General features: G+C 62.0%; 42 protein-coding genes, 9 pseudogenes and 1 riboswitch (1 of these 52 only partly in view). Of the genes and pseudogenes, 22 read left to right on the forward strand and 29 right to left on the reverse strand.

All coding sequences use genetic code 11. The features are described from left to right. Both uxuA and MHI61_RS02275 read right to left on the reverse strand, forming a co-directional pair. Window positions 1-397 carry the start of a mannonate dehydratase gene (uxuA, locus tag MHI61_RS02270; RefSeq protein ID WP_239789372.1) on the reverse strand. 791 nt of this gene lie to the left of the window's left edge, so only the first 397 of its 1,188 coding nucleotides appear in the window; its start codon is at window positions 395-397; its stop codon lies beyond the left edge, outside the window. 44 nt (window positions 398-441) lie between these two features. Further along, window positions 442-1,163 (reverse strand): annotated as a pseudogene (locus tag MHI61_RS02275) (GntR family transcriptional regulator). Between the two features lie 125 nt (window positions 1,164-1,288). On the opposite strand from MHI61_RS02275, the gene MHI61_RS02280 reads away from it, so the two are divergent. Both MHI61_RS02280 and MHI61_RS02285 read left to right on the forward strand, forming a co-directional pair. Then, entirely contained in the window at window positions 1,289-1,537 is a 249-nt protein-coding gene (locus tag MHI61_RS02280; RefSeq protein WP_239789373.1) for a hypothetical protein, read from the forward strand. A gap of 307 nt (window positions 1,538-1,844) precedes the next feature. Further along, the gene (locus tag MHI61_RS02285; protein ID WP_239789374.1) at window positions 1,845-3,119 is read left to right on the forward strand and encodes an O-antigen ligase family protein; all 1,275 of its coding nucleotides are present in this window, start codon (window positions 1,845-1,847) and stop codon (window positions 3,117-3,119) included. A 33-nt stretch (window positions 3,120-3,152) separates the two neighbouring features. On the opposite strand, the pseudogene MHI61_RS02290 reads toward MHI61_RS02285, so the two are convergent. The 3 genes and pseudogenes from MHI61_RS02290 to MHI61_RS02300 form a co-directional block, all read right to left on the reverse strand. Then, window positions 3,153-5,146 (reverse strand): annotated as a pseudogene (locus MHI61_RS02290) (nucleoside-diphosphate sugar epimerase/dehydratase). 123 nt (window positions 5,147-5,269) lie between these two features. Next, a complete protein-coding gene (locus tag MHI61_RS02295) occupies window positions 5,270-5,836 on the reverse strand; it encodes a sugar transferase (RefSeq protein WP_239789375.1) in 567 nt (188 codons plus the stop codon). A 289-nt stretch (window positions 5,837-6,125) separates the two neighbouring features. Continuing rightward, window positions 6,126-7,544: a S8 family serine peptidase gene (locus MHI61_RS02300; protein WP_239789376.1), complete on the reverse strand. Its 1,419-nt coding sequence runs from the start codon at window positions 7,542-7,544 to the stop codon at window positions 6,126-6,128. Between the two features lie 119 nt (window positions 7,545-7,663). On the opposite strand from MHI61_RS02300, the gene MHI61_RS02305 reads away from it, so the two are divergent. From MHI61_RS02305 to MHI61_RS02315, 3 genes are all read left to right on the forward strand, one after another. Further along, a complete protein-coding gene (locus MHI61_RS02305) occupies window positions 7,664-8,206 on the forward strand; it encodes an RNA polymerase sigma factor (RefSeq protein ID WP_239789377.1) in 543 nt (180 codons plus the stop codon). Continuing rightward, window positions 8,203-8,934 carry a hypothetical protein gene (locus tag MHI61_RS02310; protein ID WP_239789378.1) on the forward strand — a complete coding sequence of 244 codons (732 nt, stop codon included), beginning with the start codon at window positions 8,203-8,205 and terminating at the stop codon, window positions 8,932-8,934. Before MHI61_RS02305 ends, MHI61_RS02310 begins: the two co-directional genes overlap by 4 nt. Window positions 8,935-9,005: 71 nt before the next feature. Next, entirely contained in the window at window positions 9,006-9,722 is a 717-nt protein-coding gene (locus MHI61_RS02315; RefSeq protein WP_239789379.1) for a DUF6065 family protein, read from the forward strand. 162 nt (window positions 9,723-9,884) lie between these two features. Here MHI61_RS02315 and MHI61_RS02320 read toward each other — a convergent pair whose 3' ends face one another. Then, entirely contained in the window at window positions 9,885-10,238 is a 354-nt protein-coding gene (locus MHI61_RS02320; RefSeq protein ID WP_239789380.1) for a hypothetical protein, read from the reverse strand. Window positions 10,239-10,304: 66 nt separating this feature from the next. On the opposite strand from MHI61_RS02320, the gene MHI61_RS02325 reads away from it, so the two are divergent. Together MHI61_RS02325 and MHI61_RS02330 are read left to right on the forward strand one after the other, a co-directional pair. After that, window positions 10,305-11,708 carry an SLC13 family permease gene (locus MHI61_RS02325; protein WP_239789381.1) on the forward strand — a complete coding sequence of 468 codons (1,404 nt, stop codon included), beginning with the start codon at window positions 10,305-10,307 and terminating at the stop codon, window positions 11,706-11,708. A gap of 220 nt (window positions 11,709-11,928) precedes the next feature. Continuing rightward, window positions 11,929-13,104, forward strand: coding sequence for a glycerate kinase (locus MHI61_RS02330; protein WP_239789382.1), 1,176 nt, complete (start codon window positions 11,929-11,931; stop codon window positions 13,102-13,104). Window positions 13,105-13,150: 46 nt separating this feature from the next. Here the strand turns inward: MHI61_RS02330 and repC are convergent. The 4 genes and pseudogenes from repC to MHI61_RS02350 form a co-directional block, all read right to left on the reverse strand. Next, window positions 13,151-14,442 (reverse strand): annotated as a pseudogene (gene repC, locus MHI61_RS02335) (plasmid replication protein RepC). A 150-nt stretch (window positions 14,443-14,592) separates the two neighbouring features. Continuing rightward, window positions 14,593-15,642, reverse strand: a complete 1,050-nt coding sequence (repB, locus tag MHI61_RS02340; RefSeq protein WP_239789383.1) for a plasmid partitioning protein RepB — start codon at window positions 15,640-15,642, stop codon at window positions 14,593-14,595. 42 nt (window positions 15,643-15,684) lie between these two features. Further along, window positions 15,685-16,898 (reverse strand): annotated as a pseudogene (repA, locus tag MHI61_RS02345) (plasmid partitioning protein RepA). Window positions 16,899-17,304: 406 nt separating this feature from the next. Next, window positions 17,305-17,765, reverse strand: a pseudogene (locus tag MHI61_RS02350) (helix-turn-helix transcriptional regulator). Window positions 17,766-18,113: 348 nt separating this feature from the next. Here MHI61_RS02350 and MHI61_RS02355 point away from each other — a divergent pair. The 5 genes from MHI61_RS02355 to scpA all read left to right on the forward strand — a co-directional run bounded on the left by MHI61_RS02355 (window position 18,114) and on the right by scpA (window position 24,580). After that, window positions 18,114-19,316: an MFS transporter gene (locus MHI61_RS02355; RefSeq protein ID WP_239789384.1), complete on the forward strand. Its 1,203-nt coding sequence runs from the start codon at window positions 18,114-18,116 to the stop codon at window positions 19,314-19,316. A 342-nt stretch (window positions 19,317-19,658) separates the two neighbouring features. Then, window positions 19,659-20,498 carry a MetQ/NlpA family lipoprotein gene (locus tag MHI61_RS02360; protein ID WP_239789385.1) on the forward strand — a complete coding sequence of 280 codons (840 nt, stop codon included), beginning with the start codon at window positions 19,659-19,661 and terminating at the stop codon, window positions 20,496-20,498. Window positions 20,499-20,589: 91 nt separating this feature from the next. After that, window positions 20,590-21,678 carry a methionine ABC transporter ATP-binding protein gene (locus MHI61_RS02365; protein ID WP_275593065.1) on the forward strand — a complete coding sequence of 363 codons (1,089 nt, stop codon included), beginning with the start codon at window positions 20,590-20,592 and terminating at the stop codon, window positions 21,676-21,678. Further along, the gene (locus MHI61_RS02370) at window positions 21,659-22,312 is read left to right on the forward strand and encodes a methionine ABC transporter permease (protein WP_239789386.1); all 654 of its coding nucleotides are present in this window, start codon (window positions 21,659-21,661) and stop codon (window positions 22,310-22,312) included. The genes MHI61_RS02365 and MHI61_RS02370 overlap by 20 nt, the downstream gene beginning before the upstream one ends. A 129-nt stretch (window positions 22,313-22,441) precedes the next feature. Next, complete coding sequence (scpA, locus tag MHI61_RS02375) at window positions 22,442-24,580, forward strand: methylmalonyl-CoA mutase (protein WP_239789387.1); 2,139 nt, start codon at window positions 22,442-22,444, stop codon at window positions 24,578-24,580. Here the strand turns inward: scpA and MHI61_RS02380 are convergent, their stop codons facing one another. Then, window positions 24,581-25,741 carry a fumarylacetoacetate hydrolase family protein gene (locus tag MHI61_RS02380; protein ID WP_239789388.1) on the reverse strand — a complete coding sequence of 387 codons (1,161 nt, stop codon included), beginning with the start codon at window positions 25,739-25,741 and terminating at the stop codon, window positions 24,581-24,583. Between the two features lie 364 nt (window positions 25,742-26,105). On the opposite strand from MHI61_RS02380, the gene MHI61_RS02385 reads away from it, so the two are divergent. Both MHI61_RS02385 and MHI61_RS02390 read left to right on the forward strand, forming a co-directional pair. After that, window positions 26,106-27,116: a Gfo/Idh/MocA family oxidoreductase gene (locus MHI61_RS02385; RefSeq protein WP_239789389.1), complete on the forward strand. Its 1,011-nt coding sequence runs from the start codon at window positions 26,106-26,108 to the stop codon at window positions 27,114-27,116. A 10-nt stretch (window positions 27,117-27,126) separates the two neighbouring features. Then, window positions 27,127-28,221, forward strand: a complete 1,095-nt coding sequence (locus MHI61_RS02390; protein WP_239789390.1) for a Gfo/Idh/MocA family oxidoreductase — start codon at window positions 27,127-27,129, stop codon at window positions 28,219-28,221. Window positions 28,222-28,281: 60 nt separating this feature from the next. Here MHI61_RS02390 and MHI61_RS02395 read toward each other — a convergent pair whose 3' ends face one another. Next, window positions 28,282-28,791 (reverse strand): GNAT family N-acetyltransferase, encoded by a 510-nt coding sequence (locus MHI61_RS02395; RefSeq protein ID WP_239789391.1) that lies wholly within the window; start codon window positions 28,789-28,791, stop codon window positions 28,282-28,284. A gap of 154 nt (window positions 28,792-28,945) precedes the next feature. Between MHI61_RS02395 and MHI61_RS02400 the strand changes: the two genes are divergently transcribed. Next, window positions 28,946-29,341, forward strand: a complete 396-nt coding sequence (locus MHI61_RS02400; protein ID WP_239789392.1) for a VOC family protein — start codon at window positions 28,946-28,948, stop codon at window positions 29,339-29,341. A gap of 177 nt (window positions 29,342-29,518) precedes the next feature. On the opposite strand, the gene atzF is transcribed toward MHI61_RS02400, so the two are convergent. The 8 genes and pseudogenes from atzF to MHI61_RS02440 form a co-directional block, all read right to left on the reverse strand. Then, complete coding sequence (gene atzF, locus MHI61_RS02405) at window positions 29,519-31,324, reverse strand: allophanate hydrolase (RefSeq protein WP_239789393.1); 1,806 nt, start codon at window positions 31,322-31,324, stop codon at window positions 29,519-29,521. A 1-nt stretch (window position 31,325) separates the two neighbouring features. After that, on the reverse strand, window positions 31,326-34,865 hold the full coding sequence (gene uca / locus MHI61_RS02410) for an urea carboxylase (protein WP_239789394.1): 3,540 nt from the start codon (window positions 34,863-34,865) through the stop codon (window positions 31,326-31,328). A 3-nt stretch (window positions 34,866-34,868) separates the two neighbouring features. Continuing rightward, window positions 34,869-35,519 carry an urea amidolyase associated protein UAAP2 gene (locus MHI61_RS02415; protein WP_097607648.1) on the reverse strand — a complete coding sequence of 217 codons (651 nt, stop codon included), beginning with the start codon at window positions 35,517-35,519 and terminating at the stop codon, window positions 34,869-34,871. A gap of 12 nt (window positions 35,520-35,531) precedes the next feature. Continuing rightward, window positions 35,532-36,353, reverse strand: a complete 822-nt coding sequence (locus MHI61_RS02420) for an urea amidolyase associated protein UAAP1 (RefSeq protein WP_097607555.1) — start codon at window positions 36,351-36,353, stop codon at window positions 35,532-35,534. Further along, window positions 36,350-37,180: an ABC transporter ATP-binding protein gene (locus tag MHI61_RS02425; protein ID WP_239789395.1), complete on the reverse strand. Its 831-nt coding sequence runs from the start codon at window positions 37,178-37,180 to the stop codon at window positions 36,350-36,352. The genes MHI61_RS02420 and MHI61_RS02425 overlap by 4 nt, the downstream gene beginning before the upstream one ends. Next, a pseudogene (locus MHI61_RS02430) lies at window positions 37,177-37,994 on the reverse strand (ABC transporter permease). Before MHI61_RS02430 ends, MHI61_RS02425 begins: the two are co-directional and overlap by 4 nt. 62 nt (window positions 37,995-38,056) lie before the next feature. Continuing rightward, window positions 38,057-39,130: a putative urea ABC transporter substrate-binding protein gene (locus tag MHI61_RS02435; RefSeq protein WP_239789396.1), complete on the reverse strand. Its 1,074-nt coding sequence runs from the start codon at window positions 39,128-39,130 to the stop codon at window positions 38,057-38,059. Between the two features lie 73 nt (window positions 39,131-39,203). Further along, window positions 39,204-39,312, reverse strand: a riboswitch (guanidine-I (ykkC/yxkD leader). Window positions 39,313-39,499: 187 nt separating this feature from the next. Beyond that, a complete protein-coding gene (locus MHI61_RS02440) occupies window positions 39,500-40,420 on the reverse strand; it encodes a helix-turn-helix domain-containing protein (RefSeq protein ID WP_222141084.1) in 921 nt (306 codons plus the stop codon). A gap of 86 nt (window positions 40,421-40,506) precedes the next feature. Here MHI61_RS02440 and MHI61_RS02445 point away from each other — a divergent pair. The 5 genes and pseudogenes from MHI61_RS02445 to MHI61_RS02465 all read left to right on the forward strand — a co-directional run bounded on the left by MHI61_RS02445 (window position 40,507) and on the right by MHI61_RS02465 (window position 46,691). Further along, window positions 40,507-41,781, forward strand: a pseudogene (locus tag MHI61_RS02445) (ABC transporter substrate-binding protein). A gap of 83 nt (window positions 41,782-41,864) precedes the next feature. Then, entirely contained in the window at window positions 41,865-42,725 is an 861-nt protein-coding gene (locus MHI61_RS02450) for a sugar ABC transporter permease (RefSeq protein WP_239789397.1), read from the forward strand. Beyond that, window positions 42,722-43,557, forward strand: a pseudogene (locus MHI61_RS02455) (carbohydrate ABC transporter permease). The gene MHI61_RS02450 and the pseudogene MHI61_RS02455 overlap by 4 nt, the downstream one beginning before the upstream one ends. Before the next feature lie 12 nt (window positions 43,558-43,569). After that, entirely contained in the window at window positions 43,570-44,652 is a 1,083-nt protein-coding gene (gene ugpC, locus MHI61_RS02460; RefSeq protein ID WP_239789398.1) for a sn-glycerol-3-phosphate ABC transporter ATP-binding protein UgpC, read from the forward strand. 35 nt (window positions 44,653-44,687) lie between these two features. Then, on the forward strand, window positions 44,688-46,691 hold the full coding sequence (locus MHI61_RS02465) for an aldo/keto reductase (RefSeq protein ID WP_239789399.1): 2,004 nt from the start codon (window positions 44,688-44,690) through the stop codon (window positions 46,689-46,691). Between the two features lie 42 nt (window positions 46,692-46,733). On the opposite strand, the gene cydX is transcribed toward MHI61_RS02465, so the two are convergent. From cydX to MHI61_RS02500, 7 genes are all read right to left on the reverse strand, one after another. Beyond that, on the reverse strand, window positions 46,734-46,856 hold the full coding sequence (cydX, locus tag MHI61_RS02470; protein WP_239789400.1) for a cytochrome bd-I oxidase subunit CydX: 123 nt from the start codon (window positions 46,854-46,856) through the stop codon (window positions 46,734-46,736). A 13-nt stretch (window positions 46,857-46,869) separates the two neighbouring features. Further along, complete coding sequence (gene cydB / locus MHI61_RS02475; RefSeq protein ID WP_239789401.1) at window positions 46,870-48,024, reverse strand: cytochrome d ubiquinol oxidase subunit II; 1,155 nt, start codon at window positions 48,022-48,024, stop codon at window positions 46,870-46,872. Window positions 48,025-48,029: 5 nt separating this feature from the next. Further along, complete coding sequence (locus MHI61_RS02480; protein WP_239789402.1) at window positions 48,030-49,610, reverse strand: cytochrome ubiquinol oxidase subunit I; 1,581 nt, start codon at window positions 49,608-49,610, stop codon at window positions 48,030-48,032. A gap of 76 nt (window positions 49,611-49,686) precedes the next feature. Continuing rightward, entirely contained in the window at window positions 49,687-51,378 is a 1,692-nt protein-coding gene (locus MHI61_RS02485; RefSeq protein WP_239789403.1) for an ATP-binding cassette domain-containing protein, read from the reverse strand. After that, a complete protein-coding gene (gene cydD / locus MHI61_RS02490) occupies window positions 51,375-53,108 on the reverse strand; it encodes a thiol reductant ABC exporter subunit CydD (RefSeq protein WP_239789265.1) in 1,734 nt (577 codons plus the stop codon). The genes MHI61_RS02485 and cydD overlap by 4 nt, the downstream gene beginning before the upstream one ends. Window positions 53,109-53,112: 4 nt before the next feature. Then, window positions 53,113-53,691, reverse strand: coding sequence for a GbsR/MarR family transcriptional regulator (locus tag MHI61_RS02495; protein ID WP_239789266.1), 579 nt, complete (start codon window positions 53,689-53,691; stop codon window positions 53,113-53,115). A 252-nt stretch (window positions 53,692-53,943) separates the two neighbouring features. Continuing rightward, window positions 53,944-54,543, reverse strand: a complete 600-nt coding sequence (locus MHI61_RS02500) for a HupE/UreJ family protein (RefSeq protein WP_239789267.1) — start codon at window positions 54,541-54,543, stop codon at window positions 53,944-53,946. 317 nt (window positions 54,544-54,860) lie between these two features. On the opposite strand from MHI61_RS02500, the gene MHI61_RS02505 reads away from it, so the two are divergent. Continuing rightward, window positions 54,861-55,892 carry a hydroxyacid dehydrogenase gene (locus MHI61_RS02505; RefSeq protein WP_239789268.1) on the forward strand — a complete coding sequence of 344 codons (1,032 nt, stop codon included), beginning with the start codon at window positions 54,861-54,863 and terminating at the stop codon, window positions 55,890-55,892. A gap of 19 nt (window positions 55,893-55,911) precedes the next feature. Here MHI61_RS02505 and MHI61_RS02510 read toward each other — a convergent pair whose 3' ends face one another. Both MHI61_RS02510 and MHI61_RS02515 read right to left on the reverse strand, forming a co-directional pair. Continuing rightward, entirely contained in the window at window positions 55,912-56,901 is a 990-nt protein-coding gene (locus tag MHI61_RS02510) for a Tim44 domain-containing protein (protein WP_239789269.1), read from the reverse strand. An 83-nt stretch (window positions 56,902-56,984) separates the two neighbouring features. After that, window positions 56,985-57,442: pseudogene (locus MHI61_RS02515) on the reverse strand (YbaK/EbsC family protein). Between MHI61_RS02515 and MHI61_RS02520 the strand changes: the two are divergent. Continuing rightward, on the forward strand, window positions 57,335-57,580 hold the full coding sequence (locus tag MHI61_RS02520) for a hypothetical protein (protein ID WP_239789415.1): 246 nt from the start codon (window positions 57,335-57,337) through the stop codon (window positions 57,578-57,580). The pseudogene MHI61_RS02515 and the gene MHI61_RS02520 overlap by 108 nt on opposite strands. Window positions 57,581-57,671 lie beyond the last annotated feature (91 nt).

The following is a 57,671-nucleotide window of genomic DNA, read 5'->3' on the forward strand; positions in this document are numbered from 1 at the left end:
AGCGCATGGCTGTGGCGCCGGTCGGCGTCACGAAATCGAGTTCGGTGCGGGTCCAGTCGACGACCGGCATGAAATTATAGCAGACGATCGGGATGCCGCAGGCGGCGACCGCTTCGAGGCTGGCAATCCACGCCTCGATTTCGGCCTTTGCCGCCCCGCCCTTGCGCTTGACGGCGTCGGGAATCGGGATGCTCTCGACGACCGACCAGACGAGCGGCGACCGGTCGGCAGGCGTGGTCTCGATCAGCGATTGGCGTTCGCGCACTTCCCTTTCCGTCCAAGCCCTGCCGATCGGCACCTGATGTAGCGACGAGACGATATTGGTCGCGCCCGTCTGACGGACCTCATCCAGCGTCACCGGCGCTTCCGGCCCAAACCATCTCCAACCCTGCCGCATCTTTCTTCCTTCCCTTGCTTTTTCGTTTCGTGATGATCCTGCCGTCAGCAGAAATAATCGGGGTAACGCGAGCGCAGCTCGTCGACATCGGGAATGACGGCGCTCAAGTGATGGATCATGGCGCTACGCGCAGCCGCTGCATCATGGGCGGCGAGGGCGTCGCGGATAATCATATGTTCGGACACCACGTTGCCCATACGCCCAAGCGCCGGCAGCGCCAGCCGCCTCGCCCGGTCGATCTGCACCTTGACCGTCTTCAGAATCCCCAGATGCCGGGATAACCTGATATCTGCGCGATCGCTTCATGAAAGGCCTCGTCCTCCTCGTGGAAGCTTGAGGCGTTGCCGACGGCGGCATGCGCGCGCTGTCGGGCGATAATGGCATCGAGGCGGGCGACATCGGCGACGGTGGCGGTCTGAGCCGCCATCTCGGCGGTCGTGCCTTCGAGCGCTTTGCGCACGATGACCGCCTCCGGAATCGCCGAAACCGGCACCCGCGACACGACGGTGCCCGACTGCGGGAAGATATCGACCAGTCCGCCTTCGGAGAGCCTCAGCAGCGCCTCACGCACCGGCGTGCGGCTGACGCCGAATTCGTCGGCAATCCGCTTTTCCTGCAAAAACAGACCGGGCGGCATTCGGAGCGAGATGATGTCGGCATAAAGGCGTTCGTAGATGGCGCCTGCCGTGGTGACGCGGCGAAGCCTGCGGCCGACTTCCTGCGAGGTCGGGACGACAACCGCGTCGGTTTCTGAAGCTTGCCTCATAAAACGGTACCGGGACATTGGCCTTTGCATACTAGTATATCAGTAACGGCACCCTGCCAAGGCACCTGGATGAAATTGCAGCCCCGAGCAAAATTTAGGACGGTAAACTCAGGAAAGGTTCCGACATGGCTGACAAACAGGATTTGGACGCCGGCTTCACCGGCACACCCGTCGAACAGCCGGAAGGATTGGCCAAGGCCGCCCAATCGGCGGCGAGCCGCGTGAAACGCGAGGCCTATGCAGTCACCGCCGGCGCCAGAGACCACCCGCACACCGCAAGCGCATTGTTGCTTGGCATTGGTATTGCGGCGTTCGGGTTCGGCTATCTCCTTGGTCGATCATCGGCGGAAAGCTCGGCCTCATATTGGCGTTAGCTGTAGACATCAACGAATGAGCCGCGCTGGAATAACGATAAAGCCGGATCGTGTGCTCGAGCGCCGTCCCATACGCGGGAATGACACCCCCACGGCAAGGCCGCACCTCAAACGTCTTTCGTCATCGCATCAGCTTTGCCGTTGCAGGGCGTTGCGACGCATCGCCTGTAGAGGAAGAAGCATCTGGGTTTGCTGTTGCCGGAATACAATAGTGAGAAAAGCGCGAGTTGAGCCCGCGCCCACAGCTTGACAGCGGTGACATCGGTCCTTAGCGAGGCGGGATCAATGACACCTCAGGATCAGCAAAGTGAATTATTTCAGGCAACTCGTGATTGCGCTACTTCATCCCGGAAGCGGGTCTGGAAGCGCGCTTGATCGAACCAATGGCATTGCGGTTTTTCTCTTTGCAATCCTGCCCGGACTTTCACCTAATTTCAACGGGTTCATCCTCCTCGGGTCGATGCTGTCGGGCATCTACTTGCTGGCGACGGCCCGCTTTCCTCTGAACTTTTCGAAATCGGACCGGGCAGTCGCCATCTGCATGACGATCTACCCGCTGGTGATGATCGCCAGCATCTTCATCAACCCGCCCTATTCCGAAGTGGCAGACTGGATATTCCGGCTCCTGCCCTTCTTTTCGATCTGGCTGATATTGCCGCGAATGCGCCAATCTCCCGATGGCCGCCTCGTGCCGCTGTTTATCCTCGGCGCCGGGATTGGCATGATCGTTACCTTTCTCGTCAGCCTGGTGCAGATCATGTTTCTGATGGAGAGAGCAGAGGCTGGGACGTCGAATGCTGCACTCCTGGGAATCATAGGCCTTCTTTTCGGCGGCGCAGCGCTTCTTAACGTTCAGTCTCCCAAAAGCGTGGAGCAAAGAATTGCGATCTTGGGATATGCCGCTGGCCTCGGCTGCGTGCTGCTTTCGGGAACGCGTTCGGCGTGGCTGGCCATTCCCATCCATCTCGTCATCCTTCTCTGGTATTTTCGCAAACATAGCTTCCATCTGAGTTTGCGCAGTCTCGCCATCACCGGCTCTTTGCTGTTTGCGGGACTTATCGCGCTAGGCAGCGGCCAGATCATCCATCGCATCCACGCGCTGCAGGAAAATATGGCAGCGCTTGAACGCAGTGAAGGTGAGATTACCTCACTCAGCGCACGGGTCGCTTTGTACAAAGGCGCACTGTCAGCAATCAGCAAGGACCCGTTGACCGGGTATGGCCCGCAAAACCGGATGGCCTCGGTCTTGGCGGAACTGCCAGACAGCATGCGGCCATACTTGACCTTCTCGCATGTCCATAATGGCTTTCTGACAGCGGGAATTGACGCCGGCGTTGTCGGCATCGCGGCGCTTTCGCTGCTGCTCCTGGCGCCCTTGATAGCCGCGTGGAAAAAGGAACCCGGTCCTGGCAGGGACCTGTCCATAGCGCTCGCTCTCCTGCTCACCAGCAGCTACATTGTTACTGGCAGCGTCGGCATCATGTTCAACCAAAAGGCACTGGATCCGATCTTCGCCTATATGGTCGCCCTGATATGCTTGGATCGGGGCAGCACAGTCTTCGCGCCCGTCGTGCGAAGCTGAATTCCCGCGCTCAATGCTTGCGCATTGTCGTCTTCAGGCTGCCGGAACGGTTTCGGCACCGGTGAAGGCAAGATCCGAAACCTCACCGGTTGAGGAATAGCCGGAGACGAGTTCTGCCAAGGTCGCGCGTGCCGCGACCATATCGTTTCGATCCAATGCCGCATTGAGCAAGCTGAGCTTCTTCGAAAGCTCCGGCCAGAACAGGAAATCCTCGCGCGCCTTCATAATCCGGGGTGTTCGGTTGTCTCGGGGTTATCCCCGATCAATAGCTCTTCATAAAGCTTCTCGCCGGGCCTCAGGCCGGTAACGGAAAGCTCGATGTCCCCTTCGGGATTATCCTCGTCGCGGACGGTCAATCCCGAAAGCTCGACCATCTTGCGGGCGAGGTCTGCGATGCGGACGGGCTCGCCCATGTCGAGCAGGAAAACATCCCCGCCCTCGGCCATCGCGCCCGCCTGAATGACCAGTTGCGAGGCCTCCGAAATGGTCATGAAGTAGCGGGTTATTTTCGGGTGCGTCAGGGTAACCGGCCCGCCGTCCTTGATCTGCTGCCGAAACAGCGGCACGACGGATCCGGAGGAACCGAGCACGTTTCCGAACCGGACCATGGAGAAATTCGTGCGCACTCTGTCAACGGCCGGTTCTGCGGCAAGCGCCTGCAGAACCATCTCCGCCAGCCTCTTGCTGGCACCCATCACATTCGTCGGACGCACGGCTTTGTCCGTGCTGATCAGCACAAAATTCAAGACGCCGCATTTGTTCGCCGCGCGTGCGGTGATCAGCGTCCCCATGACGTTGTTCTTGATGCCCTCCACGGCATTATGTTCGACGAGAGGCACATGCTTGTAAGCGGCGGCATGATAGAGCGTCTGAGGCCGCCAGCTCTGCATAATATGTTCCATGCGGTCATGGTCGCGGACGGAACAAAGGATCGGAACGATCTGTAGGCTTTCCTGCTGGTAAAGTTCAGCCAGCTTTAGCAATTCGGCGTGAATATTATAAAGCGAAAACTCGTTCTGATCGATGAGGATGAGGGTCGAAGGCGCATTGCGCAGAATCTGGCGACAAAGTTCACCGCCGATGGAACCGCCGGCGCCGGTGACCATAACCACCTTTTTGCGCATCGCCTTGTCGAGCAATTCCTGCCGCGGCGCTACCGCTTCCCGTCCCAGCAGGTCTTCGATCTCCAACTCACGAATGTCGGAAACGGCGACACGGCCCTGAGCAAGCGCAGTCAGGTCCGGCAATGTCCGAACATTCACCCTGGCTTTGCGGATGCGCTCGAGGATTTCGTTGCGCCGCTGCCGCGATGCGGATGGAAGAGCAAGAAGCACATTGTGCACGCCAAGAGCTTCGGCGAGCACCGGAAGATCTGACGGGTCGTAGATCGGCAAGCCGCCCATGATGCCGCCCTTAAGACGCGGATCATCATCCAGGTAACCGACGACATTGAGTTCGGCGCTGTTCGTCAGAGCACCGGCGAGTTGTCGGCCGGCATTCCCGGCTCCGTAGATCAGCACTTTAGCGAGCGTATTCTGGTGAAGGATCCGCTGATAGGTATCGCCGAGCCAATAGCGGATACCCAACCGCGACAGTCCGATCGCAATCAGCAGCAGGAAGGGCTGGAGAATACCGACGGTTCGCGGAACGCCCGGGACGCTGAGCGCCGTAAATATCGTCATGAAGGCGACGCCGTAGATCGCGATAGCCTTTAGAACCGCGATGAAAGCGGCAAGACCGGCGTAACGGAAAATTGCCCGATACATGCCCATGACGACGAAGATGGGAAGGGCCATGCACAGGGAAACGAAGACCGGCAACCACTGCACGCCGGTCAGGACGGTCCATTCGTTCAGGCGGAAGCAATAAGCCAGCCAGATCGTCAGGACGCAAAAGCTTGAATCCACCAGCAAGGCGAGCGCGCGTTTGGCTGCACGCGGCATCGCCAGCAGAGGGGCGACGAGCGCCTGCATCGGCACTAAGAACCATGCTGAGCGTGGCGTCTCAGTGGGGGTATTTTCAGGCATTGCTTCCCAGCGTCTCGCAGATCAATCAGACAACCACCTTCTTGTCATTTTCTACAACGAGCGCAACTGAAATAATCGGAAATCAAGGTCTTCCGCATCGCTTATCTATCGGAAGTTGGTAACTTAATGCCTTATTCCCTTGCGCCCGATCACCTTGCCGGCGGTCAGAAACAGAATGCGCATGTCGAAACTGAACGAGCGCCGCTCGAGATATTCGACATCGAATTTCACCTTATCAGGAATCGGCAACTCGTCGCGGCCATTGATCTGCGCCCAACCGGTCAATCCGGGCAGGAGTTTATCGACGCCGTGGGCGGTCCGCAATTCGATCAGATCATACTGATTGTAGAGCGCCGGCCGAGGCCCGACAAAACTCATTTTGCCACCCAGAATGCACCAGAGCTGCGGCAATTCGTCGAGGCTCGATTTGCGCAGAAACGAACCGATGGGTGTCAGAAAGCGATCGGGATTCTCGAGCAGATGTGTGGCAACCGTCGGCGTGTCGACGCGCATGCTGCGAAATTTCGGCATCAGGAAGATCTGGTTGAAGCGGCCGACACGTTTTGACCAGTAGAGGATTGGCCCCGTCGAGGTCAGTCGCACACATAGAGCGACGACTAGGATCGGAACCAGCAGAATGGCCGACGCGACCACAGCCAGAAGAAAATCGACCGCCCGTTTCAAACCCATGCTCCGCACTTGTTCCATCGCCTCATGGGGATTTCGCCATACGCCCCACCGCGCCGTATCGTCAAAAAGGCGTTTCGCGTCAACTCTAGTGGACGTCGTTTCCTCCATGGATCGGCTTGGTCGATCATCCAATTGCGGCGTTCTTCCGTCTCTCAAAATTTCTTCGGCCCTAACTCTCTGATCCGAAAGCGGGAAGCTGCCAACCAGAAACTATCTCGGCCTTTATTTCCGTTACGCTCTGTTAACCATAATCCTTCGTGTCAGCAGACCGTGAAGCGGGCAGCCGGCGTTATAACGCCGATGGCTTAGTGTCGCTGCGGCTTTCACAAAGCCTGCTGGCGTTTAGAAGCCCCCACCCGAACACCGGGTCTTTCCCTGGCTTCCCAATGTCGTCGGTAAATTGCCTGATCTTTGCCTCCAGACTTTCAAGCGACATATTAGGATCCCCAGCGATCAGCACCGAGACCGCCGCCGTGACGAAGGGCGCAGCGAAGGATGTGCCGGTTTTTTGTCGGGCGCCGGATATGGATGCCGCAGTCCAGACCCCCACGCCAGGAGCGGCAATGTCAATATAATCGCCACGCACGGCACGGCGATAAGGGTTGCGCCCCTTGTCAACTGCCGTCACGGCAATCACGTCGTCATAGGCCGCAGGGTAAACAGGCTTTGCGTTCGGGCCATCATTGCCGGCGGCGGCCACAAGGATCATCCCCCTTTCGGTCGCCGCTTTCACCGATTTTTCGAGCACCGCGTTCGCCGGACCGGTCAAGCTCAGGTTGACGACCTTGACGTTACGCTGAACGAGCATATCCAGCGCCCGGACGAGGTCGTAAATGTTGGCGATATCCGCAGATCTGCCGGAGCGCTGAAAGGCATCGATGGCGATGAGTTCCGCCCCAGGCAGGAGGCCCGGGACGCGGCTGTCCGATGCACCGATCAAAAGAGCAGCAACGGCAGTACCATGCTGCGCGCCCGACTTTGTCGCCTCCCCTTCACTGAGGCGAATGACTTCCAACCGCGTATTCGTCAGGGTCACATGATCGATATTGATCGCCGTGTCGATGAGACCGATGCGGGGCGGCTTGGCACATCGGGTGATCTCACTGGTCGGCCACCCGACGATCTCGCGGACGAGTGCGCACCCCTCCCCCGAGCAGCCTGCCTTGTTCTCCGATTGCGGCTGGTAGAAATGGTTGAGATCGACCAAGGCCGTCGCACTGCGGGCCACGACGGCAGCGCGCGCCGAATCGAGCGTCATGCCCGCCGGCACGATGAGCCTCACCATTTCGCTGCCGATGAGCGAAACCTGGATGCGATCATCAACGGCAAAGCCCTCCTGGGTCAGTCCGGCAATCGCGTCTTCTTCAAGACCAATCGCGACGAGCTCGTTATGCGCCTGTTCCGGCGTTGGGGCTGGGCGGCGCATGGGTGTACGACGCTCGCGGGATGGCCAGCGAAAGAGCGAACGTAGACCATGGAAGCCGCCTCCACCCCGATGGTATGCGGGATTGTCACGGTCTCCACCGCGGCCGTTATCGTCGCCACCACCACTGCTGCCGTCATCGTCACCTCCATCATCGTCATCGGCAAGCGCAGCGGGCATGGTGAACCCGGCATCAGCCAACGGCAGGGGCAGAACAGTAAGCACCCCGCCGATAGTTGCAGCAGCGAGAAGGCGCAATGACTTAATCTTGATTTTAAGCAGCATGGTCGGTCTCCTGCGGCAGTTTCCGATTGGATTCTCTGATCGAGAAGCCACTTTCGATCAAACTATCCCGAGAATACGTTTGACTCGACAGCTTATTCCCTCGCGTGCGAAAAAGCGGAATGACCAACGACACGCAGACAGTACCCGAACGGCTGGTTGCCTTCCTGCCGAACCTCAGGCGTTTTGCGATCTCGCTGTGCCGTTCCCGGGAATTGGCAGACGACCTTGTGCAGATGGCCTGCGAGCGCGCTATCCTCGCAGCCGACAGCTTTGTACCCGGCAGTCGGTTCGATGCCTGGATGTTCCGCATCCTGCGCAATTTGTGGATCGACCACCTGCGCCGCCAGAAAACGGCTGGCCCCCAAGGCGATCTGGAGGATGCGCGCGATGTGTCGATTCCGTCCGGCGAGGCTGCATCGCTTGCGCGCATCGATCTGCTCGAAGTGACCGCCGCCCTCCAAAAGCTGCCGGCCGAACAGCGTGAAGTGCTGGTGCTTGTCTGCGTTGAGGAGTTCAGTTACCGCGATGCCGCCGAGGTTCTCGCTATCCCGATCGGCACGGTGATGAGCAGGCTTGCCCGCGCACGGAAAAATCTGATGGAGCTGACGGGAATAAGTTTTGGCGAGAGACGTTCGCCCGATACGAAAGGCGGCGTTCTATGAGCAAGAAAGATTTTGACGATGAAACATTGATGGCATTTGCCGATGGCGAACTGGACGAGACGCAAAGCCGCGCTCTGGAAGAGGCACTTGCTAGTAACGAGGCGCTCTGCGAACGCCTCGCCGTCTTCCTCGACAGCCGCCAAGTGGTGGGTGACGCGCTGAAACCGCTGATCGACGAGCCGGTGCCTGATGCGTTGCTTGCTTCGGTCCGCAGGATGGCGGATGAGGTACGGCGCCAAACGCCGCAGGATAACGTCGTTTCCTTCCGCCCAAAACAACAGCAGCAAACGATGCGGCGCTGGCTCGTGCCGGTGGCGGCAAGTCTTGTGGCGATCGTGACCGGCGTTGTCGGTTTTGCGCTGGGCCGCATAAACCCGTCTGCATCGAATTCCGGCGCAGAGATCGCCGCTGTCCTCGACCGCGAGATGTCTGGTCGGGACGTGACCCTGTCTTCCCCGGAAACGGTGCTGCATGTCGTCGCCTCATTCCGCGATGAACGTGGCGAACTCTGCCGCGAATATGAGCTGAAGCAGCCGAAAAGCAGCACGCTCACCGTCGCTTGCCGGCAGAACGGCGCCTGGGCGACGCGGCTCGCACTAACATCTGCGAAAGCCGACGGATACGTACCTGCCTCGTCACAGGAGACGATCGACGCCTATCTGGCCTCGATCCAGGCTGGGGCACCACTTTCGCCTGAGGAGGAACGAGAGATTCTGGCCCCTGAATGAATATTTGCCATCATCAGGAATAAGTCTTTCCGGGCGCCGTTCTTCCCGCATCGATTGATGGGAGAACAGCGATGACAATGGCCTTTCTGAATAAACCGCAGCCCCGATTGACTTTTCTCTGCCGCAAGGAGGACGAGGGGGTTATCCCCGCTCCCGTGCGCGCCAAGACCGCGCTGCCCGACTGGTTCCGCAGGCTGCCTGCCGTCGATGAGGCACATGTCTCATCCAACAACAGCGGCTTGACCGTGAAGCGTTGCATGCCCTTCCTCGACGCGATGGCGACGGGCTGGGTGATCGGGCTGGCGGCAAGCGTGCGCATGGAAATCTCCGACGGTGGCAAAACGGTCGATTGCGGTTGGGATTTCGACCGCACGCTCGTCAGCAACCATGCCAGCCATCAGGTCGCTGGCAATCCGCGCGAGCCGCTGCCGCCGTGCAAATTCCACAATTATTGGACCATCCGCACGCCGCCCGGCTGGAGCTGCCTGTTCGTGCCGCCGCTCAATCGACCGAATGGCGTCTTCGAGGTCGTTGCTGGGGTCGTGGATACCGACACCTACCAGTCGGAAATCCACTTCCCGTTCTTCGCCACCGGTGAGGACGGCCTGCATGTGCTGGAGCGCGGCACACCGATTGTCCAGATCATCCCGTTCCGCCGCGACGCATCCGACCTCGACGCCGACATCCGCACCGAAAACCCGGAGGAAGGCACCGTTCGCAAGACGATCCTGCGCAAGACACTCGCATCGGACGGCTGGTACCGCCGCTTCGCCCGCGCGCAGCGATAGTTTTTTGAGACGGATTTTCCGGTTCGCCGTCGCTGCCCATCGCAGCGGCGGTGCTTCCGCGCGTGTTGCAGATTCAAATTATCCTATTGAAAATATTTTATTTTTTCGAGGAATAACCATCGCTCACCGCCGTTTCTCCCTCGCAGCCAAGGAGGCTGTCACTCAAAGGAGAAACGTCATGAAGAAGTTCATCGCAATCCTGAGCGCGTTCCTGGTGGTCGGTACCGCGGCACCCGCACCCGCCCTCGCCGATGACCCGGTCACACGCCTTTTGCAGAAGATGACGCAAAGCAACAAGGCGAGCCACGCCCGGTATAACCGCGACCGGGACGATGACCGGCGCAGCAGCTGGAGCTCGAACCGCAATTCCAACAGTTCGTCGAACTCCTCCCGGAATTCCAACTCGAATTCCAATTCGAATTCGAGCTCAAACAGCAGCTCTAACTCGTCGAGCAACTCCAATTCGAACAGTTCATCGAACTCTTCGAGCAATTCGAACTCGAATTCTTCCTCCAATTCCTCGTCAAATTCGTCCTCCGACGACGATTGAGGCTCAGTCTGAAACCCGAAAGGAGGGCGATCGTGGCCCTATATGCAATTGCCCCTCTGAACCCCCACGCCAACCGGCGTGGGGAACCCTCTCTGGCGGCCGAGCGGACCGTGCCGCTTGCCCGCGTCAAGCAGATCGTCGCGGCGATCGTGCTCGCCTTCAGCGCCATGCTGATCTTCCTGGCGATCGACGACCTCACCCTGAAGATGCGGCTGACACTCGCCGTCTTCGTCGCAACGATCACCGCCTGGACCATCCTCGACCTGCCGGACACGCCCGTGGCGCTCGCCGCTGCCGCTCTTCTTCCGGTCGTCGGCGCGATTGACGAGGACGTGCTTTACCGCTCGCTCGGCAATGATATCGTTTGGCTGATGCTGGCGGCCTTCGTTGTGGCCGGCGTGCTGCGTCAAGTCGGCGTAATCGAACAAATTATCCGTCGGATGCTCGCCCGGTTCGCCACCGTGCAAGGCTTGTTCTGGGCGCTGACGCTCTTGATCTTCGCCACCGCCTTCATCATCCCCTCGACCTCGGCGCGCGCCGCCATGCTGGCACCGGTCTATCTTGGTCTCGCAGCCGCAATCGGCAATGCACGGGTCAACCGCGCGCTCGCGCTGCTCTTTCCCTCGGTCATCCTGCTCTCCGCCGGCGCTTCGCTGATCGGCGCTGGTGCCCACCTCGTTGCGGCCGGGATGATGGAGCGCCTGCAGGAGAAAGGACCCGATTTCCTGGGCTGGATTGCGCTTGCCGGACCCTTTTCGCTGCTATGCTCGCTGCTCGCCTGCGCCGTGCTTCTACGTCTCTTTCTTACCCGCGAGGAGCGGGCCATAGCGATCGCCGAGCGCAACGCCGACGAGGCGCCGACCCCTTTGACACGCCAGCAATGGACCGTGCTCGCCGTGACCGGCGCGATGATCCTGCTCTTCGCAGCCCAGCCCATGCACGGCATCGGCATGCCGCTCATCGGCATCGCCGCTGCCCTGCTGTTGGCGAACCAAAAGGTCTCCGCCCTTCCGCTGAAGGCGGCGCTCAAAAGCGTGGAATGGAACCTCCTGCTCTTCCTCGCCGGCACGCTCGTCATCGGCGAGGCGCTGTTGGAGACCGGCGCCGCCAAAGTGCTGGCCGAGCGGATGGTCGACCTTGCCGGAAACAGCATTGCGGCATCGCCCGCACTCCTGGTCTCCTTCGCTGCCATTGTCGCGACGCTTTCCCACCTCGTCATCACCTCGCGCACGGCGCGGGCGACCATTCTGATACCTGCGCTTGCCCTGCCGGTCGCAGCCCTTGGTGTTGACCCGCTCAATCTCGTCATGGTCGTTACGTTGGCGAGCGGCTTTTGCCAAACGCTGATGGTCTCCGCCAAACCGGTAGCGCTATTCGGCGCGATGGATCCGCCCCCTTCGGACAGGCCGACCTGTTCCGGCTCGCCGGTTGGCTGATCGTGCCCTTCGTGGTGCTGCTGGTCGTCTTCGCCACACTCATCTGGCCGCTGCAGGGCCTGCCGCTGTACTGAACAGTACGGGTAGACAAATTGGAAAGGCCGCAGCGTGCGGTCTTTTTTATTTAGTCGGCTAATTTATTTTCATCCTGCTGGAATAGCCTCGGGGCTGTCCCGTTCCTCCCCTGTCACATCGTTGTCATAGTAGAAAGGAACATCCCATGTCATTCACGGTTCTCATCGCGCCCTCCGGTTTCAAGGAAAGTCTGTCCGCAGATCAGGCCGCGGATTGCATCGAAAGTGGCGTTCTGCGCGCCTTTCCCGGCCTTACCGTCATCAAAACGCCAATGGTCGATGGCGGCGAGGGTTTCACCAAGGCGCTCGTTAAGGCGACCGGCGGTACGCTTCACCACCTGACAGTGACCGGCCCGATCAACGACCCGGTCGAGGCCCATTTCGGGTTCCTCGGCGGCAGCGACGAGCCGACCGCCGTCATCGAGATGGCCGCTGCCGCCGGGCTCAGCCTCGTGCCGCGCGACCAGCGCAATCCCTGCGTGACGACGAGCTATGGCGTTGGCGAACTGATGCGTGCCGCGCTCGACCGAGGTGCACGCCGCATCCTTCTCGGCTGTGGCGATAGCGGCATCAACGATGGCGGCGCCGGCATGGCCGAAGCGCTCGGCATCCGTCTCCTGGACCAGGGAGGCAATCGCCTGCCCCGCGGCGGCGCAGCTCTTTCCCGCCTCGCCGCCATTGATTTGAGCGGCCGTGATCCTCGTCTTGATGGCGTGCGCATCGATGCTGCCGTCAACTGGCACAATGTTCTCCTCGGTGAACGCGGTGTTGCGCGCATTTTCGGGCCGCAGAAGGGCGCAACGCCGATGCAGGTGGAGCTGCTCGCTGCCGCCATGGAGGCCTATGCCACGTCGATTCGGTGCACGACGGGCATCGATGTCGGCATGGCGCCCGGATCCGGCGCCTCCGGCGGACTTGGCGCCGCGATACTCGGCCTCCTCGGCGGCAGATTGCATCCGCGTTACGACATCGTCATGCAGTATCTGGAGCTCGACCGGTTTATCGCACAGGCTGATTTGATCATCACCGCGGAGGGCAGCCTTGACGGGCAAACCCCATATGGAAAGGTGCCTGCCGAAGTGGCTGCACGGGCAAAAATTGCCGGAGTGCCGGTCATCGCGCTCGCCGGCACCATCGGCAAAGGCGTACGCCTTAATTTCGAGCATGGCATTGATGCCTTTGCGTCGATACTGAGCAGGCCCTGCTCGCTGGAAGACGCGATCTTCGGCGCCCCGAAACTACTCTCTCGAGCGGCAGAGGATGCAGTCCGCATGGTCATGGTGGGCATGAAGCTTGGCGCACGATGGCGCGAGGTTGCGTGACCTTGAGCAAGGGTAAAGGGGACAAAGTTAGCTTCTACAACCCAATTCATCCCGTCTTAGCTCTCATCGGCGAATTGCTGCGGGCAAGGGCCATCAACATCGGTCCGATGGCGAATTCTCCTTCTCGGCGCGTCGTGTCAGATCGCGCAGGTAACCGCCGGCGGAGTTGATGTGCCCTGCCCTTTCAAGGACACAGGCCATGACAGTGGCCGCATTTTCAGGTCCCATGATCTCGCAGGCCTGCTCGTAGGCCGATGGGCTGACGCCGAGCATCGAACGAACGACTACAGCCGCGGCCATCAGCTCGCGCCATGTGCCGACCGAGCCCTGTGGACCATAGGCTGCGATTTCCGGGCAGGCCTGCAGTACCAGCCCCAGCGGGAAGGATTTGAGCGCACCGTTGGCAGCGGAGGCAGAACTTGCGGCCGGCACACGCCCATTCTTCTCTTCATCTTTCTGTATTCGGACTGTCGGTTCGGCTCGACCTGCCGATCGATCATCCGCCGTTGCGCCCTGCTTCATTTCGGAAGCTGGTTCAAGTTCAGTAATGGATTGTGGATTTGAATTCTGTATGTGCCGCTCATAATGTTGGGCATTGCCGCTTTGATTTTGAACTTTAGCCTGCATTTCCAACTGATTGATGATCTCTTCGCGCAGCAGCTCCAATTCTTCGAGTGCGGCGGCGACCTGTTCGGTGGAAGGCGACCGTGGCAGCCGCTCGACGACATCGCGAAAATGCAAGTGAATCCGGCTCCAATCGCCGGTGGCGCCCTCTTCCAATGCCATCTCGATGAGCTTGGCGATATCGCGCCGGCAAAGCGTCAAGCGTTCTCTGAGCCGCTGCAGGTGCAACCGTTCCGCAACCACCTCCGCCGCCAACCGCTCGATTTCCTCAGCGCGCACGAGCAGCGGCGCCAGCGAAAAACCGAATGCCTCGCGGATCTCGCCACCTTGCTCCTTGCGGGCGTAGCGCTTGCCGTTCGGGCTGTCCTTGCGGATCACCAGCCCGGCTTCGATCAAGGTCGCCAGATGGCGACGGATCGTCTGCTCCGCCATTCCATGCGCGCGCAGCGACAGCTGTGCATTGGAAGGGAACACGACGAGCCCGTTTTCCTCAGAGAGCTCTCCCTTGGGATAAAAGCTCAGCAGGGCGTTGAGGATGGCAAGCGCCCGGTCGGTGATGCCGAGCAGCGGCTTGGCCTCACACAGGGCGCGGTAGAGTCTCCATTTGTCGATCGATTGACCGGGCTCGATTTTTTGAGCCGCCGCCTGGCTTGCCAACATGCCAAACGTCATCGGCCGCCGCCCGAAGGGCGTCGTCACATTTCCGCTTTCCATTTTCTTCGCCTTCTTCAAGGCAAAAGATCGCGGCTCACCAAATTCGGTGCCAAAGACTCTTGACTATGATTCGCGGAAATGTGATTCTCTGGGTGTCTGAGATCAGAGAGGGCTTCCGCGACGGCAACGTTCGGGGGCCTTTTCTTTTGCTTATTGATCTCCGTTCTTCGTCGAATCCTGTGTCTTCTCGAACGCCTCATAGAGGCGATCCAGATTGCTGGCGATGTAGGCTCCAAAGGCAGATGCCTTTTCCGCCTTCAGCGCGATGGTGAACTGCCTTCCATCATCCTTGATCTTCGCCTTGACGGCTCCGTCCTGGCGCTGCCAGGCGTGGGCCACGGGCTGAAGCGCTGCGGTGGACGAGGCTTGATGTTTCCTGGTGATGAAGGCCACGAGCATGTCGAAGCGAGCGTCCGGCTCCGCCGTCTCGAACTCCACCGACCTAGTAAACTCGATCGCCCGGGCGGCGACGTTTTCAGTCTCGAACTTCACCGACAGATCATGCCAGCGATCGCGGCCGGTGGTCTTGGCCGCGCCGATCGCAACCAGGACTTCGGCTGGAATCCGTTTGGTAACGGACAGCATCTTGGAAACCGTGGTCTTGTCGGCACTGAGGGCCGACATGATCGTTTCCCGGTCGAAGCCCAGCGTATCGAGCCTGTCGGCAAACATCGTCCTCTCGATGAAGGACAAATCGGCGCGCGCCGAATTCTCCTGTCCCTGAGCAATGACGTGGTCGCGATCGTCAAGCTTCTTGACCACCGCGCGGACGGGCCGGCCGAGCTCTTTTGCAGCGCGGGCGCGGCGATGCCCGAAGGCGATCTGATATCGGCCGTCTTTCTCGGGATGTGGACGCACGAGGATCGGCGAATCCTGGCCGCGCAGGCGAATCGCCTCGACCAGTTCGCGGAACTGCTCGTCGGTATGAACCAACCGATCCGTCACGAAGGAATCTTCGATCAGCGCGGGATCGAGATCGACCACCGTCTCGCCGCTCGCCAATTGCTCCTCGATCGCCCTGGCTGCATCAGCCTTCGCAGCCAGCGCATCAATGCTGCGCGTGACGGCCCCGAGAGCACCGATCCCTTTATAGGTGATGTGCTGTCGCTCATCGCGATGGGTCGGCTCATCCTCATTGTTTACCGCAGTAAACTTCTTGGAGTTGTCCATCAGGCCGGAGAGGAGATTTTTACGCGCCATCAGCCATCTCCCCGCCCCGGTTTACCGCAGTAAACTTCCTGGTCATTTCCGCCCCCACGCCTTGTGGATCAGATCGGCAATTTCGGTGTTGACCGCATCCATCGCCTCCATGGCGCGGTCATAGGTTGCCCGGGTAAACTGACTTCGCTCGACCTCGTAAAGCGTCTGGTTGGTCATCGCCGCATCTGAAATCGCCACGCTGCGCAACATCGGATTGGTGAGCACGTGGTTTTTGAACATCGACCGCATGAAGGCGACCATTTGTGTCTGCGGCCCATCCTGCGGATCGTAGCGGGTCACGAGATAGCGCAGCCAGTCGAGGTTCATGTTGCCACCGGCGCCCTTCAGCGTGTTCAGCACTTCACCAAGCATCTGCAGGAACTGGCACATCGACATGACATCGAGCATCTGCGGATGAACGGTGATCAGGACCGCCGTCGCGCCGCAAATGGCGCTCATGGTCAAAAAGCCGAGCTGGGGAGGGCAGTCGATGATGACGACGTCGTAGTCGTCGGCGACCGAAGAAAGCGCCTCGTCCAGCCGGGCGAAGAACACGCGTCCATAGTCGCCTGCCTTGCCCTGAGCGAGGACCCGCGGCGTATCATGCTCGAATTCCATCAGCTCGAGGTTGCCCGGCACCAAATGAAGGTTCGGGAAATTGGTCGGCCGGATCACCTCCCGCAACGGCCTCCGCCGATCGTCGTAGCGAATGGCGGCGTAGAGCGTCTCGTTCTCGTTGACGTCGAACTCCGGCTGAAAGCCGTGGATGGCCGAGAGGGACGCCTGCGGGTCGAGATCGACGGCAAGGACGCGGTGACCCGTCAGGGCAAGGTGCTGGGCAAGATGCGCCGCACTCGTCGTCTTGCCGCTGCCGCCCTTGAAGTTGACAACCGCGACGACCTGCAGATGTTCGTGGCCGCGGCGATGGCGCACATAATGTGTTCCGGCGCGCGCATTGTGCTCAAGGAAGGCGCGCATCTCTTCCATCTGTTCCGCCGTGTAGGACCGACGGCCCGACGGCGTAACCTGGGGAGGGCGCCCTTGCCCTCCAGCGACAGATTGCGAAGATAGCCGCTGGTCACGCCGAGAAACCGCGCCACTTCGGCAAGCTGAAATTCCCTGAGCCCTTTAAGCGCGCGCGGCGGAAACATTTCGAGCCGATGCTGCTTCAGCTTGTCGGATAGTTCCTGCGCCTGACCGATGATCAGCTGGTCGACATCGGAAATTGCTTTTTCTATCTGCGGTGCCATATTCATGGAAATCTCGAAAATGCGATTTAAAAGCTCTACGTGCTTTGAAACCGCATTTAGCGCCGATTTCTGGAGGAGTGGCAAGGCAAATAGGGTTAACAAGACCCTATCAAGAGGTTGTCCAATCTTTTTCAAGCACTTGCCCAAGCGCGCGCGTGTCGCTGACGGGTGCGGCAATCGCGCATTCAGAGGCCGAATCGGACGAGACCAAGGTGCAACAACGGCATTGTAGCGGAATCGCATATCGAGCATGCGAACCCTTTGACACAAGCCCTGGCCGCAAGCCCGGCCCCGTCGGCGACGATTGAGCGCCGCGCGTGCCGGCAGCAAGGCGTCCCGAGTTTGGTCGGTCAGCCGCAGCTCGGCACATGACTCAGATCTGAACTCACACGAGAATTGCCGGTCTGTCCGGTTACTCCCCGAGCGGACGGGAGCTATCTTCGACGGAGGCCGCCACGGTTAGACCACGGCTTTCCGCCTGCCCCATCGCCGTGACCAGTGCGATGATCGATTTCACGGATCTCGGGATCGGCGATCTTCAGAAAGGCGCGATTGAGCACCAGTCCCTCTTTGGTTCGCAGGAATTCGGCAACCGGATCGGTATGGTCCGGTCCATCCAGCCCCCGCACCGCCAACGGCTGGGAGTTCGCCCTGCTCGAAAAAGAAGCTCGGCGAGGTGTGAAGCACTTCGGCGATCCGCTGCAAACGACTCGCGCCGATGCGGTTAATGCCCTTTTCGTATTTCTGAACCTGCTGAAAGGTCACGCCGATCTGCTCGGCAAGCCGCTCCTGGCTCATTCCGAGCAGCTGCCGGCGCGTTCTGATGCGCGCTCCGACATAGCTGTCTATGGCATTCGGTGTCTTGACATTCATTGCGTATTGTCAGCCTCGATCGCATTTCAATCGGCGCAGCTGTAGTGCCCCTCTGAGCGGTTTTCCATGGTTGTTTTCATATAGCATACCACATATGCGACGATCCCGGCTGACTGTGGTATGAAAACCCCCATCGAAAAGACCGGCGAGCGCATGAACCCGCGCGACGGAAGGCAAATCGAACAAAAGCCGTACCAATCCCGGAGAAACCGGGCTGGCGATTGCTGCCAGGCGTGGGTTAAATGGTTCTCAGCGACCGTCGCTCGACAGTCTTGCCAGCCCGATCGCCGCAAATCCATCGAAAGCGACGCAGCACGGCACTGATCGTGCCCGTTCAGGAGAATATTGATGGCAACCGTTGCCGAAGGCGCGCCCCGTTTCGAAAAAACGACGATGTCTATTCTGATGGCGGTCAGCTTCTGCCATATGCTGAACGACATCATGCAGTCGCTGCTCGCCTCGCTCTACCCGCTGTTCAAGGCGAATTACGATCTGGACTTCGTGCAGATCGGTCTTCTTACCATGACATTTCAGGTCACCGCCTCTCTGCTGCAGCCGGCGGTCGGCATCGTCACCGATCGCTGGCCGATGCCCTATTCTCTGCCGGTCGGCATGGCGAGCACCTTTTGCGGCCTTATTCTGCTCGGCAACGCCGGCAGTTTCGCACTGCTGCTGGTGGCAGCAAGCCTGATCGGCTTCGGTTCGGCGGTCTTCCACCCGGAATCCTCGCGTGTTGCCCGTCTTGCCTCCGGCGGTCGTCACGGTTTTGCGCAGTCCTTTTTCCAGGTCGGTGGCAATGCCGGCCAGGCGATTGGTCCGCTGCTCGCCGCCTTCATCGTGCTGCCCCTCGGCCAACAGAGCGTCTCCTGGTTTGCCGCCATCGCCATGGTCGGCATGATCGTGCTGAGTTGGGTGGGCAACTGGTACATGAGCCATAGGCGCCAGAACGCCAGCAGGCCGGCCGCCAGTCGAACCCTGCCGCTGCCGCAGAACAGGGTCGTCTGGGCGCTGCTGATCCTCGTGCTGCTGACGGCAACCAAGAATGTTTATATGGCGAGCGTTTCCAGCTACTTCACCTTCTATGTCATCGACAAATTCGAACTCAGCGTGCAGCAGGCGCAGCTGATGCTCTTCCTGTTCCTCGGCTCGGTTGCCGTCGGCACTTTCCTCGGTGGACCGATCGGCGATCGCTTCGGTGCCCGTTTCGTCATCTGGTTTTCGATCCTCGGCGTCATTCCCTTCGCCTCGCTGCTGCCCTATGCGAATCTTCTCTGGACGGGCGTGCTCAGTGTCGTCATCGGCCTGATCTTCGCGTCGGCATTTTCGGCGATCGTCGTTTTTGCTCAGGAGCTGGTGCCCGGCCGCGTCGGGCTGATTGCCGGCGTCTTCTTCGGCTTCGCGTTCGGGGCAGGGGGGCTCGGTGCGGCGCTGCTCGGTGATTTTGCCGATACGCACGGCATCGACTTCGTCTACCGCATCTGCTCCTACCTGCCGTTGCTGGGCCTGCTGACGATCTTCCTGCCGCGTATCCCGAAGCAGAAACCGGCCTGAGGCTATATGATCCGCAACCAATGCGAAGTCCTCCGCATCTGGATGGGGAGGATTGGCATGGCTTTACCCCGATGTCGCCCCACCCTCGGGCAGGCGCTGTGCCATCACGATCTCGGCGAGCGCGCACCTCAAGCGCCGCCTTCATCCTTTAGGATATGCTTAAGGGCCGCAATTAATCCATAAATTTGATGGAAATTTATCCTGCCGATATTGAAGGCAGGGCAAGAGTTTTTCAGGCTCTTCCTTCACATCAGACTTTCGTGCTTCGCCCTTGATCCGCGCATTTGCCATGCTCAGCCTGCTCGGGGCGTTCGGCCTCATTCAGTCAGACGGGATGTAATAATGACCAACAACAAAAAACTTCACGGACCACAGCTTTCGCGCCGGGCGGTTCTTGCCACCGCCGCCGCTTCCGCTGCCGCGCTTTTTACCTTTGCAGCACCCGCTCCCTCCTTCGCCGAGGACAAGTTGATCAAGGTCGGCATCATGGCCGGCGAAGAGGAGGACATCTGGCGTGTCGTCACGAGTGAGGCGGCCAAGAAAGACCTCAAGATCGAGACCGTCGTCTTCAACGACTACACGCAGCCGAACGAAGCTCTGGAGCAGGGCGAGATCGACGCCAACGCCTTCCAGCATCAACCTTATCTCGATAACCAGATCCAGCAGCACGGCTATCATATCGTCCGCGCCGGCTATACCGGGGTCTGGCCGATCGGCCTCTACAGCAAGAAATACAAATCCGTCGCCGAAATTCCGGAAGGGGCGGTCATCGGCGTCCCGAACGATCCATCGAACGAAGGCCGGGCATTGCGCGTTCTTCAGAGCGAAGGCCTGATCAAGCTGAAGGACGGCACGGGCATTCTCGCCACCGTCGCCGACGTCAGCGACAATCCGAAGAAGATCGAGATCAAGGAACTCGATGCCGGCATCGTCGGCCGTTCGATCGATGATCTCGATGCCGGCGTTGTCAATACCGATTGGGCTTTGAAGAGCGGCCTTTCTCCGGCCGAACGTATCGCGCAGGAGCCGGTCGCCGATAATCCGTACCGCAATTTCATCGCCGTCAAGGACGAGAACAAGGATGCCGACTGGGTCAAGACGCTTGTGTCGTCTTATCAGAACGACACCGTCAAGGCCGAATTCGACAAGGTCTATAAGGGGACGGGTCTCAGCGCCTATTGATCCGAAACTCGGCGGGGGTTAAGGCCTGCCGAAAGGCGGTCCGGGCGTTTCTTGCCGGGACCGCCTTTGGCGTTTTTTAGGGAAAAAGCAGATGAATTCCTTTGTTTCCGCCACGACAATCGAGCCGCAGCCGCCAGCTGCAGCGGCCGAAGAAGTGGTGAGACTTGTCGACGTGAAGCGGCGGTTCGGAGCCACCGCGGCACTCGACGGTATTTCGCTGAGCGTGAAGAAGGGCGAGATTGTTGGCATCATCGGCCGCAGCGGCGCCGGCAAGTCGACGCTGATCCGCTGCCTGAACGGCCTTGAGCGCGCCGACAGCGGCGAAATCCGTATCGAAGGCCGCGATATCACCGGGCTTCAAGAACAGGAACTGCAGCCGCTGCGCCGCCGCATCGGCATGATCTTCCAGCACTTCAACCTGCTTTCCGCCAAGACCGTCGAAGACAATGTCGCCCTGCCGCTGAAGATCGAAGGCGTTGCCAAGGCCGAGCGCCTGCGGCGGGCGCGTGAGCTGCTTGAGCTCGTCGGTCTCGCCGACAAGGCGAAGGCCTATCCCGCCTCGCTCTCCGGCGGCCAGAAACAACGCGTCGGCATCGCCCGCGCGCTCGCGGCACGCCCGGCGCTGCTGCTGTCCGACGAGGCGACATCGGCGCTCGATCCCGAGACGACCCGGTCGATCCTGTCCTTGCTCAAAGACATCAACCGCAAACTCGGCCTGACCATTCTGCTGATCACACATGAGATGGAAGTGGTGCGCGGCATTGCCGATCGCGTCGCCGTCATCGATGCCGGGCGGATCGTCGAGGAGGGCCAAGTCTGGTCGGTCTTTGCCGATCCGCAGCAAGCGATCACCCGCAGCCTGCTCGGCGGCATCCGCCCACAGCTTCCCGATCATATTGCCGGCCGGCTGTCTGCGACATCTGGCAGCGAGGCGATCCTCAGCGTCGATCTGGCCGGGCCTGAAGCGCAAGGCGCGCTGTTTGCCGAGCTGTCGGCGGCGCTGCCGCATTCCTTCCGCCTCGTCCATGGCGGCATCGACCATATCCAGAACCAGCCGGTGGCGCGGTTCTTCATCGCCGTTCCCATGCGCGACCCCGCGCTTGCCGGCAAGGTCGAACAATTTCTGACGGCCCGGTCCGCCCGGGTGGAGGTGCTTGGTTATGACGCCGATCATGTTTGAACTGCTGATCCGCTCGCTTTGGGAGACGGTCCTGATGACCGTCGCCTCCGGCGTGATCTCGCTCGTCGCCGGTCTGCCGCTCGGCCTTGCCCTCGTCGTCACGACACGCGGCGGCATTGCTGAAAATCTCTGGATCAACCGTGTGCTCGGCGCTGTGATCAACGGCTTCCGTTCGGTGCCCTTCATCATCCTGCTGGTGGCGCTGATCCCGCTGACGCGACTGATCGTCGGCACGGCGCTTGGCACATGGGCGGCCATCGTGCCGCTCGCCATCGCCGCCACGCCCTATTACGCCCGCATCGCCGAAGTGTCGCTGCGCGAGGTCGACCGCGGCCTGATCGATGCGGTGCGCGCCATGGGCGGCAATCGCTGGACCATCGTGCGTGAAGTGCTGGTGCCCGAAGCGCTGCCCGGCATCGTCGCCGGCTTCACCGTCACGTTGGTGACACTGATCGGCGCCTCGGCCATGGCGGGTGCGATCGGCGCCGGCGGCCTCGGCGACCTCGCCATTCGCTATGGCTACCAGCGCTTCGAAACCAATGTGATGATCTCGGTGGTGGCCGTCCTCGTCATCCTCGTCTGCGGCATCCAGTGGCTCGGCGACCGGCTGGTCGCCAGGCTGGACCACAAATAGGTCGGCCCCGCAAAATCGTGGCGGATGGGTGGCAGGCGATCGATGCTTTGCTGCGTTCAACGTCCTAAGGCTTTATCGCATTGTGCGCCTATGAAATGATAAGCTGCAATGAAAGAGCCGGAGGAAGGCATGACGAAGAAGACGCTGTCGGATTGGGCGGAGCTTGCGCAGAAGGAGCTGCGTGCCTCGCCGGAAACGCTGACCTGGCAGACGCCGGAAGGCATTGCCGTCAAGCCGCTCTATACGGCCGAGGATCTCGAAGGCGCCGCGCATCTCGGCTCGCTTCCCGGTTTTTCGCCGTTTACCCGCGGCCCGCGCGCCACGATGTATGCCGGCCGGCCATGGACAATCCGTCAATATGCCGGCTTCTCGACGGCAGAAGAATCGAACGCCTTCTACCGCCGCAATCTGGCCGCCGGCCAGAAGGGCCTGTCGGTCGCCTTCGACCTCGCCACCCATCGCGGTTATGACAGCGATCATCCCCGCGTCGAAGGCGATGTCGGCAACGCGGGCGTCGCAATCGATAGCGTCGAGGACATGAAGATCCTGTTCGACGGCATTCCGCTCGGCGAAATGTCGGTTTCGATGACCATGAACGGCGCCGTCATCCCGATCCTCGCCTCCTTTATCGTCGCCGGCGAGGAGCAGGGGGTGCCGAGGGCCGACCTTTCAGGCACGATCCAGAATGATATCCTTAAGGAGTTCATGGTCCGCAACACCTATATCTATCCGCCGGAACCCTCGATGCGGATCGTTGCCGACATCATCGAATATACCGCAAAGGAGATGCCGAAATTCAACTCGATCTCGATCTCCGGCTATCACATGCAGGAGGCCGGTGCGACGCTGGTCCAGGAACTGGCCTTCACGCTGGCCGACGGTCGCGAATATGTCAGGGCGGCGATCGCCAAGGGTCTCAACGTCGATGATTTTGCCGGAAGGCTCTCCTTCTTCTTCGCCATCGGCATGAACTTCTTCATGGAGGCGGCGAAACTGCGCGCCGCCCGGCTGCTCTGGACCCGGATCATGGAAGAGTTCCAGCCGAAGAAGGCGTCCTCGCTGATGCTGCGCACCCATTGCCAGACCTCCGGCGTGTCGCTGCAGGAGCAGGATCCCTATAACAACATCATCCGCACCGCCTTCGAGGCGATGTCGGCCGTGCTCGGCGGCACGCAATCGCTGCACACCAATTCCTTCGACGAGGCGATCGCGCTGCCGACGGAATTTTCCGCCCGCATCGCTCGCAACACCCAGCTCATCCTGAGCCACGAAACCGGCGTCACAAAGGTGGTCGATCCGCTGGCCGGCTCCTATTACGTCGAGAGCCTGACGCGGGAGCTTGCCGATAAGGCCTGGGCGCTGATCGAGGAGGTGGAAGCGCTCGGCGGCATGACCAAGGCCGTCAACGAGGGCCTGCCGAAGCGGCTGATCGAGGAAGCGGCCGCGCGCCGCCAGGCTGCCGTCGACAAGGGCGAAGAGGTCATCGTCGGCGTCAATCGCTACAGGCTCGACAACGAGCAGCCGATCGACATTCTGGAGATCGACAACAGCGCGGTGCGCATTGCGCAGATCAAACGCATCGAGGAAACCAAGCGCCGCCGCGACGGCAACGCCGTGCGCGAAACACTGGCCGCCCTGGCGGATGTCGCGCGTAACGGCCGCGGCAATCTGCTCGAAGCCGCGATCGAGGCGGCGCGAGCCCGGGCCACCGTCGGCGAAATCTCCGATGCCATGCGCGCTGCCTTCGGCGACCATGCCGCAACGCCTGAAGTCATCACGGGCGTCTATGGCGAAGCCTATAGCAACGAGCCGGAGCTCGCGGTGCTCCGCACTCGCATGGCGGAGGTCACGGAAGCGATGGGGCAGCGGCCGAAGATCATGGTCGCCAAGCTCGGCCAGGACGGGCATGACCGGGGCGCCAAGGTGATCGCCTCGGCCTTCGGCGATATCGGCTTCGATGTGCTTGCCGGCCCGCTTTTCCAGACGCCGGACGAGGCAGTCGACATGGCGCTTGACGAAAAGGTCAATGTCGTCGGCGTCTCGTCCTTAGCGGCAGGCCACAGGACGCTGCTGCCGCAGCTGATCGACAGGCTGAGAGCACAGGGCGGTGACGATATCATCGTCGTCTGCGGCGGCGTCATCCCGCGGCAGGACTATGAGTTCCTGCACGAACACGGCGTTGCGGCAGTGTTCGGTCCGGGCACAAACGTCCTCGAGGCGGCAAACTCCGTGCTCGACCTGCTGCAGGGCAGGCGGCGGAACCAGTAGTCACAGCAATCCGCGCTTCGCCAGGTTGCTCATCAGCGCCGAAATGCCGAAGGTCCAGGGCGGGCATTCGGTGGAGAGGCGTACGGTGTTGACGAGGGCGCCGAGCCCGGCCGAGGAAATCTCGACGACATCGCCGATCTTATGGGTGAAACCCTGCTTCGGCGCGTCGCGATCCTGGGTCGGGGCAAACAGCGTGCCGAGAAAGAGCATGAACCCGTCGGGATACTGATGATGGGGGCCAAGCGTCTGCTTGACGAGATCGCTCGGATCGCGGCTGATCTGCGACATCGAACTTTTGCCGTTGAGCACGAAGCCATCGCCGCCCGTCACCTTGAGGTCGAGTTCCGCCCTGCGCACGTCATCCAGCCCGTAACCGGCATCGAACAGGCGGATGAAGGGACCGATCGCGCAGGAGGCGTTGTTGTCCTTGGCCTTGCCGAGCAAGAGCGCCGAACGGCCCTCGATGTCACGCAGATTGACGTCATTGCCGAGCGCAGCGCCCTTGATCTCGCCGCGACTGTTAACCGCCAGCACGATTTCCGGCTCGGGATTGTTCCAGGTCGAGATTGGATGCAGGCCGACATCCGCACCCCAGCCGACCGAGGACAGCACCGGCGCCTTGGTGAAGACCTCGGCGTCGGGACCGATGCCGACCTCGAGATATTGCGACCACATGCCCTCGTCGATCAGGGCCTGCTTGACCTTGGCCGCCTCCGGCGAACCGGCCTTGAGATTGGTGAGGCTGCCGCCGATCAGCGTGCTGACGCGCTCGCGGATCGAGGCGGCGCGATCGGGATTGCCGGCCGCCTTCTCCTCGATGACGCGCTCGATCATCGACTGGGCGAAGGTGACGCCGCATGCCTTGACCGCCTGCAGGTCGGCGGGGGCCAGCAGATAGGGACGCTCCTTATCCGGCGTTCCCATACTGTTGCCTGCGACTTCCTCCAAGGAACCGACCGTCTTGCCCTTTGCGGCGCGGACAAAGCCGGCGGCATCCTGTTTTTCAAGCAGGACGCTCAGCGTCGGCGCGTCGCGCGAGGTAATGTCGACCAACATCCCCTCGCGAAGCGTTACGATGCTCGGGCCGGTAGCCTCGGGGCTCCAGACGCGGCCGACAAAAAGACCAGCCGAAGCAGCGGCATCGAGAAGGGGATGAGACATGGTGATCCTCCGTCACAGGCAAGCGGGAGCGCTCTTTGAATATCTTCGAGGTCGTTGCCGCCCTCCAACCGGCGGCGGCGGAAATCGATCACATTCACGTAGACGGGGCAAGACATGCTGGAGAAAAAGACTCTCGTCCAATCGGATCGAATGAGCGACTTGTCGGCAAAACGGCGCCGGAACTCAGTAAATAACTATTTAGATACAAAATATCTATTTAATTTCAGATATTTACATATATCGATACGCACTTTCAGCCTCGATCTCACCTTGACAGGAGGCAAGTTTCGTTATCTGTTTTGCCCGACATGGAGGATGCCGGCGCCAGCCGGCGCTCAGAAAATCCCGGGAGGATAATGCAGCGATGTTGAGATTTGCCGTCGTCGGAATCGACCATGGGCATACATTCGATCATGTGAAGGGATTGCTTGCCGCTGGCGGCGAGTTCGTTGGCTATTGCCCGCAGACCTCGGTGCCGGCATTGCGCGAAGCCTTCGAGAAGACCTATCCCGATGCGCCGCAGATCGATCGGGAGAAGCTGTTCGACGATCCGTCGATCGACGTCATCTGCATTGCCGCGATCCCGCGCGACCGCGCCGGGCTTGCCATCCGGGCGATGAAAGCGGGCAAGGACGTGATGACCGATAAGCCTGGTGTGACGACCTTCGCCCAGCTCGAGGAGGTCAAGCGCACCGTTGCCGAAACCGGCAAGATTTTCTCGATCTGCTTTTCCGAGCGCCACTGCGTGCGCTCCGCGGTCAAGGCCGGCAAGCTCGTCGCCGACGGCGCGATCGGCAAGGTGATCCAGACGCTCGGCGTCGGCCCGCATCGGCTGCAGCTGCCGACCCGGCCGGACTGGTTCTTCGATCCGGAAGCCTTCGGCGGTATCATCGTCGACATCGCCTCGCATCAGGTCGACCAGTTCCTGTTCTATACCGGCTCGACGTCGGGCGAGGTCATCGCCAGTTCGATCGGCAATTTCGGCATGCCCGACAAGCCGGCCTTCCAGGATTTCGGCGAAGTGCTGCTGCGCTCCGACAGAGCGGCGGGTTATGTCCGCGTCGACTGGTTCACCCCGGAGGCGCTGCCGACCTGGGGCGACGGACGCCTCACCATCCTCGGCACCGAGGGTTATATCGAACTGCGCAAATATATCGATATTGCCGGCCGGCCGGGCAAGGATCATCTCTTCCTCGTCAACGGCAAGGAGATGACCCATATCGATTGCAGCGGCGAGAAACTCGATTATTTCGATGCTTTCACCGCCGATGTCGCAAACCGCACGCAGACGGCGATGACGCAGGGCCACGTTTTCGAAGTCTGCCGCCTTTCGCTCGACGCCCAGACGAAAGCCGCGCGCATCGGCGCTCGCTGAGGAGGATATCATGACCAAGAAATTGCGCGTCGGCGTCATCGGCGCAGGCATTGCTGCGCGGCACCTAACCGGCTTCGGCTGGAACAAAGATCTTTTTGACGTTGCCGTGCTCTGCTCGCTCGACGAAGACCGCGGCAAAGCGCTGTGCGAAGAGTTCGCCATCAACGAATATACGCAGGACGCAGACTCGCTGTTTGCCCGCGACGATCTCGACATTATTGATATTTCGACGCCGCCGAGCTCGCATTTCGAGCTTTGCCGCAAGGGCATCGAATCCGGCAAGCACGTGATCTGCGAGAAGCCGCTCTTCGGCTCGATCGCCGAGGTCGACGAGATGGAGCGCATCCTCGCCCGTTTCCCCGGCGGGAAGCTGATGCCGATCTTCCAGTATCGCTACGGCTCCGGCCTGCAGAAGCTGAAGCTGCTGATCGAGCGCGGCCTGGCCGGCAAGCCGTTCCTGACGACGATCGAGACCCATTGGTGGCGCGGCCCGGATTATTACGCCGTGCCGTGGCGCGGCAAATGGGCGACCGAGCTCGGCGGCGGCCTTCTCGGCCACGCGATCCACGCCCATGACATGCTGAATTACGTGCATGGCCCCTGTGCCGAGGTGTTTTCCTATGGCGCCACCCTGGTCAACCCGATCGAGGTCGAGGATACGGCAGCGCTTTCGGTGAAGATGCAGAACGGTTCTCTGGCGACGCTGTCGATGACGCTCGGCTCGCGCAAGGAGATCTCGCGGCTGCGTTTCTGCTTCAGCGATCTTGTCGCCGAAAGCATTCTCGAACCCTATACGATGGGCCGCGATCCCTGGGTTTTCACGGCAGGAACGGAGGAACACCAGGCGCGAATCGACGAGGCGCTGGCCGCCCATGTGCCGGGCGAGGACGGCTATACCCGCCAGTTCGAGCTCTTCCACAAGGCGATCATCGAGGGCAAGGACCCGCCGGTGACGCTGCAGGATGCCCGCAACTCACTGGAGCTGGTGACAGCCGCCTATTTCTCGCAGCGCACCGGCAAGCCGACGCCGATGCCGATTGCCGCCGATCATCCGCTCTACCGCTCCTGGCTTCCGGAGGAACAGCGCGCGGCTGCCGGCCTGTGAGACGACGGTGTAAGGCGAAGCTTCGAACGTCGGATCATTCCGACGAGGTCTTCGGCACAGTCAACGAGAGGATGTCGGGCGGCGCCCGGCATCCACCTTGAAACGTTTCTTAATCCGATCGACGGGCGTTCCGTCCAGAAGCGGAACCTGGGCAAGCCTGTCATAAAGCTGGAAACCCATCTTTGCGTAATAGGCAAGACCGCCGACATTGTCGGCACGAATGGTCGCATTGATGACTTCGAGCCCGAGCTCTTCGGCTGCCGCCCGCGTCGCCGGAAAAAGGGCGCTGCCGACGCCGGAAATCTTCGGATTCATGCGGGCAAATGTTGCGATATCGGCATAACCTTTCGGCGGATCGCCATACAAGCTCAGCGACTGAAAGCCGACAAGCGACCGGTCATGCTCCGCCACATGGCAGACAAGGGGAAACTCGCCCTCGATGAACCACTCTGCGAATTCCGCGGCCATCAGCGGTGTCTCGAGCGCGGTCGTTCCGCCGGCCAGGATGATTTCGTTCAGGAGACTGCACAGCTCCTCCGCATCGGCGGATACCGCTCTTCGAATATGCATCACTTTGGTGGCCTCGTCTTTCGACGACAACCTAGTGGCGACATTGAGAGAGCGCAAGCGACCGCCCGTCTGCGGCCTCCAGCAATCACGCTCATCCTTAAAATTTGAAGCCGCCGCCGAAAGCCGTTCTCATCCTCAAGCGAAAGAAGCACCCATGCTGAAATCCTTCGAACATGTCGGCATGACGGTCAGCAACATGGACCGTACCATCGATTTTTACTGCCGCCTGCTCGGCCTGCGCCTGCATCTGCGAAAGACGATGGCCGACGGCTCTGGGATCGCCTTTCTCGATGCCGGCGGCGGCATGCTCGAAATCGTCGCGCCGGCCGGTGGTGCGGCAAGGGCGGTTGACGTTCCCGAGGGCACGGCAGGGCTCCGGCATCTGACCCTCCTGTTCGAAAGTGTCGATGAGACATTCGCCCGGCTGGAACGGGCCGGCGTCGAGGTCAAGGAGCGGCCGCGCCTGGCGGTCAATGCCGAGGTTCTGCACAAGGTCGCCTTTCTCCGTGATCCCGATGGCATTCAGATCGAACTCGCAGAGAAACGGTAAGTCCTCAGTGGCGGCCCGGCCTGCCGATCGCCTCGGTTCGCGCGACCAGCCCCTTCAGGAGAAGCGCGACGAGAGCGCTGCGCGTCTGAAAAGGCGCGCAAAGGACGCTGCATCGGTTCCGAGTTAAGGAACGATGCAGACGCCGCGCAATCAACGCCGTCATTCTTCGCCGCATGCTCAACTCGCCAATTTGGCGCGAATATACGTTCGCCAGCCGCCAAGCGGCGTGATGTCCTCGGCGCCGCGCACCGCATGTGCCTCGCAGAGAAAACCGGCAACGCTCGTGCCGTCGTCGAGCGCCACTTTTCCAATACCGAGCGGTGCCGGGATCTTCTGGACGAAAAACCCGAAAGCATCGGCAGGCATGGCCCAGACCTCAACCTCCAGACCGGAGCCCTTATAGTCAGGTTCACGGATGAGGCCTGGCTTCGGCGGCACCGTGCCCGACAGCACGAAGAGACGATATTCGCCGGTCGTGCGGCAGGCCTTGACCAGCCGCGCGCCGGCGCCGGTCAGCTCATGATTGAGCGGCATGCCGGTCAGGTGCGCACCAACCACGACAATCTCGACGAAGTCGTCATCAGCAGCCGCAACGCGGCTCGCGTCAGGGATCGCCGCTTGCCGGTCGATGCCCATGCCTGATGTCGCAGCCCGGTGCAGTGCATCGGCCAGTGGCGCCAGAGCATCGTCCGTGAAAGCAGGCGCGATCACGGTAATGCCGCCGGGCAAGCCGCCCTCCGCGAAGCCTGCCGGAACGGCGATCGCTGCGCAATCAAGCAGGTTGACAAAATTGGTATAGCGGCCGAGACGGCCGTTCAGCACGACGGGATTGGCGAGCATATCGGCGACCGTGTAGGTGGTCGGTGCAGTCGGCAGCAGAAGCACGTCGGCCTTTCCCCATTCGGTTTCCGTCTTCCGGCGCAGTTCTTCCAGCCGATATCGGCCATTGAAGGCGTCGACCGCGGTGCTGCTCCCGGCGCCTTCGATGATCCCCCGTACTGTCGGGTCGAAATCGGCTGCGTTCGTCGCCAGGAAAGCCTCGACCGCCGCCAGGCGTTCGGCGACCCATGGCCCATTATAAAGGAGGGCGGCGGCCTCGCGGAAGGGCGTGTAATCGAAGGGGACAATGGTCGCGCCCAGTGTTCTCGCCCGCTCGATCGCCTGGTCGTAGAGTGCCTCCACCCCCTTGTCGCCGAAGAATTCCCGCTCCCCGGCGGTCAGGACGCCGATCCGCAACCCCGACACCGGCAGCTTCGCCGGCTCGGCCCGACGCGAGAAAGGATCGGCAGCGTCAAATCCCTCGGCGACCTTTCGGACCGCGACGCCGTCGCCGACGGTGGGGGCGAAGATCGTAATGCAGTCGACGCTCCTGCAGGCCGGAATAGTGCCGGTATTCGGGAGAAGCCCCGGCGTCGGCTTGATGCCGACCAGATTGTTGAAAGCGGCCGGCACGCGGCCGGAGCCCGCCGTATCTGTGCCGAGCGCGAAGGCGGCGAGGCCGGAGGCGACCGTGACCGCCGAGCCCGAGCTCGAGCCGCCGGATATATAGGCCGCATCGAAGACCGACCGTGGCGCCCCATAAGGCGAGCGCGTGCCATTGAGGCCGGTGGCGAACTGGTCGAGATTGGTCTTGCCGATGATGATGGCGCCGGCTGCCTTCAACCTTGCAACGACGGTGGAATCGACGTCCGGCCGATACTCATAGGCCGGGCAGGCGGCAGTCGTCGGCAGGCCGGCGGCATCGATATTGTCCTTTACCGCGAAAGGCACGCCCCAGAGGGGCAGGCTGTTTGCTTCAGGCGCGCGCACCATCAGAGCTTTGGCGGCAGAGCGTAACTCTTCATCCGGCACCGGGGTGATGAATATTGCCGGATCTTTCGAAGCGGCGCGGCGGGCGATCACCTCTTCGATGATGTCGAGCGGCGTCAGGCCGGATTGATAGGCGGCGCGAAGGCTTGAGAGATCGAGAATGGTCGGCAGCATGTCAGCATTCCTCCACGACGACGATAATATCGCCGGCTTTGACGTTTCTCCCCGGCCCGGCTCGCAGGTCGCGGACACGGCCTGCCGCATGGGCGGTGACATTGATTTCCATTTTCATCGATTCGATGATGGCAAGCGTGTCGCCGGCCGCAACCGGGGCGCCCGGTTCGACCAGCAATTTCCAGATATTGCCGGGCACAGCGCTGGCAACGCCGAAGCATCCGTCGGGAACATCCGCGGCCGTATTTTCGCCCGTGCCTTCATCGGCGACGAAGCTGTCGAGCCCGGCTTCCTTCCAGTGCTGACGCTCTACATCGAAGGCCGCCTGCTGCGTCGCCTTGAAGCGGCCGACGGATACTGCGTTCGCCTGCATGTCCTTGTCGTAGGCGGCATAGGAGAATTCGGTCTCTTCGATCCTGACAGGATAGCCGCCATGCGGGAAGGCCGCACGCGCCTCCGTCAGCTCCTGGTTGCTGACCGGAAAAAAGCGGATCTGGTCGAAGAAGTTCAGGAGCCAGGGCTTGCCCCTGGCAAAGGCCGGCGTTTCCCGCCACGTGTTCCAGACCTGGATGGTACGGCCGAAGAGCTGATAGCCGCCCGGTCCTTCCATGCCGTAGATGCACATATAGGCCCCGCCGATACCGACCGCATTTTCCGGCGTCCAGGTGCGGGCGGGATTGTATTTGGTCGTGACGAGACGATGGCGCGGATCAATCGGGGTCGCAACCGGAGCGCCGAGGTAGACATCGCCGAGGCCCAGGACGAAGTAGCTCGCGTCGAAGACAATATTCCGGACGGCCTGTTCGTCGGGAAGACCGTTGATGCGGCGAATGAACTCGATGTTATCGGGGCACCAGGGCGCATTAGGGCGGACGAGTTCCTGATACTTGCGCATGGCAAGCGCCGCATCCGGATCGTTCCACGACAGCGGCAGATGCACGATACGGCTCGGCACCTTGACATCCTGTGCCGCCGGCAGCGTCGTCTCGATCTCAGAGAGCAGCCCGAGCAGGCGCCGGCGCGTCAGCTGCGTGCCGTCATAATGGATCTGCAGCGAGCGGATGCCCGGCGTGAGGTCGACGATCCCGGGCAAGCGGGCCTCGGCGACAGCCTGCATCAGCAGATGAACCCGCAGGCGGAGCGCGATGTCGAGCGTCATCGGCCCATATTCGACGAGCAGGTTGTCGTCGCCCTGGCGGCGATAAACGACCGAAACCGGGCCGTCCTCGCTGACGCCGACGATCGGCGAACCCGTCTCTTCCGCGGCCCGCCGCACCGCCGGGCCGGCGATCGGGTCTTCCGGCCGGGCCACGGCATGAAAACGGATACGGTCGCCGGGCTTGAACTGCCCCATCTTCCATTGCTCGTCACGCGCGATCACGGCCGGGCAGACGAAACCGCCAAGGCTCGGACCGTCGGGCCCGAGAATGATCGGCATATCGCCGGTGAAATCGATCGCGCCGATCGCATAGGCATTGTCATGCAGGTTGGAGGGGTGAAGCCCCGCCTCGCCACCGTCGCGGCGTGCCCAAAGCGGGGCGGGGCCGATGAGGCGCACACCGGTGCGGGCGCTGTTGAAATGCACCTCGTAAGCTGCGGAGAACAGCGTCTCGATATCGCTATTCTGAAAGAAATCCGGTGCGCCATGCGGACCGTAGACGACGCCGACATCCCATTCTCGGGACAAGGCGGCCGGCTCGGATGCAGGTTTGGCCGGTTGCACCGGCGCCTGCCGGGCGAAATGCAGCACATGCCCCGTCTTCAGCGTGCCGGTGGCGTTGCCTCCGAATTGGCCAAGGCCGAAAGTCGCCCGCGAGCCGAGCACGACGGGCGCGGCAAAACCGCCGGCAGCGGCAAGATAGGCGCGCTGCCCCGGTCCTTCGATCGCACCGACCGACAGCACCTGACCGGCCCGGATCAGGACCGGCTCGTCGTGGGGAAGCCTGATCCCATCGCACGTCATCGCCATCCGCGCCCCGGCAAGGGCGATCGTCTGGTCGGCATAAAATCGCAGCGTCGGACCGGAAACCGTCAGTTCCAGCGCGGCCGTCTCATCGGCATTGCTGACCAGCCGGTTGGCATGGCGGAAGGAGCGCTCGTCCATCGGCCCGCTCCGCGGCACGCCGACATGCCACAGGCCGAGCCGGCCCGGCAGCTCCTGAATGCTCGATTGCGCACCGGGTGCGATAACCTCGACGATATCCGGAACGAAGGCGAAGTCACGCAGCGCCGTCGTCGCCACCTTACCGCCGGCAAGCAGTTCGGAAGCGGCGATCGCCCGGAGATAATCGAGATTGGTTTCGATGCCTGAAATCGCTGTCGCGGCAAGCGCTGCCTTCAGCTTCTCGATCGCCGCCGGCCGATCCTCCGCCGCCACGATCAGCTTGGCAAGCATCGGGTCGTAGAAGGGTGTCACCTCGGTTCCCGTCTCGATCCAGCCGTCGACACGGGCATCGTTGGGAAAGACGACCTCGGTCAGCAGGCCGGCGCTCGGGCGGAAATCGGCATGCGGCATCTCGGCATAGATGCGCATTTCGATCGCCGCACCCTTCGGCGTCAGGTCGCTCGCGCCCGACAGCACGTCCTCGCCCGCCGCCTGCCGGATCATCCACTCGACGAGATCGATGCCGAAGACGGCTTCGGTGACGGGATGCTCGACCTGGAGGCGGGTATTGACCTCGAGGAAATAGAATTCCCCGCGCTGGGGATCATAGATGAATTCGACGGTGCCGGCCGATTCATAGGAGACCGAAGCTCCCAAATCGACCGCCGCCTTGTGCAGGCGCGCCCGTGTTTCCGCCGACAGACCAGGGGCAGGCGTTTCCTCGACGACCTTCTGGTTTCGCCTTTGCAGCGAGCAGTCGCGCTCTCCGAGCGCGATCACTGTGCCCTTGCCGTCGCCGAAGATCTGCACCTCGACATGGCGGGCTTCGGCAACGAAACGCTCGATATAGACACGCGCATCGCCGAAGCTGGCGCGCGCCGTTCGCTGTACGCTTTCGAAAGAGGCCTTGAGACCAGCCGCATCGGCGCAGAGCTGCATGCCGATACCGCCGCCGCCCGCCGTGCTTTTCAGCATAACGGGGAAACCGATGGTCTCGGCGGCCAGGAGCGCCTCTTCGACACTCCGCAGCAGATCGGTGCCGGGCAGCAGCGGCACGCCGCTCGCTTTCGCCAATTCACGCGCCGTATGCTTCAGGCCGAAAGCCGACAGATGCTCCGGCCGCGGACCGATGAAGGCGATGCCTTCCGCGGCGAGCCGCTCGGCAAAGCCGATATTTTCCGAGAGGAAGCCATAGCCCGGATGCACGGCCTCGGCACCGGTCGCCTTGCAGGCGGCGATGACGGCATCGACGTTGAGATAGCTTTCTCCAGCAGGCGCCGGGCCGAGGCGCACGGCTTCGTCGGCGAGCAGCGCCGGCTTCGAGAAGCGATCGGCATCGGAATAGACGGCAACCGAGGCGATGCCCATCCTCTTCAATGTCCGGATCGCACGGACGGCGATTTCGCCGCGATTGGCGATGAGAACCTTGGTGAACATCGATCAGTCCTCGCCGTCCCAGATCAGCACCCGGATCGGTGTCGGATCGAAGCCGTTACAGGGATTGTTGATCTGCGGGCAGTTGGAGATGACGCAGAGCACGTCCATTTCAGCCACCAGTTCGACATAGTCGCCGGGCGCGGAAATGCCGTCGACAATGGTCATCTCGCCGTTCGGCTTGATCGGAACATTCATGAAAAAATTGATGTTCGGCACGATGTCGCGCTTGCTCATGCCGTGCCGGGTCACCTCGAGCACGAAATTGTCGCGGCAGGCATGCAGGTATTTCGTGCCATGGCCGAAGCGCACGGTGTTGCTCTCGCAGGAGCAGGCGCCGGCGGAGGTATCATGGCGGCCGCAGCTGTCGGCCGTCATGACAAGCATGACATTGCCCTCGTTCGAGACGATCTTCGTGCCGGCGCCGATATAGGCGCCACCCTGCGCCCGCATCGTGTCCTGGTTGGAATAGCGCTCGCCAAAATCATCGGCGCGATAAAACAGCGTGTCGATCGCCTGCTGGCCGTAGCTGTCTTCGATGCGGATCGTCTGACCCTTGCGCACGATGCCGGACCACGGCGCTTCCGCCGGGATGAAATGATCCTGCACGGCGTTTTCGAGGCTGCGTGAAGCTGACGTCTTGATGAAATCGGTCATCGTCATTCCTCCTCAGGCCAGCATCGCGGCGTTGTTCTCGAAGCCGCGAACGGCCTCGGCGGTCGCCGTGCGCGCGAGGTCGTCGACGGCGGGCGCACCTGCACGAAAGCGCGTCACGATGACCGGCTTCGGCGCATAGACCGGATCTGGATCGAGCGGATGCGGGCAATTGGAAAAGCCCACGATCATGTCCATTTCGGCGCGCAGTTCGGCATAATCGCCGCTATTGGAAAGTTTGCCGCGCCAGTGGAAGCCACCCTCGTCGTCGACGCGGACGGAAGCGAAAAGATTGAGAATCCCAGGGATGTCGCGCCTGGTGAGACCGAGCTTGCCGGCGACGAGCACGAGATTGTCGCGGGTGTTGCGGGTCTTGACGCCGGGATATTTTGCGGCGTTCGAGGCCGCCGTCGAGCCGCCCATCAGGCAATCATGGGCACCGGAACTGTCTTCGGTCAGCGAAAACATCACCCGGCCCATATCCGAAAAGATGACGCGGCCCTTGCCAAGGGCAGTCGTCCACTGCACCTTGACCGTATCGACGAGATTGAGCCGCTCGCTGGTATCAGCGGCGTTCCAGGCGACGAGCGCCACGGTCGATCCGCCGTCGCCTTGGTCGATGCGGAGCGCTTCGCCGCGCTTCAGCGCTGTCGACCAGTACCAGCCGCCGGGGATGGTTTCCTGGTGGATGATCGCAGCCGCATCGATGGCGGGGGCGGGCAGGGGGCTCGGCGCCGGCAGAGCCTTCGGCGCGAATTCCAGCCCCTTCTTCTGATGTTCCTCGTAACGCTGCCGGTTGGCGGCGATTTCCTCGGGCGAGCGTCTGACATGCATCATGGTTTTTCTCCTGACGGACTGGAAGCCGGGTCGTCCCGGCGATGGCCCAGAGAAATGACCGGGCCGTCCCGGTCGGGGCTGAAGATGGAAGGCGCGCCGGCAAGCCTGGGCGGCCAAATGGAAATGTCCTTGGTGATGGTCGCGCCGTAGCGCTCCTTCTCTTCCGGGCGGTCACGCCGCCGCTCGAAGGCGACGACCCGCGTCGCCAGCGTGAAGGCCTCGCGCATGTCGTGCGTCACCATGACGACGGTCATCTGCGTTTCGTGCCAGAGCCGTTTCATCAAGGTATGGATTTCGGCGCGAATGCCGGGGTCGAGCGCCCCGAATGGCTCGTCGAGCAGCAGCACTTTCGGCTTCATGATGAGCGCCTGCGCCAGCGCCAGGCGCTGCTGCATGCCACCGGAAAGCTGTGCCGGATATTTGTCCTCGGCGCCGGCAAGGCCGACTTCGCCGATCAGCCGCCGCGCCTCGTCGACCGCGCTGCGGCGGGCAGCGCCGAAAAGCTTTGCCTTGCAGCGCGCCGCAGAAAATTCGAGGCCGAGCAGCACATTGCCGAGGACGGTCAGATGCGGGAAGACGGAGTAGCGTTGGAAAACCACGCCGCGATCCGGCCCCGGCTCGAGCGGCAACGGTTCACCGTCGAGCCGGATGGCGCCCCGCGTCGGTCGTTCCTGGCCAAGCAGCATGCGCAGGAATGTCGTCTTGCCGCAGCCGGACGGGCCGGCAAGAGCGACGAAGGCGCGCGAGGCGACGGTGAGCGACACATTCTCAAGCACGATCTGGTCGCCATATTCCTTCCAGACCCTTTCGATCACCAGCTCGCTCATGCCTGCTTCTCCAGCTCCGACCACGGGAAGAGAGCGATGCGAATGCGATCGAGGATGTAATTCATGACCACGGCGAGCAGCGTGATCCAGACGACATAGGGAAAGATCACGTCCATGGAGAGGTAGCGGCGCACGAGGAAGATGCGGTAACCAAGGCCGGAATCCGACGAGATCGCTTCGGCCGCAATCAGGAACAGCCAGGCAGGACCGAGCTGAAGCCTGAGGCAGGTGATGAGCCGCGGCAGGATCTGCGGCAGCACGACGCGAAGACCGATCTGCCAGGAAGAGCCGCCGAGCGTTTCAGCCTTGACGATCTGTTCGCGCGGCAGTTCCAGCGCCTTCAGGGCAAGGTCGCGGATCATCGTCGGGGCAACGCCGATGGCGATGAGCGCGATCTTAGAGGCTTCCCCAAGCCCCATGGCGATGAAGAGAATCGGTAGTAGCGCCAGCGGCGGCACCATCGAGACAACGGCGACGAAGGGGAGAGCAGCGCCCGCAGGTACGGCAGCATGCCGATCAGCATGCCAATGACGAGTGCGGTGACAGTGGAAATGCCGAGACCGGCAAACAGCCGCACTAGGCTCGCCGCCGTATCAGACCAGAGCAGGTATTCGCCGGTGCGCGGATCGGCGACGAAGACCAGGCGATTGATCGCATCGGCGAAATCTGCGAAGCCCGGCAACAATTTGTCATTGGCGTTTTCCGCCAGTCGCGCCGCTGAGCCGAAAGCATAGGCGACGATTAGCAGCACGAAGGGCAGCAGCGTCAACGCAAGCTGTGAGCCCCGGCTCGGTCTCGTGTTGATCCAACGCATGAGAGAAGCTCCGCAGATGAAGGATGGCGGCGTGGGCAAGCACGCCGCCGCTCGAGCGACGCTCAGAGCGAACCGCCGGCGGCTGCTTTCATGTAAGTCTCGGTAAAGCGCAGCTTGACGTTGCCGCTGTCGCCGAGAATCTTGCCGTCCGGCATTTCGATGCCGATCACGTCCGCCGACGGCGCGCCGCTGCCGAGCAGACCCTTTTCGAACAGGAAGTTGCGGACGAGATCCATCGTCTTCGGCAGGCTGCCCGACGCGGTAAAGGCGACGGCATCAGCCGGCTTGGCAAACAGCTTGGTGGCGGCAAGCTGGGATTCGAAGCCCTTGAGATCCGTGCCCGACGCCGAGCCCATCGCCTCGCGTGCAGCCTTGCCGTCGGCGCTGTCTGATGTCAGCAGCGCTGCCGTCTCATACCAGATGCCGGCGAGCGCCTTGCCGAAATTCGGATTGTCTTTCAGCACGCCGGTATTGGCGACCATCAGGTCGATGATCTCGCCCGGCACCTGCGAACTGTCGAACACTTTCTTGGCCGTGGGATCCTCTAGAATGGTCGAGACCAGCGGATTCCAGGTGACGACCGCGGTCACGTCAGCCGTCTTGTAGGCAGCGACCATATCGGCGTCGGAGGTGTTGACCACCTTCACGTCGCGTTCGGTCATCTTGACGCTTTCGAGTGCGCGGGCGAGCAGATAGTGAGAGACGGAAAATTCGACGAGATTGACGTTCTGACCCTTGATGTCGGCAAGGCTCGTCTTGTCTTTCAGGATGACCGCATCATTGCCGTTCGAAAAGTCGCCAATGATCACGGCCGTCGTATCGACGCCGCCGGCTGCCGGGATTGAGAGGCCGTCCATATTGGTGAGCGTCACGGCATCGAAGGCGCCGGCCGTATACTGGTTCATCGATTCGACATAGTCGTTGAACTGAGTCACTTCGATCTTGATGCCGTATTTGTCGGCCCATTTCTTGACGATGCCGTGATCGGCGGCATAGCCCCAGGGCATCCAGCCGACATAAATCGACCAGGCAACCTTGAAATCGGTCTTCTGTTCGGCTTTCGCGGTCGAACCGAGGCCCAGAGCCAAGGATGCCGTCAGTGCGGTGATGGAAAGAAGCTTCGAAAAAGTCTGCATTGAAATTCCCCTTTGCTTTTCTTCAAAAGGGATCGGCAATGACCATCGTGCCGCCAATCCCTTGGCTTACGAGGTCTCCCGGGTTTTTATCCCGCCGTGCACCCGGCAGGATGTCTCCCCTGCCGGTGGCAGCTCTCGGACCAGTCACGCCTTGCGACGCCGGAACCCTAGCCACCAACTCTGCAAATATCGAAGCAAGCCGCGTGCCAGGTTCCAAATCGTTGATTTCACTGGAGGCATCATGTCGCCGCGCGTGGCGACATCGCAGAGTGCATGCACTTGCGCAAAAAATGTGCGCAGCCTGCCGTCACCATAGGCTGGTTTTTTCTCGGTAGAAAGCGCGCAGCGAATCTGAAAGATTGCGACGCCTCAGTTCCGGAAGGCGCCGGCGGGCATCGTCGTCACCAGCCTGATATCGCGCCGGAAATCCGACGGCGACATGCCGGCGATATGGCGGAAGGATTTGTTGAAGGCGCTGATCGAGCCGAAACCGCTGTCCATTGCCACCTGCAGAACATTGGCGCCCTCGCTCATCAGCATCGCCTGAGCGCGCGACAGCCTGAGCAGCGTCACATATTTGCTGAGCGTCATGCCGGTCGATCGCTTGAACAGGTTCATCGCATATTTCGGATGCAGGTCGGCGGCGCGGGCGATGTCGACCGAATCGATGTCCTGCAGGAAATTGGCAGCGATGAAATCGCACATGCGCGCGACGCTGCGCGAGGAATGCGGATGCGGCTGGTCGCCTTCAAGGCTGGTGGTCGTCTTCGACGTCGCCATCGAGTAGGGTTCGAGCGCAATGCGCTCGATGCGCAGCAGCAGTTCGTCGACGGCGTGCTGAGCCTTGGCGGAATCGCCTGAATTGGCGTAGCGGACCCAGCGGGCGAAGTTTTCTCTGTCGGCGGCATCGGTCGCCGACGTCAGCAGCGTCTCGCCCTTCATCAGCCGGCTGGAAATGCTGATCGGCAGACGCAGCCGGAAGAAATAGACCAGCGGCAGATGGGCCCCGGCATAGAGCGAATCATCCGAGGATTCATCCATCTGATGCGGCTGGCCACCCCAGAAAAGGCACATCTGGCCGGCGTTCAGCCGGAATTCGTGATCGTTCATGCGGTAGTGCACGGTGCCGCGAATCACATAATTGACCTCGACCTGCGCGTGCCAGTGCGGCATGGCCATGACGGGCGGGTGGGCATGAAACATCTGCAGCGCCGTCGGCGAACCCTCGATGCTGCTTGCGCCGGGCTGATAGATTGCACGCGTACCGACCTTACTTTCCGCCAAATCCATGTTCCCTTTTTAGGAGACAGCCGCTCCCTTGCGGATAGTCTAACCGCGTTCGTGAAAGATCGGCAATTGAAAAGGGAGGATTTTCAATGCGCTTCAAACTTCTCGCTGCGACAGCAGCTGTCGCACTGCTTGCTTCCGGCTCTGCCTTTGCAGAACCGGCCAATCTCACCATCTGGAGCTGGAATGTCGCCGCATCGGCATTGAAGTCCACGCTGCCGGGCTTCAACAAACAGTTTCCCGATATCAAGGTCACGGTCGAGGACCTCGGCAACAGCCAGGTTTTCGACAAGACGCTGGCTGCCTGCGCTGCCGGCGGCGAAGGCTTGCCCGACATCGTCAGCATCGAGAATTTCGAAGCTGAAATCTTCTGGAGCCGTTTCCCGGATTGCTTCGCCAATCTGAAAGAGCTCGGCTACACCGCCGATATTCAGGCGAAATTCCCCGACTTCAAGCGCACCGAGCTCGAGGTCGGCGATGTTGCCTATGCCATGCCGTGGGATTCCGGCCCTGTCGCTGTCTTCTATCGCCGTGATTTCTACGAAAAGGCCGGCGTCGATCCCAGCACGATCAGCACCTGGGACGATTTCATCGCTGCCGGCAAGAAGATCTCGGCCGCCAATCCCGGTGTCGTCATGGCGCAGGCCGATTTCAACGGCGACAGCGAATGGTTCCGCATGATCGCCAACGAGCAGGGCTGCGGCTGATTCTCGACCGACGGCCAGAATATCACCATCAACCAGCCGGCCTGCGTCGCTTCGCTGAAGGAGGTGAAGGAGATGAAGGATGCCGGCACGCTGACGGCCGCCAACTGGGACGAAAAGATCCAGGCCAATACCGCCGGCAAGGCGGCAAGCCAGCTCTATGGCGGCTGGTATGAAGGCACCGTGCGCTCGACCTCTCCCGACCTCAAAGGCAAGTGGGGCGTCTACAGGATGCCGAGCCTGACGGCCGACGGCCCGCACGCGGCTAATCTCGGCGGTTCGTCGCTTGCCATTTCGGCAGCGTCCGCAAACAAGGAAGCGGCCTGGAAGTTCGTCAACTATGCCCTCGGCACCAACGAGGGGCAGGTGACCATGCTGAAGGAATTCGGCCTGGTGCCGTCGCTGCTTTCGGCCGAGAAGGATCCTTTCGTCAACGAGGCGCAGCCCTATTGGGGCGGGCAGAAGGTCTGGGCAGATATCCTGGCGACGCTGCCGAAGATCGTGCCGAGCCGCGGCACCGCCTTCCAGAGCGATGCCGAAGGCATCTTCAGGGCAACGCAGGCGAAGTTCTTCGCCGGCGGTTACCCCGATGCGAAAGCGGCTCTCGACGACGCCGCCAACCAGATCGCTTCGGCGACCGGTCTTCCGATCGCGCAATGAATGACGATGCCGGGCGCTCCAAGCGCCCGGCCTCCTGGCTTTTACCCGGCCAGTCATTCGTTCGTTCGTAAGGAGGAGGCTTGATGCCGTTCAGAACCCGGAGCGCTTATGCGTTCCTCGCGCCCTATCTGCTGATCTTCGCCACCTTCTGGGTCTGGCCGATCATCAATTCGTTCCTGATTTCCTTTCAAAACACGCGCATCAATCCGTGGAAATACAGCTTCCAGGCCAATTGGGGCCGGCTCTTTTACGATCCGGCCTTCTATAACGCTCTTTACAACACGCTGATCATCCTGGTGATCCAGGTGCCGGTCATGATCGCGCTTGCGACCGTCATGGCCGTGCTACTCAATTCGCCGCTCCTGAAAGCGCGCCCGCTTTTCCGCTTCGCCTTCTTTGCGCCGGTTGTCGTCGGAGAGGTCGCTTACGCAGCCGTGTTCCGACTGATGTTCAGCCTCGATTTCGGCGTCATCAACAAGATGATTTCGGCCATCGGTTTCAGCCCGATATCCTGGTTCGACAATGCCAATGCGGCGATGGCCGTGATCATCCTCGCAGTCACATGGCGCTGGGCCGGCTATAACGCCATCATCATCCTCGCCGGCCTGCAGGCCATTCCCGACGATGTCTACGAGGCAGCAACGCTCGACCGAGTGAGCAAGGTACAGCAGTTCTTTCATATCACCCTGCCGCTGTTGAAACCGATCATCCTCTTCTGTGTGGTGCTTTCGGTGATCGGCACCATGCAGCTCTTCACCGAGCCCTTCCTCATCACCAATCGCGGCGGCCCCGGCGGCGGCACGGAAACACTCGGCCTCTTCCTTTATCGCCAGGGTTTCACCGCGCTGAACTTCGGTTATGCCTCGGCGATCGCCTATACGATGGCGGCACTTGCCGTGGCGATCTCGCTTCTCAATCTCTGGGTCGGGAGGGATCCGAAATGAAATCCAAATCGCAATCCCTTCTGCTGCGCCAGATCGCGTTGCATGCCGCACTGGCGCCGCTTGCGATAATCTGGCTGTTTCCGCTCTGGATGATGTTCGTCTTCTCCACGATGCCCGACAACGGCATTTTCAGCCCTGACATCGTGCTGTGGCCATCGACCAACTTCGTCGAGAATTTCAAGAACCTGCAGGCCGATACCGATTTCATCGGGGCCATGGTGATCTCCATCGGCGTGGCGCTCATCTATACAGTGCTCTCGGTGCTGCTGACTTCGATGGCCGGCTGGGCGCTGGCACGTTACCGTTTCGTCGGCCGCACCGTCGTCATCGCCATCATCCTCGGCACGATCACGCTTCCCTTCTCCGTGGTCGTCATCCCGCAATTCATCATGGTGGCGCGGGAGTTCAAGCTGGCAAACACCTGGGTGGCACTGATCGTGCCGCCGCTGTTCAATTCGCTCGGCGTCTTGTTCATGCGGCAATCCTTCTCGATGATGCCGGGAGAGCTTTTCGATGCGGCCCGGGTCGAAGGCGTCAAGGAGTGGCAGATCTTCCTGCGCATCGCCTTGCCGCTGGCGCGCCCGACCATGGCGGCATTGGCGATCATTCTCTTCCTGCACTCGTGGAACAATTACCTCTGGCCGCTGCTGATCAATTCCAGGCCAGGCATGATGACGGCGCCGGTGGCATTGGGAACGCTGATCGGCCTCACCAAGGTCTCCTGGGCGGCATCATGGCCGGCGCGGTGCTGCTGACGGCGCCGATCCTCGTCATCTTCGTGGCTCTTCAGCGCCATTTCATCGCCGGCATCGCGGCCGGCGCAATTAAATAGTCGGGAGGCCGCATGGCAGAGCTTTCACTCAGCAACATCGTCAAGCGCTTCGGCGGCTTTGAGATCATCCACGGCGCCAATCTGGAGGTGAAGGATGGCGAATTCGTCGTCTTCGTCGGCCCGTCCGGCTGCGGCAAGTCCACGCTGCTCAGGATGATCGCCGGTCTTGAGGATATCACCTCGGGCGAACTTCAGATCGGCGGCAGGGTCGTCAACGACGTCGAGCCGGCCGATCGCGGCATCGCCATGGTCTTCCAGTCCTATGCGCTCTATCCGCACCTGACGGTCGAGGAAAATCTGAGCTTCGGCCTGCGGATGAACGGCAATCCGAAGGCCGATACCGAGCGGCGCGTGCGCCATGTCGCCGAAATCCTGCAGATCACCGAGCTGATGAAGCGGCGGCCGAAGCAGCTTTCCGGCGGCCAGCGCCAGCGCGTCGCAATCGGCCGCGCCATCGTCCGCGAGCCGGAGGTCTTCCTGTTCGACGAGCCGCTCTCGAACCTCGACGCGGAACTGCGCGTGCAGATGCGCGTCGAAATCTCGAGGCTGCACAAGCAGCTCGGCACGACGATGATCTACGTCACCCACGACCAGACGGAAGCGATGACGCTCGCCGACAGAATCGTCGTGCTGCGCGCCGGCAATATCGAGCAGATCGGCGCACCGCTCGATCTCTACGACGATCCCGCCAACCAGTTCGTCGCCGGCTTCGTTGGCTCGCCGAAGATGAATTTCCTGAAAGCGATGGTGGTCGAAACGCAGCCAGGCAGGGCGGTCATCGCGCTGGAAAGCGACGCCAATATGCGCTTGCCGCTGCCCGTCACCGAACCCATCGAAGCCGGCACGAAGGTAACGCTCGGCATCCGGCCCGAACATTTCGTCGATGCCGGCGCGGGCGATGCCGATCTCACCGTCGCGGTCGACGTCGCCGAACATCTCGGCAATACCAGCTACATCTATGCCGCCGTCGGCAGCGAGCAGCTGATCATCGAGCGGCCGGAATCACGCGTCGCCGGCAATCGCGAGACGCTGACCGTCGGCCTTCCCGCAAGCCACACATTCCTTTTCGACGGCGCCGGCAAACGGCTTCGCTAAACCCCTCCCAAGGCAGAAAGACGAAAGAGGTTTCCATGACGTCCGATCAACCGATCCGCTGGGGCATCATCGGCCCCGGCACCATCGCCCGCACCTTTGCCGATGGCGTCGCCCATTCGCGTACCGGCAAATTGGTGGCGATCGCCACCCGCAATCCTGCAAAGCCAGGCCTTGCGGAAGCTTTCCCCGGCGCCCGCATCGTCAACGGCTACGAGGCGCTGCTTTCCGACCCCGAGGTCGATGCGGTCTATATTTCCGTGCCCCATACCGGCCATGCCGAATGGGCGATCAAGGCCGCGCGCGCCGGCAAACACATCCTGGTGGAAAAGCCGATCGCGCTATCGGCCTATGATGCCGAGGCCGTCTACTACGAAGCCAGGAAGGCCGGCGTCTTTGCCGGCGAGGCATTCATGTACCGCGTGCATCCGCAGACGGAGAAGCTCGTCGAACTCATCAAGAGCGGCGTCATCGGCACGCTGCGCATCATTCGCTCGAGCTTCGGCTTCAATATGGGCAGCTACAGGCCGGAGCACCGGCTGTTCGCTAACGATACCGCCGGCGGCGGCATTCTCGATGTCGGCGGTTATCCGGTCTCGATGGCGCGGCTGATCGCCGGTGCGGCGGAAGGCAAGGCCTTCCTCGAACCGGAAAAGGTTTCGGGCGTCGCCCATCTCGGCGAAAGCGGCGTCGATGAATGGGCCTCGGCCGTTCTCAAATTCCCGAACGAGATCATCGCCGAAGTCTCCTGCTCGATCATGGCGCAGCAGGACAACGTGCTGCGCATCATCGGCTCCGAGGGCCGGATCGAGGTCGCCGACTTCTGGTTCGCCTCGGGCCACAAGGGCGGCGTCGGCAAGATCGAGATCTTCAAGGGCGGCAAGCAGGAAACGGTCGAGATCAAGGAGGATCGCTGGCTCTATTCCTTCGAGGCGGACGCAGCGGGCGATGCTATCCGTGCCGGCCGAACGGAATTCAGCGCCCCCGGCATGAGCTGGGCGGATTCGATCGCAAACCTGCGCGTGCTCGACCAATGGCGCGCCTCGGTCGGCCTCGAATACGGCGTCGAAAAAGCGGCAAAGCGTACGAAAAACATCGCCGGCGGCGCAGTCACGCGCGGTAGCAGCATCCCGCAGCGTGTGATACCCGGCATTTCCAAGCCGGCCTCGGTCGTGACGCTCGGCTTCGAATTCTTCCCGAACTTCGCCGCCGCCTCGCTGACGCTTGATGCCTTCTATGAAGCCGGCGGCAACGCCTTCGATACCGCCTATGTCTATGGCGCCGGCAAGACGGAGGCGATCTTCGGCGACTGGCACACGAGCCGCCAGGTGCCGCGCGAGGAGATCGTGCTGATCGGCAAGGGCGCCCATTCGCCGCTCTGCTATCCCGATATGATCGCCAAGCAGCTCGACCAGTCTCTCGCCCGGCTGAAGACCGACTATGTCGACATCTATTTCATGCATCGCGACAATACCGACGTGCCGGTCGGCGAGTTCGTCGACGCCATGGATGCAGAAGTCAAACGCGGCCGCATCCGCGGCATTTTCGGCGGTTCGAACTGGACAAGGGCGCGTTTCGACGAGGCAATCGCCTATGCCGAAAAGACCGGCAAGGCGGCGCCGGCATCACTCTCCAACAACTTCTCGCTTGCCGAGATGCTCGATCCGATCTGGGCCGGCTGCGTCGCCGCTTCCGATGACGATTGGAAGAAATGGCTGAACGAGAAGCATATCCCGAACTTTGCCTGGTCCAGCCAGGGCCGCGGCTTCTTTACCGACCGCGCCGGCCGCGACAAGCGCGACGACGAGGAGATCGTGCGCGTCTGGTATTCCGAGCGCAATTTCGGCCGCCGCGACCGCGCCATCGAACTCGCCAACAAGCTCGGCCGCAACCCGATCCATATCGCGCTCGCCTATGTCATCGCCCAGCCCTTCCCGGTCATTCCGCTAATCGGGCCGCGCACCGTCGCCGAACTGGAAGACAGTCTCTCGGCGCTGGACATCCAGCTGACGCCGGACGAGGTGAAGTGGCTGGAAGGCTGATGAAAGGAGAGGGGCGCGGGTTCGAACCGCGCCCCTCTCAATTTACTTGCTCGCTTCGGACGTCTTCTTTCGGGCTGCATCATCGACCAGCTCGTACCACATGGCGTTGAGGACGGCGAAGGCGGCGGCCAGTGGCAGGCCGAGGATCCATGCGAAATACCACATCGTTTCGTCTCCCTCAGTAGGCGTGGCTGTTTTTGTCGGTGACGGATTTCTCTTCGACCTTGCCCCACAAAACCTTGTAGACCCAGGCCGTGTAGGCGCAGATGATCGGCAGGAATATCGCCGACACCACCAGCATGATGAACAACGTCATATGGCTGGAGGATGCATCCCAGACCGTCAGGCCCGATCGTGGATCGAGCGAGGAGGGCAGGATGAACGGGAACATCGAGAGACCGACCGTCGAGATGATGCCCAGGATCGCGACCGTGCTGAAGAGCAGCGTCATCACCTCGCGCCTTGCCCGCATGGCGATGAAGGCCAGTGCAGCACCGGCAAAGCCGAGGACGGGTGCGGCGATCATCCACGAATGAGCGGTGTAATTGGCAAGCCACGCGCCTTTCTCCAGCGCCACCGTCTTCAGCAACGGATTGGAAGGCCCGATCGGGCTGATATCGCTGGTGATGCGATAGCCGCCGACGCCGATCCACAGGAAGACGCCGCCGAGGGCAAACAGCACGATGGCGGCGAGAGCGGCGATGCTGCCATAGCTTCTGGCCCGTTCTGCAACCGGACCGCTCGCCTTCAGCACCAGCCAGGCCGCACCGTGCATCGTCAGCATGGCCAGGGAAAGTAAGCCGCACAGCAGCGCAAAGGGGTTGAGCAGGGCGAAGAACGAGCCTTCGTAGAAGATCCGCATGTCGTCGGCAAAGCGGAAGGGCACGCCCTGCAGCACGTTGCCGACGGCAACACCGAAGATCAGCGACGGCACGAAGCCGCCGACGAAGAGCGCCCAGTCCCAGCCGGTGCGCCAGCGGGCGCTGTCGCGCTTCGACCGGTATTTGAAGCCGACCGGGCGCAGGATGAGCGCGAAAAGGATCGCGAACATCGCGAGATAGAAGCCCGAGAAGGAGACCGCGTAAAGCGGCGGCCACGCGGCGAAGATGGCGCCGCCGCCGAGGATCAGCCAGACCTGGTTGCCCTCCCAAGTGGCGCCGATCGTGTTGATCACCACGCGCCGTTCCGTATCGGTCCTGGCGACGAAAGGCAGAAGCGTGCCGACGCCGAGATCGAATCCGCCCGTCGTCGCAAAGGCGATCAGCACCACGCCGAGCAACAGCCACCAGATGAGGCGCAGGGTTTCATAATCGAGGAGTTCGTGAAGGATCATGGCAGTCACTCCGCAGCCGGGATGAGGGTTTCGGAAATCAGCACCGCTTCCGGCTCGTCATCCGGTTCCGGCCCCTGCCTGATCGCTTTGATCATCAGGCTCATCTCGATGACGATCAGCACTGTGTAAAGGGCGGCAAAACCGATGATGGTCAAAAGCACGGTGCCGGCGCCGAGGCTGGAGACGGCGGCCGCCGTCGGCAACACACCTTCGATCACCCAGGGCTGGCGGCCGAATTCGGCGACGACCCAGCCGAGCTCGATGGCGACCCAAGGGAGCGGGATCGCCAGCACGGCAATCTTCAGAAGCAGCGGGTATTTGTCGAGATGGCGCCGCGCCGACAGCCAGAAGAAAATGGCGGTCAGCAGGATGAAGAAGATGCCGAGGCCTACCATGATGCGGAAGGACCAGAAGAGCGTCGGCACATGCGGGATGGTGTCACGCGCAGCCTGCACGATCTGCTCATTGGTGGCCTGGCGCGGATCGTCGACGTAGCGCTTCAGAAGAAGGGCATAGCCGAGATCATGGCCGAGATCCTCGAAGGAGGTGCGAACCTCCTGCGCCACCTGATCCTGCGCCGGCGCCGCACGGATCTGCATCAGCGCGTCATAGGCCTTGATGCCGTCGCGGATGCGTACCTCGGCCTGCTGTTCGAGCTTGTCGATGCCGGGTATTTCGGTCGTCAGCGACCGTGTGCCGATCAGGCCCATGACCCAGGGAATATGCACGGCAAAATGCGTCTCGCGCGCCTCCTGATCGGGAAAGCCGAAGGCGGTGAAGGCGGCCGGCGCCGGCTCCGTCTTCCACATGCCTTCGATCGCGGCGAGCTTCATCTTCTGGTTCTCGGTCGCGAGATAACCGCTCTCGTCGCCGAGCACGACCACCGAGAGCGCCGAAGCGAGACCGAAGGAGGCGGCGACCGTCATCGAACGTTTAGCAAGCTCGATATGCCGGCCCTTCAGCACATACCAGGCCGAGACGCCGAGCACGAAGATCGAGGCGCAGACATAACCGGCCGATACCGTATGGACGAATTTCGCCTGGGCGACCGGATTGAAGACGACGTCGAAGAAGCTGGTGATCTCCATGCGCATCGTCTGCGGATTGAGTGCCGATCCGACCGGGTTTTGCATCCAGCCGTTGGCGATGAGGATCCAGAGTGCCGAAAAGTTCGAGCCGAGTGCCACCGCCCAGGTGGCGACGAGATGGCCGACCTTCGACAGCTTGTCCCAGCCGAAGAAGAACAGACCGACGAAGGTCGCCTCGAGGAAGAAGGCCATCAGGCCTTCGATCGCCAGCGGCGCGCCGAAGATGTCGCCGACATAATAGCTGTAATAGCTCCAGTTCATGCCGAACTGGAATTCCATGACGATGCCGGTGGCAACGCCGAGCACGAAATTGATGCCGAACAGCGTGCCCCAGAATTTCGTCATCTGCCGCCAGATCTGGCGGCCGGTCATGACATAGACGGTTTCCATGATCGCCAAGAGCACGGACAGGCCGAGCGTCAGCGGCACGAACAGGAAGTGGTAAAGCGCCGTCAGTGCGAATTGGAAGCGCGATAGCGTGACGATATCTAGTTCCATTGTCTTTCTCCCACGGTCCCACGGGTACGGAGCATTCCTCAGCGCCGGATGGCGCTTGAGGGCATGCGGTTCTCGCTCAATCCGGCCGAAGCCGGTCGAGCGCCTTTTCGAACGCCGCTTCTCCACGGCGCGAAACGTCTAAGATGCGGCCGCCTTCGATGACGGCGATGCGATCGGCGATAACAGCCTCGCGGCGGATGTGAGTCGCGATCACCAGCGAGCGGCCTGCCGCCATCGCCGACAGACGACCGAGCACGTCGCGGGCGGTGGCGCCGTCGAGGCCCTCGGTCGGCTCGTCGAGTAGCCAGAGCGGCGTGTCGCGCAGGAAGAGCCGGGCAAGCGCCAGCCGGCGCGACTGGCCGCCGGACAGGCCGAGCCCGCCTTCGCCGAGCCGTGTGTCGATCCCCCGCGGCATGGCCTCGACATCGGCAAGCAGACCGGCGGCGGCAAGCACGTCATGGAGACGCGCCTCGCTTGCTTGCGGGTCGGCAAGGATAAGGTTACCCCGCAGGCTATCCTCAAAAAGTTCCGTCCGTTGTGTCAGCAGCGTCGCCGTCGTCGCGGCAATGCTTCCCGTCCTTGCCGGCAACTCGCCGGAAAGCAAAGCGAGCAGGCTCGACTTGCCGGCGCCGCTGCTGCCGATGACGGCGAGGCGTTCGCCCTGCCGGAGCGCAAGATCAATATCCTTGAGCACCGCCGCGTTCGAGCCTTCATGGAAGGCGGACACGTCAGCCAGCGAGACGGCGTATCCCGGGAGGAGAGGGGCCACTGGTTCGGATGCGACGGCGACGGCAAGCCGCGGCGCGATGCGCCTTGCCGCAAGCAGCGTCCTGCCGAGGTCAAGGGCGCCGCGACGCAGCGCCGCGAAGGGTTCGACGGCCGCAAAGGCGACAAGCACCCCGAGGGCCGCAACGGGAGCGGTGATGAGCCGGGCTTCCGCAAGAGCCGCAACGGCAAGCAGCGATGCCGTCAGCAGCAGCGCCGAGACAAGGCCGAAACCGAAGGTCAGGCCGGTCTCCACGCGGTTCAGGCGGTCGTCGGCACAGGCGGTGTACCGATCGGCAGCGGCGATCGCCTCTTTCTGCGCGAAAAGCCGGCCGGCCATCAACAGGTCGATCTGGCCGGCGACGAGATCGATCGTCCGCGACCGCAGCGCCTCGATGCCATGGGCACGCCTGCGGGCATGTTTGCGGGCAGCGCGGCCGGCAATCAGCGGCAGGCCGAGGCCGGCGCCGGCGAGAAGCAAGCCAAAACACAGACCGAACAAGGGATGCATCAGCCCCAGCGCGAGGCTCGCGACCAGTGCTGCGCCGACGGCCACCGCGGCCGGCACGAGAATACGGAGATAAAGCGAGTCGAGCGCATCGACGTCGGCCGTCAGCCGGAACAGCAGCCGTGCGGGACGATAGAGCAGGGCGCGCGCCGCGCCCGGTTCGGCAAAACCGCGAAACAGTTTCTCGCGCAGACCAGCAAGCACGCCGAGCGTGGCGTCATGGGTCGCAAGCCTTTCGCCATAACGCGCCGCGGTTCGGACGATGGCCAGCAGGCGAATGCCGGCCGAGGGCGCAAAGACGTCGAAAGTGACGGCGGCCGCAGCCGAAAGGCCGGCAAGCGAGGTGGCGGTGATGAACCAGCCGGACAGGCCGAGAAGGGCAATGCCCGCAGTCACCGTCGCTGCCGAAAGCACCGCGCCGAGCAGCAGTGCTCGCCGGCGCTCGGCGAGGAATAGGCGCAGGATCGGCTTGAGATCTGCAGCAACACCGCTCATTCGGCCGCCTCCCGGATCATGCTGTCGGAATCGATGCGCACGCTGCGATGCATGCGTGCGGCAAGCAGCGGATCGTGGGTCGCAACGATCAAAGTGCGTCCCCTGGCGAGCGAAAGCAGGCTCTCGGTAACCTCCGCCGCGGTGGCAGCGTCGAGATGCGCGGTCGGCTCGTCGGCCAGGATCAGCCGCAGATGCGGATTGCAGGCCGCCCGCGCGATCGCAAGCCGCAGCGCCTCGCCGCCGGAAAGCCCGGTCCCGCCTTCTCCGAGCGGCCGGCTGCCATAAGCGGCGATCGCCTGTCCGAGCCTCGCGGCGTCCAGCGCCTTCGCCACGCCGGCGCGCGAAATGTCGGTTCTGCCGAGCGCGGCATTTCCCGCAATGGTGCCGGCAAAGATATGCGGCCTCTGGCCGATCCAGGCCATGCCGCCGCGCAAGCCGCCGGCCGTGTCGTCCATAAGCTCGACGCCGCCGATGATGATGCGACCGCCGGTGCAGGGCGCCAGCCCCGCCATCAGCGAAAGAAGCGTCGACTTGCCGGAACCGCTGGCGCCGAGAAGCGCCAGATGTTCGCCGGCGGCGATATTGAGATTGAAGTCGCTGAGGATCACGGCTTCATCGGCACCGTAGCGAAAGACGAGATTGTCAAGCTCGATGGCCGGCGCACCGGCGGATATCAACGGCGCAACTTCGGCCGATCCCTGAATCGGCATGCCGCCAGCAGCAAGAGCGTCCAGGGCCTTCAGCGCCGCATCACCCGCCGCCCGGTCGTGCCAGACGGCCGAGAGCTCGCGCAGCGGCTCGAAAAAGGCCGGCGCCAGCAGCAGGATGAACAATCCCTCCGTCAGGTCGAGCCGGCCTGCCCAAGTGCCGAAGCGGATCTCGCCGAGCAGGCTGAAGCCGACATAGACGGCGATCATCGCCACACCGAGGGCGGCGAAAAGCTCGAGCACGGCCGAGGAGAGAAAGGCGATCTTCAGCACCGCCATGGTGCGCTTACGCAGCGATTCCGCCTCCTGGCGCAGCCGCAATGCGGTTGCATCGACCGCACCGAGCGCGCGGATCGTCGCCAGGCCGCGGAGGCGGTCGAGCAGGAAGCCGTTGAGACCGCCGGTGGCAACGAGTTGTCTTTCGCTGGCCGCCTGGGCGCGCCAGCCGATCAGCGCCATGAAGATCGGGATCAGCGGCGCGGCGAAAAGCAGAACCAGCGCCGCGATCCAGGAGACCGGCAGGACGCAGACAAGAATGACAAGCGGCACGAGGCTCGCCTTGATGCGCGCCGGCTGAAAACGGGAGAGGTAGGGCATGATGAGTTCGGCTTGCTCGCCAAGCACGCTTGCCGCTTTGCCGGAGACTGGCCGACCGCGATCGATGGGCGACGAGCTGGAGAGGACCGCGGCCGCGATCCGCCGTCTGCGGCTGAGCTCGGCGCGCGCGACATGAAAGGCCAGGCGGCCGCCGGCCGCGTCGAGACAGCTTCTTGCAAGTCCGAGGACAAGAATGCCGAGGGCCGGCCAGAACATCTCGCGCAACCCGCCGCCATCGACGATGTGCCCTACCGCCACGGCCAGCAACCCGGCCTGAGGAACCCAGAAAGCGGCGGCCAGCGCCTGCAGCATTGCCGCCCGGCGCAATCCGCTCTTTGTCGCATCGCGGCCGGCCGGCACGGCTTCGCCCTCCGGCCGTGGCCGAGCCTCTGGTCTGTCTCTCGCGTCGAAGAAAGCCGTGCCCATGGCGCTAACTCTTGTTCGCTGGATTTGGCCGGCGGCCGCGGCCAAGCGAGACGACCCGATCCTTGGCCTCCAGAAGCTTTGTCACTTTCGCGCCGAGCGAGAGTAGCGTTGCAAGCCTCTCTGTCTCAAGTTGTTTTACGTCTTCGTACCAATGGGTCAGCTGTTCGATCAGCGTGTGCATCTCGCCCATGCGCTGTTGCGCATGCCGTTCGGCCTCGCTGGCGGGGCGCTGCATCAGGATTTCGCGCAGAACCGACAGCGTCGGATCGACTTCACGCTTCTTTCGTTCCTCGGCCAGCGTCCGCAAGATGAGCCAGACATCATCCGGCGTGGTGAAGAAATCGCGCCGATCGTCCGGCTTGTGTTTGAGAAGGACGAGGTTCCAGGCCTGCAGTTCGCGCAGGCTCATCGACACATTGGAGCGCGAGATGCCGAGCGACTCGGCGATCTCCTCGGCGCAGAGCGGTCCGGACGAGACGAAGAGCAGGGCATAGATCTGGCCGACCGTGCGGTTGATCCCCCAGCGCGATCCCATCTCGCCGAAATGGAGAACGAAGGATTGGACGAGAGGCGGAAGGTTCATGGCAATTTCCGTTGCATCTGTGATTTCAGAAATTTCTGAAATTACTATACAGAGTTTTACACCTCGCCGGCAATCGGCAAGCGGCGCCTGCGTCAATTTGGATATTGTCAATTCACCCGGCAGATTTGACGGCGGCCCGATTTACGCAGGGCAAGTCCATCGCTCGTTACCGAACGATGCAAAAAAACGCCCGGCAATATGTTGCCGGGCGTTCTTGGCTGAATGGGTGCTTTCTGGCAGCGATACGGCCGATCAGATCAAGCCGGCCAGGATGCCGAGGCCCGATAGGGCGGCAACGCAGCCGGCGGCCCGCGTCACGAAAATGCTTCGACGTTCGCCGGCGCGACCGATGACGTAGCTGAGAGCGAGGCCGGCGCCATGCAGCAGCCCGGTCGCGATCATGAAGCCGGCAGCATAGGCAAGGCCGGCCGCATCTTCCGGCATTTCGGCGCCGTGCGCATGGCCATGAAAGACGGCGAAGAGGCCGACCATGCCGAGTGCTGCGGCCTGCGGGGCCTTGACGTTGAGCGCAACGATGGCCCCCAGAACGACGACGGAAAGCGCAATCCCGGTTTCAACGAAGGGAAGATTGACGCCGGCAACGCCGAGAGCGCCGCCGCCCGCCATCACCAGGACGAAGGTCGCCGGCAGGAGCCAGATGGCGCGGCCGCCGAGCTGGAAAGCAAAAACCCCGACCATCACCATGGCGAGAACATGATCGAGCCCGGACATCGGATGAGCAATGCCATGGCTGAAGCCGGCAGCCTCACCAACGGCAGGATGGGCGGAAGCAACGGCCGGAAGCGCGACGGCAGCCAAGGCAAGCAAGCCGCTCTTAAATACTGAATTCATTGTTCGTTCCTTTGCAGTTCTTCGATTTCCTGCGGCCGCCGGATACGCCGGCACGGCGCCTACCTGCTCGCATCAAGCTAAATCAAGCAATCGGCCCCGTCAACACGATAGCCGTGAAATAACAAGAGAATTCAATTGCTTATCGGATAGGCAAATGCCGCTTTCGATTGCTCCCGTCGCGCCGGCAGCTCAAGATCAGCGCCGATGAGGGGGTTCCCTCTCCAATTCCTCTGCCGCCAGCTGGAAACGGCCGAGGCCAGAGAGTATCAATTCTCCGGCCGGGGCAACGCAAGCCGCGCGCGACAGAGGAGACACCCATGACGAATGCCGAACGGCCGCTGGTAATCAGCGCGCCCGAGCCGCGCACGCTCGATCTGATCTTCAGCGACAAGGGCCGCGCCCGATTGCATGCGAAATATGAGGTCGTCGAAGCCGATGCGGATACTGTCGCCGGACTTGGCGACGAGATCCTCGGCAGGACCCGATACATCATCGGCCAGCCACCGCTTTCGGCGGAAACACTGGCCAGAATGCCGGCCTTGCGCTCGATCCTCAATGTCGAAAGCAATCTTCTGAACAACATGCCCTATGAGGTGCTATTCCAGCGCGGCATTCATGTCGTGACCACAGGCCAGGTCTTTGCCGAGCCGGTCGCCGAAATCGGCGTCGGCTTCGCCCTGGCCTTGGCACGCGGCATCGTCGATGCGGACGTTGCCTTTCGCGAAGGCAGCGAGCTCTGGGGCGGGGAGGGCAATGCGAGTGCGCGGCTCGTCGCCGGCTCCGAGATCGGCATCGTCGGCTTCGGCGATCTCGGCAGGGCGCTGCGCCGCGTGCTGTCCGGCTTCAGGGCGCGCATCAGGGTGTTCGATCCCTGGCTGCCCCAATCGATCCTCGAGGAAAACGGCGTCGAGCCCGCAAGCCTGGAGGATGTTCTGACGAAGAGCGATTTCGTCTTCGTCGTCGCCGCCGTCACCAGCGAAAACAAGGGATTTCTCGGCGCCGAGGCCTTCGCCGGCATGCGCAAGGGTGCAGCCTTCATCCTGCTCAGCCGCGCCGATGTCGTCGATTTCGATGCGCTGATGGCGGCCGTCTCGTCAGGCCATATCGTCGCGGCGAGCGACGTCTATCCGCAAGAGCCGCTGCCGCCCGATCATCCGGTGCGCAGCCTGAAAGGCTTCATCCGCTCGGCGCATCGGGCCGGCGCCCTCGACAGCGCCTTCAAGAAGATGGGCGATATGGTGCTGGAAGATATGGACCTGATGGATCGTGGCTTGCCGCCGATGCGCTGCAAGCGGGCGGAGCGCGAGACGGTCTCCCGCATGCGCTCCAAACCGGTCGCGGTGAATTAAGCCAGGGTAAGCGCGCGCCTCAGGCGGCGCGCTGCTCGGTGCCCTGGATCGCGGCGAGCTTCCAGTCAGCGCCCGATTTGCGCACGAAGGTCCACACCTCGGTACTTTCACTCGGGTGACGGTCGTCACCGGAAACGACATGGCCGCTGTCGCGTTCGACCATGGCGTCGATCGAAGAGTAACGCATGGCGAGCGTCGCATATTCCTGGCCGTCTTCGCGCCAGGCCTCGGCAATATCGCCCTGCAGCAGCTTGACGTCGGAGACGCGGTTGCGCACGCCGTTGGTGGCGTTTTCGCCGAGTTCCTCGGCAAGATAGGACATGGCCTCGGGCGTCGTCAGCCGGCGCAGCGTGCCATAATCCTCAGCGCCGTAAGCGGTCTGAATGCTGGTCAGCAATTCCTCGAACTGATCGAGATCGGCCTGTGCCAGCCCGATCTCGTCGCTCGGGCGGTTGCCGCGCGACGATTGGCCGAAAGAAGCGCCCGAACCGATCGCCGGGATCTGGAAGGACGAATTGTTGGTAGGCGACATATTATAGGAGCGGCTCTGGCCGCTCACCCCGTAGGAGGGCTGGCGGCGATTGGCGAAATAACGCATCGCCAGCATCACGGCGCCGCCGATCAACGCGATCTGCAGCAGCATGCCGAGGAAGCCGAAGCCGCCGCCGAAACCGTGGCCGAGCAGCATGCCGAGAAGGCCGCCGGCGATCAGGCCGCCGATCATCGACCGGCCGAAACCGCCGAAGAGGCCCGGGCGCTGGGCGCCGAAGGGCTGTTGCGCGGCAGCGGGTGCCGTCGTCTGCGGGCGCGGCGTCATCGACCGTTCGATCGGCGCGGCCGGAGCAGGCGCAGTTTGGGTGACAGGCGGAGCCTGGAAGGTGCGCGTGCCGCGGCTTCCGAAACCGCCGCCGGCGCGGCGCGCCTCGGCATCCCCGAGCGAAGCAAAAACGGTAGCGCTCGTCAGTACGGCAATGGCCGCGACCTTGGCAAAACGCGAAACGGCACTCATTCCTGATCTCCTGTCATGCACATCGCGGCATGTCGAGATGTCATATAGGTATTCTTTCCCGCGTGTGAAGCTCTTCGGCGCCATTACTGGCAGACATCGACCCAGCTGGCGCCGGTCAACTCCGCCAGCCGCCCTGTGGCGATGCGCACGGCCGAATTGGTCGAGCCGGCCGCCGGGACGACTTCGTCGAAGCGTTGTAGCGAAATATCGCAATAGATCGGCAGCGGCGAGGGCAGGCCGAAGGGGCAGACACCGCCCACCGGATGGCTGGTACCGCCGCGACCTCTTCGGCATCGAGCATGCGCCCCTTGGCCCCGAACGTGTCCTTGAACTTGCGATTGTCGAGGCGGGCCGTCCCGCCGGCGACAACCAACATCATCTGCTCGCCGACGCGCAGGCAGATCGTCTTGGCGATCTGGGCGGGCTCGACACCATGGGCCTCGGCGGCAAGGGCAACCGTCGAGGAACTCTCGGCGGTTTCGATGATTTCGATATCAGGGGCATGCGCACGGAGGAAGGCGCGGACGGATTCAAGGCTCATGACGTGATGCTAGCGCAGCATAAGCGCAATTTGAAGCGCAAAACATGCCCGCTGAAAACCGTCGCTTGCAAGTCTTTCGGACATCGTCATAATAATTTTGCACACGTGCTCAATTTTGTCATTCGGCCGTTACGTTGAGCCCATAGAGCGGGACATGTCACGTTTTCGTGGGGTTTCGGAACGGCCGTCAAGCGACAGTGCTGGCCCGTCAAGAGGCTTCACACTGCTC

The sequence above is a fragment of the Rhizobium sp. K102 genome (genome assembly GCF_022385315.1).
In the GTDB taxonomy this organism is placed as follows: Bacteria; Pseudomonadota; Alphaproteobacteria; order Rhizobiales; family Rhizobiaceae; genus Rhizobium; species Rhizobium croatiense.

Coding starts and splice junctions, on each gene's coding strand:
- MHI61_RS02280 (WP_239789373.1), top strand. CDS start 1,289: ATGGCTGACAAACAGGATTTGGACGCCGGCTTCACCGGCACACCCGTC.
- MHI61_RS02295 (WP_239789375.1), bottom strand. CDS start 5,836: ATGGGTTTGAAACGGGCGGTCGATTTTCTTCTGGCTGTGGTCGCGTCG.
- MHI61_RS02300 (WP_239789376.1), bottom strand. CDS start 7,544: ATGCTGCTTAAAATCAAGATTAAGTCATTGCGCCTTCTCGCTGCTGCA.
- MHI61_RS02305 (WP_239789377.1), top strand. CDS start 7,664: ATGACCAACGACACGCAGACAGTACCCGAACGGCTGGTTGCCTTCCTG.
- MHI61_RS02310 (WP_239789378.1), top strand. CDS start 8,203: ATGAGCAAGAAAGATTTTGACGATGAAACATTGATGGCATTTGCCGAT.
- MHI61_RS02315 (WP_239789379.1), top strand. CDS start 9,006: ATGACAATGGCCTTTCTGAATAAACCGCAGCCCCGATTGACTTTTCTC.
- MHI61_RS02330 (WP_239789382.1), top strand. CDS start 11,929: ATGTCATTCACGGTTCTCATCGCGCCCTCCGGTTTCAAGGAAAGTCTG.
- repB (WP_239789383.1), bottom strand. CDS start 15,642: ATGGCGCGTAAAAATCTCCTCTCCGGCCTGATGGACAACTCCAAGAAG.
- MHI61_RS02355 (WP_239789384.1), top strand. CDS start 18,114: ATGGCAACCGTTGCCGAAGGCGCGCCCCGTTTCGAAAAAACGACGATG.
- MHI61_RS02360 (WP_239789385.1), top strand. CDS start 19,659: ATGACCAACAACAAAAAACTTCACGGACCACAGCTTTCGCGCCGGGCG.
- MHI61_RS02365 (WP_275593065.1), top strand. CDS start 20,590: ATGAATTCCTTTGTTTCCGCCACGACAATCGAGCCGCAGCCGCCAGCT.
- MHI61_RS02370 (WP_239789386.1), top strand. CDS start 21,659: ATGACGCCGATCATGTTTGAACTGCTGATCCGCTCGCTTTGGGAGACG.
- scpA (WP_239789387.1), top strand. CDS start 22,442: ATGACGAAGAAGACGCTGTCGGATTGGGCGGAGCTTGCGCAGAAGGAG.
- MHI61_RS02380 (WP_239789388.1), bottom strand. CDS start 25,741: ATGTCTCATCCCCTTCTCGATGCCGCTGCTTCGGCTGGTCTTTTTGTC.
- MHI61_RS02385 (WP_239789389.1), top strand. CDS start 26,106: ATGTTGAGATTTGCCGTCGTCGGAATCGACCATGGGCATACATTCGAT.
- MHI61_RS02390 (WP_239789390.1), top strand. CDS start 27,127: ATGACCAAGAAATTGCGCGTCGGCGTCATCGGCGCAGGCATTGCTGCG.
- MHI61_RS02395 (WP_239789391.1), bottom strand. CDS start 28,791: ATGCATATTCGAAGAGCGGTATCCGCCGATGCGGAGGAGCTGTGCAGT.
- MHI61_RS02400 (WP_239789392.1), top strand. CDS start 28,946: ATGCTGAAATCCTTCGAACATGTCGGCATGACGGTCAGCAACATGGAC.
- atzF (WP_239789393.1), bottom strand. CDS start 31,324: ATGCTGCCGACCATTCTCGATCTCTCAAGCCTTCGCGCCGCCTATCAA.
- uca (WP_239789394.1), bottom strand. CDS start 34,865: ATGTTCACCAAGGTTCTCATCGCCAATCGCGGCGAAATCGCCGTCCGT.
- MHI61_RS02415 (WP_097607648.1), bottom strand. CDS start 35,519: ATGACCGATTTCATCAAGACGTCAGCTTCACGCAGCCTCGAAAACGCC.
- MHI61_RS02420 (WP_097607555.1), bottom strand. CDS start 36,353: ATGATGCATGTCAGACGCTCGCCCGAGGAAATCGCCGCCAACCGGCAG.
- MHI61_RS02425 (WP_239789395.1), bottom strand. CDS start 37,180: ATGAGCGAGCTGGTGATCGAAAGGGTCTGGAAGGAATATGGCGACCAG.
- MHI61_RS02435 (WP_239789396.1), bottom strand. CDS start 39,130: ATGCAGACTTTTTCGAAGCTTCTTTCCATCACCGCACTGACGGCATCC.
- MHI61_RS02440 (WP_222141084.1), bottom strand. CDS start 40,420: ATGGATTTGGCGGAAAGTAAGGTCGGTACGCGTGCAATCTATCAGCCC.
- MHI61_RS02450 (WP_239789397.1), top strand. CDS start 41,865: ATGCCGTTCAGAACCCGGAGCGCTTATGCGTTCCTCGCGCCCTATCTG.
- ugpC (WP_239789398.1), top strand. CDS start 43,570: ATGGCAGAGCTTTCACTCAGCAACATCGTCAAGCGCTTCGGCGGCTTT.
- MHI61_RS02465 (WP_239789399.1), top strand. CDS start 44,688: ATGACGTCCGATCAACCGATCCGCTGGGGCATCATCGGCCCCGGCACC.
- cydX (WP_239789400.1), bottom strand. CDS start 46,856: ATGTGGTATTTCGCATGGATCCTCGGCCTGCCACTGGCCGCCGCCTTC.
- cydB (WP_239789401.1), bottom strand. CDS start 48,024: ATGATCCTTCACGAACTCCTCGATTATGAAACCCTGCGCCTCATCTGG.
- MHI61_RS02480 (WP_239789402.1), bottom strand. CDS start 49,610: ATGGAACTAGATATCGTCACGCTATCGCGCTTCCAATTCGCACTGACG.
- MHI61_RS02485 (WP_239789403.1), bottom strand. CDS start 51,378: ATGAGCGGTGTTGCTGCAGATCTCAAGCCGATCCTGCGCCTATTCCTC.
- cydD (WP_239789265.1), bottom strand. CDS start 53,108: ATGGGCACGGCTTTCTTCGACGCGAGAGACAGACCAGAGGCTCGGCCA.
- MHI61_RS02495 (WP_239789266.1), bottom strand. CDS start 53,691: ATGAACCTTCCGCCTCTCGTCCAATCCTTCGTTCTCCATTTCGGCGAG.
- MHI61_RS02500 (WP_239789267.1), bottom strand. CDS start 54,543: ATGAATTCAGTATTTAAGAGCGGCTTGCTTGCCTTGGCTGCCGTCGCG.
- MHI61_RS02505 (WP_239789268.1), top strand. CDS start 54,861: ATGACGAATGCCGAACGGCCGCTGGTAATCAGCGCGCCCGAGCCGCGC.
- MHI61_RS02510 (WP_239789269.1), bottom strand. CDS start 56,901: ATGAGTGCCGTTTCGCGTTTTGCCAAGGTCGCGGCCATTGCCGTACTG.
- MHI61_RS02520 (WP_239789415.1), top strand. CDS start 57,335: ATGGGCCTCGGCGGCAAGGGCAACCGTCGAGGAACTCTCGGCGGTTTC.